Here is a 56,819-nt window from a genome sequence, read left to right as displayed (position 1 = left end):
TTGCCGTCACGGGCGAAGACATAGCCGATCTGGCCCTGTGGAATGGTCACCAGATTGGCGCGATGCATCGAATACTGGAACGGCATGAAGAAATGCAGGCCGCCGCGCACGACTTCCGGCTGGAAGCCGGCCTCGCGGTTGAGCGCGATGAAGCCATTCTTGACGGAGCCGCGAAAGCTCCATAGCTTTTCGAGGATGCCGAGCCTGTCGTTGGGGATATAGCGGATCACGCCGCTCCACCGGAACAGGATTGCCAGCACGATGACCGGAACGGCGATTTCGATCGCCATCCATTCCATCGGGCTGAGATATTGCAGGGTTTCCATCTTTTCTCTCCTGTGGGCGCACGGGTTCGTCCATCCGACGAGCGCCCGGTTGGTGTTGGTTGTAAGACGGGGAGATTGCGCGCGCCTTTACGCTCGACGCACTGGAGCGCGTGTCGAACGCTTGGGCTGCTCATTGTCTGGGAAAATGACCGCGCGTCCCCAGTCCCCACAGAGGGATGGCGTGGTCGTGAGCGGTCTCACATCGGGGTTGCCTTGATAGACATAACGATAGAGGACGTAAGAATTGCGCCTATAGGTTTAAAGATGCTCGATGCGGAAATCGGATAAGTACTTCCAACAATTTTGCTATTTCGAGCATTCAATTCTACTGAATTAGGTCTTTCTCGCCAGATTGTTGCGGGAGGTATCGCTTGGCTTTCAATTGTAGGAATGCGGCCGTTTCCGACGAAGCGACCCAACATCGTCGCCGAAAGAGGTTCATAGCCGGCAACGCGCTTGGCCAAGCGACCACCGATACACTTCTCGACGTTTCGATGTGCTATTGGAGGGCGCGCCGGCAAAATGGAGCGTGGTATTCGATTGCGTCCTTTGCGACACCAGCCGATCGTCTCGTAAGGAACGACAAACGCCGCGTCCGAGCCTCAAGTCTTCGACTTTGCGCACAGGCTGACATTGAAGCGGAAATAGAGCCAGATCGCACGCGCGACAATCTCGATTGGCGTAAGATGCAACCAGGGGCGCCTTGATGAAACAACCATTGTCGCCGTAGCCGGGAAAGCAGCTCGTCGCGATGTGGAAATATGTGACGGCTGGCGTTGTAATCGAGGTTTCCATCATGAGGGCTGTTTAACGGGACCCCACGCCGACATCTCATCCCTCGAGGCCTCATCAGCCTCGGCGGATCCAGAAGGCCAACTGAGCTCCTAGCTGGCTTTGACGCCGCATCAAAGACGCGTCTCGCCTTTGGGCCCATGCCGCCCTGCCGCTGCGGTGGGGGCGCCAGTCTCAGGCGGCCGGCAGCGCGCTGATCGGGATGTCGTCGCTCTCGTCGCCGCGCTCGAAGGCCATTTGGTCGGCGAGCTGGCGGAGTTGGTTGAAGTCGGCCGGGCCGTCGAAGGAGATGCCGCCGAGGCGGATGGCAACGGAAAGCGCCGCGCCGTCGGCGCTGAACGTGGCCGCGGAGACGCCCGTGCGGATGCGGGTGCCGATGTCGCGGGCGTTCTCGAGAGTGGCGCCAGGCAGGAAGATGCCGAGTTCGTTGGTCGCAAGCCGCGCCACGAGATCGCCACGGCGAACCGAGGACTGGACGATCAAGGCAAGCGACTGCATCACGGTATCGGCCCATTGCGGCCCGTAGCGCCGGCCGATCTCGTCGAGCGTATCGACGATGACGGCGATGACGATGCCGCCGGCATCGGTGGCCACATGCTTGCGCCGGTCGATAAAGTGCTCGACAGCCGCGGCAAAGGCGGTGCCGTTCAGCGTCTTCGTCACGCTGTCGTAGCGCGCCGCCTGGGTGACGTTTTCCTGCATCTTGCGGACGACGTCGTTCTTGAGCTGCAAGGCAAAAAGCAGCGGGAAGGCCACAAATGCCGAAATAAGTGCTGCACCGACAAATCCGACCAAAGTTGGTCGATCCGGCATCAATAGGTTTAATATGAGCAAAAGACCAACGGAACCAACCACGGCGCATAGCATGCCGAGCGTGGCCCTCCGCAGGGCTTTGAAAATGATGGCGGAGGGATGTCGCTGTCGTAGAACCATATCGGAATCACACCCGTTCTGTAATGCAGCATCAGCTAAACAGGGGCCTGAAAAAACCGAATTAAGAAATTCCGTAAAATTTGTTGTTTTGCACAGTTGTTTTCACGATCAGTCGACATACAGGACTGCCATCAGTGCAATTMTACCACAACGATCCAGCAGGCCGCAAAATTGGGCTCGTGGCTCATCTTCATTGGGTGTCGTCGCGGAGGCCGCACGTGCCTCTCCACTCATCCAAACTTTTGCATCAGGTACATCGCAATGAAGGCAATGAACGGAATAAGCGGTCCGAATCTAAAGTGTCCCGTTGGGGCGCAGCTTTCGTGATAGCCGCCGCCTGCCCGGCTCGTTTCGCTAGACCACGCCTGCCGAGTTCGTGCTCGGGCCGCTGCTCTGCCCATATTTGTGAAAGACGCCATTTGAAGCCCCGCCCGCGCGTTCGCGTCCGATAGCTGTGTAGACCTTGCGATCGTTGGCACTCCAACCGAATTCCTCGTCATATGCGAGGATCAACTCGCGATCCCGCTGGTGGACCGGTACATGGGGAGATGGTGAGGTGCGTTCGCAGTAGTGCGTGATGTTGCACTTTCGTTAATTTTAGGCTCCAAAAGCTCACGCGTGTGCAGGGGGAGGCGGCCAATCTGCAAAAGGAAATTGTTCCAGCCCTCCAAATCGACATATACGCCAGACATATTGTGGAATTTTCTCGCATCGGCCGTTAGCGCCGCAAAATCGATAGGAGCCGAAGGCGCCGACCGCCATGAAGGCAGCGCTGCCCGACGAGACCTGTCCGGCATAACCGGTCAGGATATTCAACCCGACGCCGGCAAGGCTGAGCGCCAGGAACGGCAGTAGAATCGCTTCAAAGAGATAGCTGGAACCGACGAACGGGACGACGAAATAGACCACGGCAAGGAGGGCTGCTGGTGCAAGCCAGCGCGGAAATGTGTGGTAGCGGCCAAGATCGCCTGTGATGGAAGCCATGGTTCAGATCCTTTCGACTGAAACGTGCGGCGATGCCGAGGCGTGCGAGCTTCTCAGTTGGAACATTGCCATAGCGCTTTCCACCGATCTGGATATGACCGCGATCCCGCCGATAGACGCCGCTGATGACGTTGACGCGCGAGCTTTTTCCGGCGCCATTCGGCCCGATGATGGCGCGGATCTCGCCGCGCCTTACACTGAGATCGATGTTAGCGAGAGCCGCCACACCGCCGAAGGAAAGGCTGACGTCGTCCAGCGCAAGCAGACCATCTGCGGACACAGTGTCTGCCACCGGACCGGCTTGAGCAGCAGTCCCGAGGTGACGGCCCTGGAGTTCCGGCAGAGGAGGGGATGTGTCGTACCCTCCGAGCGCATAGGTCATTGCGTGTATGTCCTTCCCTCTCACGGTCCCTCACAGCATTCGTTGGCTGATGAGGCACAGCTTCCCGTCGGAGCCATCAAGGTTCCGCTATGCTCTTGCCGATTGCGGACCGGCGTTGCGGCCCGTCCGCCTCGGATGTTTATTCTGCCGCGACCGGTTGAGCGACCTGCGTCGCTTCCAGCTCTCGGACCAGCGGAATGACGTGTAGAATGCGATCGTGTTTCTGGAACAAGTCTGGAATCGCGACCTATCGAACTACGATCCGGACGGGCCGTTGCCGGAGATCGGACCCGATGTTTCCGATTCGCGGCTCGCCCAGGGGCGGGCGAGCAATCAGGATATCAAGAGCCGGTTGGAGACAGCGCGCCTTTGGCGTGAAATTGCCGACCACGACCGTCTCAGCATTCGCCAATTGGCCATTCGTGTCACCGCGCGCCAGCATTTTTGTCGGAACACCGGATGACATTGCTGACGAGATCAATCGTCATGTGCAGACAGACGCGGCCGATGGATTCGTCTTTGCGCCTCATTTGACCCTCGGCGGCTTTGACGAATTCGTGGAAGAAGTCGTGCCTCTTTTGCGGGAGCGAGGCGTCTATCGAGCAGAGTATCGGGAAAAGACACTGCGCTCCACCCTCGGCTTGCCCGATCAACTCTCTGATACCGCTTCGCCAAACGTGGCGGCAGCGATGTTAACGAGGGGTCCTTGCTGATTCCTGACCTCCCACATCATAAGAGCGATCTGGGAGGAATAATGCCTCGAACACGGGCCGGATTGGCTGTTGTCTCCCGTTCGAATCTGTTCAAAGGCGGCAGATACCTGTGTGAATCGGCGCCGCCGAATGATCCCGCCGATCTTGGAAATATCAACGGCTTGTGATGCTGACTTGCCCCTAATCCCTGCATCGGCGGCTGGGCGTATCAAACAGGGAAGGCTCCATCTCGCCGCGTGGCCTCCAGTTTCTTCCCAATCCCGTTTTAGTCTCTGCAGAGAATGTCGCCCCGACCGCAAGTCTCGGCAGGTTGCGTTTTCCTGGCTTGAGATCGGGCATGAGATGCCGTCGCAACGCCTTGTCCCAAGATATCAAGCTGCCTTCCCATTCAGTGTCGTCTTCTTCTAAGTATGAAACTGACCTATCCAGTCTGCCGGTCCATCGCCGTGGATAGCTCAATGCAATCAATTGGGCGCTATTATATCGGTTCGTTGCCCACGGCGCGCAGGCAATCTCCGAAACGATGTCAGCATCGAGAGAGATGCTCATTCCCTGGTTCTTATAGGGATAGAAGTCTTCTATATTGTTTTGCGTATTGCTAAGGACGATATAGCGGACGGGTTTTTCGAGCATTTTCAGGAAATTGTTGCGAAGACGCTCATATTTTGTCGCAATTCTTTCCACGTCGTCTTGGTTCACTTCATCGCTTAATTTCTCGTGCCAAAACCAAACTTTGAAATCCTCCAAGCGCAGGGCTTCTCGAGCGTGAGTGGGTACATGCAGGGATTTGGGGGTGATCGGCGCGGTTACCAGGCGTTCCGCGACTTTGGCGATATCTGATGCGCTGACAAATACCCAATTGAAGAATCCCGACCGTTCGCGCAGCTGATCATCCAAGAGCGAGGAAAGGAACCCCGCATGCCGCTGTAGCTGTTGTGCGGTTTGGCAAGATACGCCGATGCTAATAAAAGCCTGATTTTCGCTGACGATAGACATGCCGCCTTGAACCTTTGGTCGAAGCCAATACGATGTAACCGCCATCCTTGGGATGGTTATTCTATACGAAGGCCGGCGTCCTTTTATTGCGCTGGATCAACCGCGTGAATAGTAGTGCTCGAAAGATATCGCAGTCCATGTGTCAAGATCGTCGTTGGCCGAGCTGGCAACGGCGGTTTTGCTTTCTCCCGAAAAGCGCAGAGCACGTCGTTTCGTTCAGCTTTGCTCCGCTTACGGCTCTCATAACTGATGACGATCTGCTCGTCGGAATGGCATGGTTGTTGGAAACAGGTGGCAATGATCGCTTGCGGTCGACCGGGGCGAGTTGCCGAGGCAGAAAGGCCGGCTTCCTTTTAGACACGAAGCGCGGCTGTCCGGCGCTGGAATGGGAGGCGTCCTCTAAAGGACACTCGGTTGAAGGAGCCGCGTGTTCCTTTTCAGTTCCTCTTAACGCCCGGACCGGTGCTTCCGAATGGCCGCCACACGGGAACGGCGGAGTGGGTCCTAAGCCTAAATCTGATATATAATTACATATAATTCATCGTACTGATGCGGTTTTGTATATCATCATTGCATCGCTCTATAGCGTTGTCTATATATTATCCTGTATGGTTCGCATCGCGAGATACAGGATAATGATATGGCATATAAAACGGAGCATATAACGCAGCAGCTACGCGCAGCGCGCGAAGCGCAGAAAATGAGCCAGCGCGAGCTGAGCGCACGATCGGGCCTGACGCAAAGCCATATTTCTCAGATAGAACGGGGCACCATGGAGCCCGGGCTTGGCAGCCTAGTGGATGTTGCGCGCGCGCTCGACCTCGAGATCGTCCTTGCCCCGAAAAAACTGATGCCGGCGATCCGCAACATCCTCGATAGCGCACCGGCATCAAGTGGTGTCCTGACATCCGACCAGCGCAAACTGGCGGGGCGCCTCGAGCGGTGGTTTGCGCAGCACAGGGGCGCGTTCGGTAGTGCTTCCGAGGCAGATACATTCAAAGATAGCCTCGCGCTCTTAAGGCATCTTCCTCTGTCGGCCGAGGAGATGGACACATTCAAAGAGGCGACTGCACGCCTCGACCGATGGCAGGCCGATCCTCCGTCCCGTCAGGAACTGAGCAGGATCGCACATGCCGTAAGAGACCTACGCAACGCTGCGTTGCACCGCGACCGTGACGACGCGGTCCCTCGCTCGGCCTATGCGCTGGATGAGGAAGACGATAATGCCTAAGGTCTCGGTCCTCGATGTCAGACTGTATGGGCAACCGGTAGCGACCCTTACAAACCTGCAGGACGGGCGCACCATATTCGCGTTCAACGATGCTTATATCGAAGACGAAAAGCGGCCGACGCTTAGCCTGTCTCTGAAAGACCCGTTCGGGGCGCTCATTACGAAGTTCAGGCCGTACAACATGGTGGTCCCGCCCTTCTTCTCGAACCTACTGCCGGAAGGGCCGCTGCGCAAATACCTCGCTGGTCGTGCGGGTGTGAAGCCGTCGCGGGAATTCTTCCTGCTCTGGATGCTCGGCCGCGACCTGCCTGGGGCTGTGACGGTGCATCCCTCCGAAGGGGATGACGCGCCTCCGGATGACGAGCGGGCTATCGTTGAAGCTCGGTCGAACGCGCTACGCTTTTCGTTGGCGGGTGTGCAGCTGAAGTTCTCGGCCTTTAAGAACGACAATAAAGGCGGCGGCTTGACCATCCCGGCCGAGGGCACGGGTGGCTCGTGGATCGTAAAGCTGCCCTCTCAGCAATATAGCGGCGTGCCCGAAAACGAGTTCGCGATGATGACCATCGCCCGCATGATGGGCATGGACGTGCCCGAGATCCAGCTGGTTGATCTCGATGCCGTGACCGGCCTGCCGCAGGGGCTGGGCGAGCTGCACGGGCAGGCGCTGGCGATCGAGCGTTTTTACCGCACGCCGAAGGGACCGGTGCATATCGAGGATTTTGCGCAAGTCTTCGGCGTCTTTCCCGACCATAAATACGATAAGGGCAATTACCGGATGATCGGCCGCGTGCTGGGGATCGAAACCAGCACGGCCGACGTGGCGGAATTCATCCGGCGTCTAGTCTTCAGCACGCTAATCGGCAACGGTGATATGCACCTGAAGAACTGGTCGCTTATCTATCCTGATCGCCGCACCCCTGCGCTCTCGCCAGCGTATGACCTGTTGTCGACTATCCCATACATCGAGGGGGAAGATACGGCGGCGCTCAATTTCTCCCGCACAAAAAAGATGGCGGCGCTGTCGAAGGACGAGCTGGCGCATCTGGCTGCGAAAGCGGAGCTTTCTGAGAAGCTGGTGATCGACACCGCGCGCGAGACGGTTGAACGTTTTAGGGCGGTATGGGACGCGGAAAAGAAGAACCTGCCGATGGTAGACAAGGTCGCCGACACGATCGATACGCACGCGCCGACGGTCGAGCTGTATCGCGAGTTCGCGAAGTAGTGCCTTGCGGCTCGGCATTCAACTTATCGAGCCTTGCTGCATATTCCAGGCGTTAGGGGCCGCCTAGTTGGCGATGGGCAAAGTGATCGCAACGCTGCTAAGCGTGCGCTCTATGAGCGCAGACCGCGCTGCGCTCGCTAAAGGCATAAATAGTAGCGGCACGCTGACGCCAGCGCGCATTATAAACCGCTATTTCGACAGAACTGCCGTGGCTGCCAGAATTACTTTTGCGACTTCCGCAGGCTGCGATAGTTGCGGCGTATGTCGGCGAATGACGCCGAAGCTGCGAAGCTTTCTGGATTTTGCCGTTCGGAAGTTCGGTATGCACTAGTCACGTGGAACGGAAGCAAGCTTCATTTTGTTTGGCTTCTGTGACAAGAGCAGGAGTTTGATCGATGGCTGGCAGGCAGGCGGACCTCGTCATTCTGGACGGAAAGAAATTTCCGCTGTTCGCCGCGCTCGACATTGCCACGGGGGCGGTGATCGGTCATGGCTACAAGCGTCACCGGGCCACGGAATTCCTCGACCTCCTGAAGCGGATCGACGCAGAAATGCCCAATGGGCCGGACGTGCGTCTGGTGATGGACAATTATGCGACGCACAAGACGCCGAGGATCAAGGCCTGGCTCGCGCGCCGCCCACACTGGCATGTTCACTTCACGCCAACCTCGGCATCCTGGATCAATCAGGTCGAGCGGTGGTTCGCAGAGCTGACGCGAAAGCAGTTGCAGCGCGGCGTACACCGTTCCACCGCGGAACTGGAAGCCGACATCGACGCCTTCATCGAAACCCACAACGAAAATCCAACACCATACGGCGCCAACTCATTCAAGTCTTTGGTGCCCCTACGCCCCGTTGAAGGCTAACCTTCTCAACGCGAGCTAACATCCATCTGCCATGAGAATGTGTCCCGTGACAAACGATGCGCTTGATCCTGCGAGATAGATGATCGCGTTGGCGATTTCGCTGGGTTCAGTCCAGCGTCCAAGGGGGAACGTGCGCGTTCTTGATGGCAGCCTCGCTGGCTTTCGGGTCCTCCAATCCTTCGAGGTAGCGCGTCAGAAACGGCGTGTTGATGGAGCCGGTGCGCGGCGTTGGCGGATGCCTCTGGGCGCGTAGTCGATTGCCATCCGACGAACGAGCTGCAACAGGGCGCCCTTGGGTCTGTACGCGCCTAGCCATCGAGATGAAGGAGCACGAACGCGCGATCGTCTCCACCATGTCCCCATCTCCTCCTTCGATCACCTCGATCTCAGACGGGTGATGGAGATCGAACCGCGCTTGCAGACCGAAGCGATCCTTCACCACCGTCCCGTCGATATTGTTGCGTCGATGCGCGCCGGCGGGATCGATTCCGTCTCACTGGAACTGGAACCGCTTCCATCGCGCCGATGCCGAAGCCTTGTAGAAAGCGGAAATTGCCGCGCGGTTGAGCTTTACTCCTGCCGGAAAAGCTCGCCTTGTTCTGGCAGGGCGGCAGGGACAGGTTTCCGATGATCCGGCAATGCCTCAGCTACGGGCTCATCGACGCCATCATCGGTGACGATGTGGATTTCCTGCGGACGCTTAGTGAAAGCGCCGCGTAGGCGAGAGGAAGCGCAGTTTCAAACCTGCCGAACGATGGCGCCGATCATGTTGACGAGAAGGCGCGCGGCGGTCAGGGCTGACAGGCCGTCGATGTCGGCGGGAGGAAAGAATTCGACCAGATCGAATCCCGCAAGCCTAGTGCGCTTGCCGAGGCCTGCAATAAGGTCGATCACCTGCGTGTAGGTGAGGCCACCGGGCGTACGCGCCGCGACACCCGGCATGATGCCAGGATCAAGAGCGTCACAGTCGAGGGTAATGACCACCTGCGCTCCTTCCGGGATGTGCTGGAGAGCAGTTCGGATACCCCGGGCGTGAACTTCGCGGGCGGTCACGAAGCGGCTGCCATACTGACGCGCCGCTTCTATGTCGACAAGCCGCGCACTGCCGACGCTGCGGAGGCCGACCTGCACGATGCCAGCGACATGCGGCATCTCACTCGCCCGGCGCATGGGGCTCGAATAGCCGTAGCGTTCGCCATGCAATTCGTCGCGCCAGTCGATATGGGCGTCGATCTGCAGGACCCAGATAGGCCCATGTTCCGCAAAGCCGGCAAGGAAGGGGATGGTCACGGAACAGTCGCCGCCGAGCAAGATGGGTGCGGCTGACGACACCAAGGCCTCGCACGTCTTCGCTTCTATTCGAGCTCGGTTACCAGCATTGTCATGCAAGGTGGTTGGAATATCGCCGGCGTCGATACAGCTAATAGGCTTGCCGTCGAACAGCGGTCCACCAAGATCGAAATCCCAGTGCTCCACAAGTGCGGCATCGGCCTGGCTCGCGGAGCGGATGGTATCAGCGGCCAAGACATAGCCGCTACTATCTTTGCCGGGATACGTGCTGCCATGACCGGCCCCGAAGATCACTGCTCTCGGCATGCGGCCATCAGGGAGGCGATCCGGAAAGCCGAGAAAGGGAGCTGAAGAGGTCATTTCTTGATGGTCCTGGCAATATCTAGCAAAAATTTCCGTGTTGAAGATGCTGGATTTCTATCGTCGAGTCGAACGATTCAAAAAACACTCCGTGCTGCGCGCACGGTCTTCACGAAGATGCCGGGAGAGTGGGCCGCTTGTGCTCCCCTGGTACCGTCGGTACGTTGTCATCCCAAGATGAGGACGAGGACGCTGAAGTCATGCACATTCGAAGGGCTGTACCAGCCGACGCAGAAGAACTGTGTAGCCTGCTGAATGAGATTATCCGCACCGGCGGAACAACTGCGCTTGAGACGCCACTTTCGGCTGCCGAGTTCACAGATTGGTTCATTGATGGCGAGTTTACTCTGGTCTGTCATGTCGCTGAGCACGACGGGTTGCTTGCTGGCTTCCAATCTTTGAGCCTGTACGGCGATCCGCCGAAGGGTTTTGCGGATATAGCGACATTCGCCCGTACCAATCCAAAGATACCTGGCGTGGGTAGCGCCCTTTTTCCTGCGACACGGGCAGCGGGTGAAGAGCTCGGGTTCGAATTTATCAATGCGACCATACGTGCCGATAATGTCAGCGGTCTTGCCTATTACACCAGGATGGGTTTTGAAGACTATGACAGGCTCGTCCAGGTTCCCCTTCTGGATGGAACGCCGGTCGACCGGATCAAGAAGCGTTTCAAATTAGGGACAAGTCGCCACACCTCCAGCGAATGAAGCGAGAAGGTGATCTCCAAGCGGAAGACGGACATAAATGGGCCGGTTTTGCGATGGAGGATTCCACATGGCGACGTTATAAGCTCGCCCTACATTAGGGAAAAAGAGCCTTTAGCGGGAACCGATGCCAAGCCCTCCCAATTCCTCAGCCGAAAATACCAGCGACCCGAGCATGGGTGCCAGTCGCCCGCCGGAATCGGAGCTCGCTGCCGACAAAGGTGAGGCACCTGCACCCTCGTCTGACTCAACGTCCAGTTCATCGGACGATTCTCGGCGACGGGCTGACGGAGCCTTTGGCCAAAGCAGACAGGCGACGCAAAATCTACTGCGGGCACTCGGTCATGATTTGCGAGCAAGTGCGATCTTCGCAAGGGCCAGGACCAAAGCGGCCGGTTCGTACTTGAGGACGAAGCTTAAGACGCCAAGCGGGCCGGAAGGCCCCTCAACGGTCCGCAGTTTTGGCAGATGGTTCGCAACTGCCCTGTCTAAAGCGGGGAGCGATATTCGTGGCCTGCGCATAAGGCAGTTCGAAAATCGAACGTATGCTTCGCCAAATACGGGCCGGTGGAAAATCGTCGCGGGATTGGCCCTTTTTGCCTGCCTCTTCCTTGCAAGCGTACTGGTGTGGGCACTGAAAGACGTGCCTTGGGCCGAGATCCGGGATGGAACGTTAAAGCCCATCGTGGTGTTGGAAACCGCTGACGGCGCGCCGTTGGTAAGGCAGGGGCCTTATCAAGGGCCCTACGTGCAATATAACCAGTTTCCAACACAGCTAATCGACGCTGTCCTTTCGATTGAGGACCGCCGGTTCATGGATCATTTCGGCGTCGACCCCAGAGGAATCGGAAGAGCACTGCTGCGGAATTTTGAAGCTGGCTCGGTGGTAGAAGGCGGCAGCACGATTACCCAGCAGCTCATCAAGCTGGAATATCTCGATAGCGATCGGACAATAAAGAGAAAACTACAGGAAGTTGTCATAGCCATTTGGCTGGAGTGGAAGCTCGGCAAGCAGGAAATCCTGACGCGCTATCTCAACAGCGTCTATCTCGGCGCTGGCGCTACCGGCATGCCTGCCGCGGCGCGGATCTATTTCAACAAAGATATAGACGCTCTCAACCTGCCGGAGTCAGCGATGCTCGCGGGATTGCTGCGAGCGCCGAGCCAATGGAATCCGATCGATAATTTCGAAGGCGCCCGGCAACGCACCGCTGTTGTTCTGGACGCCATGGTGGCGAATGGAAAGATCACCAAAGCGGAGGCGGAGGAAGCCAAGGCGAGCTTCGCCAAGCTGCATCCAACGACGCCGACACCGCGCTCCGGAAGCTGGTTTGCCGACTGGATTTCGCCGCGGGCCAGCGAAATTGCTGGCTCTTCGCCGGGTTCAACCACGGTGCGCACGACGCTGGTGCCGCAATTTCAACAGATTGCCGAAAGGGTCGTGAGAAGGGCGCTGGATGGCGAAGGAAAGACAGTCGGGGCTTCGCAGGCCGCATTGGTTGCGATGACGCCGGATGGCGCGGTCGTTGCCATGGTCGGCGGGCGCGACTACAAGGCAAGCCAGTTCAACCGGGCCGTCACCGCGATGCGGCAGCCGGGCTCGGCCTTCAAACTGTTCGTTTACTACGCAGCGCTGAAGGCTGGGTTCTCGCTGTCCGACCGGATTCTGGACGCGCCGATTGACATCGACGGCTGGTCGCCGGAAAACTCTGGCGGCGGTTATCACGGCTGGGTGACACTTGCCGAGGCCTTTGCCCGGTCACTCAATGCCGCGTCGGTGGCGCTTGCCGAAGAGGTCGGGCTCGACAAAGTGATCGCTGCTGCACGCGAACTCGGCATCAATACGCCGCTTGCCAACACGCCATCTCTGACGCTTGGCACGTMCGAAGTAAACTTGCTCGAGCTCACCAGCGCCTATGCGTCCGTCCAACTTGGCAGGGCGCCCGTCGAGCCGTGGGGCATCGTCGAGTTTCAAGCAGCAGGGCAGGCAAAGGCGTTTCGGGTTGGCTCACAAGTAAAGCCGAGTGTGGATCTTTCCCCCTACCAGTCCGATCTTCTCGGCCTGCTGCAGTTGGTGGTCGAGCGCGGCACCGGGCGCGGAGCCGACCCCGGCACCTTTGCGGCCGGCAAGACCGGCACCAGCCAGAACAATCGCGATGCTTGGTTCGTTGGCTTCACACAACCGCTCGTCGCCGGCGTGTGGGTGGGCAATGACGACGGCACGCCAATGAACGGGGTCACAGGCGGCGCCTTGCCAGCGCATATTTGGCGCGACTTCATGCGGGAGGCGATGGCGGTGCCTGGGCCGCGCGGAGCGCAATCGACAGAAGCGGTGATCGACAGTCCCGGGGCAACACAGTCCTGCAACATCACCGAATGCTCCCGCAGTTACCGCTCCTTCCGGCCCGCGGACTGCACCTACCAGCCCTATGGCGGCGGACGGCGACTTTGTGAAAAGTGATTTTCGCTTTGAATGCCGATTTTGTGACTTGACCGCTAACCGCGCAGGTCGCATTTCTCGTGCCGGAGGCGCAAGTATGCCGGCAGTCGATAACATCACACTCTTTGAGCGGTTGAGTGCCGCGCAGCGTCTCGTCTGGGTCGACTCTTTGGCCGCGGCCGTTGCCGATATCATCGATGATATGGGCGAGGAGTACGATGACGATATCGTACGCACGCTGCTCGACATCAAACGGATGCTGCAGGTCATGCGCGAAGATCTTGCCATGATCGACGACCCCCGCAATCGTGCCATCATCGGCTATGTGCAGGATATAATTCGCGCCATGCGGACTTGCGTCGGGCGAGAGATCGTCGGGCCGGCATTTCACTGAGCGACCGAGAGCGGTATCGCAAAAATCGAGATACTTGTCGTCTGCGTCAATCCGGTTGACCTCAGCGAGTGGAGAGCGCTGGCGGTGGTGGTGGGGTAGTCGAGCCGGCGGCGAGGGAGCGTTGGACCATCACGGTATCGGCCCAACGGCCGTAGCGATAGGCAATCCCTGGCAACAGGCCKACGCGGACGAAGCCGAAGCGTTCGTGCAGGGCGAGCGATGCAGCGTTATCGGCGTCGATATAGCCGATCATCTGTCGGAAGCCGGCCGCCGCGCAGGTGTCGATCAACCCGCGCATGAGCAGGCTTCCGATGCCCTGGCCGATATGATCGTGATGCACATAGATCGAGTGCTTGACGGTATAGCGGTAGGCCGGGCGTTTGCGGAACAACACCACATAGGCATAGCCCACGACCTTTTCACCTTCGACCGCAACGACATGCGGGAAGCGGCGGTCCTTTAAATTCTTGCGCCGTTCCCGTAGATCGTCCGGTTGCGGCGTGTCGCTATCATCAACCCCAGCCTCGATGCCGCGCCGAATATGGCGGCGGTAGATCGCCAACATGGCATCGACATCGGTCTCCCGGGATGGGCGGATGACGATTATATTCTCCTGCTTCATGACTGAACCTGAACTTCCCAGCCTATTCCGCGACCACGTAGGTATAGAGCCGGATGCGGCCGGATGAATCGATTTCGCGATAGAGGCCCTGAATCTCGACCTCAAAGCCGGGGAAGGTGTTGAAGCAGGTTTCGAACATCTTGAGATAGTCGATCATGGGCTTAGCCTTTTCCGTCAAGCGCTCACCGGGCACGATGGTCGCAATACCCGGAGGATAGACCACGAAGGGCGTTGTTGCGATGCGGCCGGCAATGGCGTCGATCGGCAGATACTCCACATCGTTGCGCACCAGGCAGCGTGCGGCATCATGCGGCGACATGGCAAGCGGGGGCAGATGGTCGGCGGAAAACTGCTTTGTCTGAAGCGTGCTGACATCGGCTTGGCGGAAGAAATTATGCATGTCCGCGCAGAGATCGCGCAGCCGCACTCCCGCATAGCGGGCCGGCCGGCGACGGTAGAATTCCGGGATGACTTCCTCGAGCAGGGCGTTGTCGTCATGGAGTTTTTTGAAGGCGACGAGACCGCTGATCAAGGTGCCGGCTTTGCTGGCCTCCACGCCGGGGGTGAGGAGGAACAGCAGCGAATTGAGGTCGTTCTTTTCCGCAACGATGCGGTTTTCCCGCAGATATTGCGCGACTATGGGCGCCGGTATGCCGTGCTCGGTATATTTGCCGCTTTTCCGGTCGAAGCCGGGGGTGAGCAGGGTGAGCTTGTTCGGGTCGGTCATCGCGAAGCCCGACTCCATCCCTGAAAAGCCGTGCCATGCAGCGTCGGGGGTCAGGTGCCAGAAGGCGGGATTGGTGGCGAGCTGGTCGGTGGCGACGCTCTCCCACGCTACGTTATGCACCGCGCCGGGGCTGGACACATCCGGGATCGCTACCCGGTCCGGCACGAACGGCTCGAAGAACCAGCGGCGCTCCGGGCGATGCTCTTTTTCTTCGAATTCGCGGCGCACGGCGCGGATCTTCTTGCGCAGCTCGATGCCGAGGCGGATCGTGTCGTCCCAAAGCACTTCGCCCGAACGTCCCTTCATCATCTGCGCGCCGACGTCGAGCGAGGCAAACAGTGGATAGAAGGGCGAGGTCGAGGCGTGCTGCATGAAGCTTTCGTTGAAACGCCGGTGCTCCACGCGCCGTTTCTGGCCGGTGATATGCCGGTCCTTCATGTGGATCTGCGAGGCCTGCGAGAAGCTTGCCAGCTGCTTGTGCGTGGATTGCGTGGCGATGATACCCGGCGCGTCGGGGCCGAGGTTGGCAAGGCCCATGGCAAAGCGCCCGGCATAAAGCGGATGAAATTTCATAAAGCCGGCCCAAGCCTCATCGAAGAGGATGTAGTCGCAGAGATGCCCGATACGCTTTAGGATCATCTCCGCATTGTGAATGGTGCCGTCATAGGTGCATTGCTCCACCACCGCGACGCGGAACGGGCGCGGCTTCTTGTGGGCCTCGGGGTCTTTCACCAGCGGATGGGTGCGGATGCTCTCTCTGAGTGCCTCTTCGTCCATGGCCGCAAAATCCATTGGGCCGATCAGCCCGTACAGATTGCGTCTGGTCGGCAAATAAACCGGAATGCCGCCGGAGATCATCAGGGCGCCGTGGTGCGCTGCCTTGTGGTTGTTGCGGTCGAATAGCACGAGATCGCCGTCGGTGACGAGGGCGGAGAGCGCGACCTTGTTGGAGGTGGAGGTGCCGTTCAGGACGAAATAGGTCTTCTCGGCGCCAAAGATCTTGGCGGCTTCCTTCTGTGCGGCCAGTGCAGGTCCTTCGTGGGTCAGCAGGTCGCCGAGGTCGAGCACGGAATTGTCGAGATCGTCGCGAAACACCGCTTCGCCGAGATGCTCCATGAAGACCCGGCCGATCGGGCTGCGGCTGTAGAAAATACCACCATTGTGCCCGGGGCAGGTCCAGAGGTGGTTGCCTTCCTCGGCATAATCGACCAGCGCGCCGAAAAACGGCGTCTTCAGCGTCTCGGCATATTGCTTGAGCCGGCTGATAAGGCTCTTGGCGATGAAGGCCGGCGTTTCTTCGGAAAGGAAGACATAGCCATCGATGAAATCGAGGACTTCTACCGGCACATCCTCGAAGCGCTTGCGGCGGATCAGCAGAATGATCGGGAATTCGAGGCCGCGTCGTCGCATCAGGTTGATGAGGGAGGCCGTCTTGCCCTCGAGCCCCTTCTTACCCCAGTCGACCAGCATGCAGCCGATGGCGGCGTCCGTCTGGACGGCGATCTCCGCATCTTCGAGATTGCGCGCGCGCACCACCTCAAAGCCGGAGCGTTCGATCTCCTCGACGATCTGATTGTAGCGGGCGCCCTCCAGATCCTCGTTGTCGAAGGCTGGCGTCGCGAACAGAAAGTTGAAACGTCTGAAATAATCCATTGGGGTACCCGCTCTTGATCTGGGACGAGGTGTCGACGCATTTCATGACATGGATGTGACAGAATATCGAATGTCCGAAACACCCACAGAATGGCATTCTGCCATTTGTGTCGTCGGATGGTGCAGGTCCAGGTGCAGATCAACTCCCGGGATTGTTCACGGGATCGACGGGTGGTGCGCTGGCGCGCGTGGAAACAACGTCGATGCGAACCGGTCAGCCGCCATACCACATCCGCCGGAGGAGGCCATCGCCACGCGCGAACTGATGATAGAGAGCCGCTCCGATATGAATGGCKAGCAGCGCKAGAAGCAGCAGTGCGCCCAAGCCATGCGGTCCCCGCGGGGGATAGTTGGCAAAGTTCGGCAAAGCTTCGGCCTGTGCGCTAAAGATCACCGGTCCGGCGCCGCTCAGCACGATCATCCCGATGCCGCTGGCTATCACACCGACGACGATGACGTAAAAGGCAATGTGGACTGCGCGGGCGACCCGCTCCTGCCATAGCGGCGATCCGTCCATGGAAGAGGCTTCCGGTCGAATCGCCACCACCAGGCGATGCGGACGAGGGTGAGAAGGAGTACCGCGATTGCAATCGGGATGTGGAGACGAAGGATGCCGGCTTTGCTGGTCGCATCGATGACATTCGCTGCCCGGAAACCGGTGCCTAGCAACACCAGTATCAAAATGGCGCTCACCCAGTGAATGGAAACCGCCACCGTGCCGTAGCGGTCAACTCTGCTCTTCAACATCTCCGTGTCCATCTAATTTCTCGAGTAGAGCTGACATGACCCGGTGCATCGTTTCGATGTCTTCGAGCCGAAGCCCGTCCGACATCTCGTTGACCCAGGGTACCTGCAGGCTCATTGCGGCTTCATATGTCTGCTTGCCCTTGCTGCTCAGCACGACCAGTTGCGCCCGCCGATGATGCGGGTTGGGTTGGAACGAGACGAGCCCCTCTTTCTCGAGATCATTGACGATGCGTTGGACGTTCTGCCGGTTGGCGCCCATGTCGCGCGCAAGCCATGCAACTGGCTGCGGTCGGTCGGCAGCAATGATGCTACCGAGAACCTGCCATCGGGCAATGGTGAGGCCGAGGCTGGCAACCATCCTGTCACCTGACGCAAGAAGACGATTATTCAGCCTGAACAGATCAAGGAAAATTGAGGTCAGTGCGATTCCCTCAGGGGTTCGTTCCGTCTTATTCATGTGTCACCATGTAAGCAAATTGACATTATGATGTCAATCCACTATGTAGGTATCGTACCAACTTGACATCATGCAACTATATTGGATGGAGCTAGCAATGTCACACATGCACCCACTGGACCCGGCTTTCCCGATCGCCAGATCGCTTTCGACGTGTCACCCGTCATCTCGGTCAATATTTTCACGCTGGACCTCAAGGATGAGGATATCTTTCTCAAAGCGTGGCGGGACGACGCCCAATTTATGAAACGTCAGCCCCGTTTCATTTCGACCCAGCTTCATCGGGCCGTCGGCGAGAGCCCGACCTATCTCAACTATGCCGTCTGGGACACGATGGCCGACTTCCGGGCGGCATTCGCATCCGGAGTTCCGGGCGAAGCTCTCGGATTACCCGTCCTCKGCGAAGGCCTCTCCGCATCTGTTCCAGAAAGTTGCCGTTTCGGGCATCTGCGGCGCTTGAGCAAGCAGCGGGAACACTTCGCTGCGACCTTGTTCAAATTCTGGCCATCTCAAGCTCCCCGACGTTCATGGATGCTGGGTCAGCCGAAGCAACCAGTTCATGAGCATTATCAATGATGTCTCTTGAAGGGCACGCGCCGTTGTCATACCGGTGGCATGCCCAGAGATTAGGCATGCAAAAAGGAGGGCGCGTGAACGGACGCATTTTGCTCATCGCGGGGCTATTGGCTCTCATCTCAACATCGGTTTCAGCCGCTCGGCTAACCGGTCAATCGACGTTGGCCGAGTGGGAAAATAGTCGAGCAGACGATCGGATGGCTTTGGCAAAGCACATGCTTGCTAGAACTGCCGGACGAGACGTCGGCAAGACGGCGGAGCTGATGATGTGTATTGAGAAGGTCGCCCGCGATCCAGCGCATGCGAATATTCCTATCCGAAAGATCGCATCGCCCTGTCTGGTTTTGATCGGCGCCGAGTAGGCCTCGATACCTATCGAGAGTCGGAAAGTTCATGGTCTGGCTGAACCGTGTCGCCGTCGATGGCTGCGCAAATACGCGAGTCAGGGGCCATCGCGCGGGCGGTCTCGAATTATTCCCAACCACCGCAACAGCGTGGGCGCGTAGATGCATGTCGTAATGAATGCGGCGAGCATGATGAAGGCGATTCCCATCTGGACGATATTGTAGCGCAGCGTGCCCTCGGCGACGAACCAACCGGCGATAGCACCCGCTACCGCCAAGGGCAGACGGACAAGGATGGGAAACATGTCGACCTCCTCTCAAAGCAGCAGCAGGTTTTTCACGATCGGCGCAAGTTGCGGATACGGCAGCAAGAATGCGCCTACGGCCAACAGAGGCAATAGGGCGGGTAGGAGAATCGCCAGGACGTTCATCCTGCATGACCCGGAGATCGCTTTCAACATGCAGAAAAGGTGCCAGCAGTCTCATCGCGGCCCCTCGCCATCGCGAAGCTTCATGGGCATCCTCCGTCAATGTTTGGGAATAGGATGCATATGTGGATGGGCGAGGGGAGGACGCAACGGTAAATTCGATGCGCGGCCGGGGCCGCGCCATCAGGTCTTGGCTTACTGAGCGCTTGGGGTCTGCTGGAGGGACGACATCAGCGCCTCGATCATTTGGTCGATGCTGAAGCTGGCCGGGCGCTGGCTCGGCGGGTAATCCCGGAATGTCTGGAGGAACGACGCTACTCTCCAGATGCCGTACTGAACGAGATAGGCGTTCTTCACCAGCCAATCGTAATATTGGTCGGAGACCACGTCCGCGCGTTCGAAGGGATCCATGCGAAGGTTGAACACCTTTGGCACTCTGAGGCAGGTGAATGGATTGGCCCACACTTGCATGGCGCCCGGCGCGCGCTGCTCGCAGAAGACAATCTTCCAATTGTCGTAACGGTAGGACACCAGTTGTCCGTCATCATTGAAATAATAGAAATCATGCCGCTCTGACTTCGGTTCCTGCCCGGTCAGATAGGGGAGCTGATTGTAGCCATCGAGGTGAATCTTGAACTGGTTGCCACCAATCGACGCTCCCTTGAGAAGGCGGTCCTTGATGTCGGCGTCGCCGGCCGCAGCAAGCAGCGTCGGAAACCAGTCGAGGCCGGATACCATATCGTTGGAAGCGTCGCCGGCCTTGATGTGCCCCGGCCAGCGTATCAATGCGGGCACCCGGAAGGCGCCTTCCCAGTTGGTGTCCTTCTCGCTCCGGAAGGGTGTCGTTGCCGCGTCCGGCCATGAGAACTGGTTCGGCCCGTTGTCCGTCGTATCGAGCACGATCATATTGTCGGCGATATTCAGATCATCGAGGATCTTCAGAAGCTTGCCGACGTCGTTGTCATGCTCGATCATTGCGTCGGCATATTCGTTGCCTGGCATGCGGCTCTGGCCCCTGTATTCGGGCCGGACGTGAGTGACGAAGTGCATGTGGGTCGTGTTCATCCAAGTGAAGAACGGCTTGCCCTGCTTCACCTGCCGCTGCATGAAATCTATCGCGGCTGCGGTCGTCTCGTCGTCGATCGTCTCCATGCGCTTTGCTGTCAGCGCGCCGGTGTCTTCCACACGGCCGTCGGCAAAGGAGTGGATGACGCCACGGGGGGAGTTCGACTTCACGAACGCCTGGTCGTCCTTGGGATAATATGGCCGTTCGGGCTCCTCTTCAGCATTGAGGTGATAGAGGTTGCCGAAGAATTCGTCGAAGCCATGGTTCGTCGGCAGGAATTCGTTGCGGTCGCCGAGATGGTTCTTGCCGAACTGTCCGGTTGCGTAGCCGAGCGGCTTCGGGGCCTGTGCGATGGTAATGTCGCGAGGCTGGATGCCGACGGTTGCGCCGGGAATTCCAACTTTGCAGAGCCCCGTGCGCAAGCAGACCTGGCCGGTGATGAAGGTCGAGCGTCCTGCCGTACAACTGTTTTCGGCATAGTAGTCCGTGAACATCATGCCTTCTTTGGCGAGGCGGTCGATGTTCGGTGTCCGGTAGCCCATGACGCCAAAGGAATAGGCGCTGATATTCGTCTGGCCAATGTCATCGCCAAAGATGACAAGAATATTCGGTTTCGAGGGGGCGCCGTCAGACGGTTGCGCCGGCGCTTCGGTGGAAGGCGTCGCCTGCTGCGCGTGAAGGGAAGAGGCGGCGAGCGAAACTGAGCCAAGCGCCATTGCAAAAGCCGCGGTTGCGCCGAGGAGGCGTCGGGAGATGGTCCTGCTCATCGCATTCCCCCCGCCGTGTGATGGTCGTTCAACATTCCGGTCTCCTTTAGATCGGGCAGCGTCCGCCGCTGCCGGAATTGGATCATCGACCGGGCCACACTTCTCTCGAAAAACTTCCCGCGGAAGTACGTTACGGTAAATGCAGAGGTTGCGGACGTAACGGGATGCGTAAACGCGCGTGAGCTATTACATGTGCTGCTGTGATTTCGGATTAGCCTCCAACCAATTCCGCCTGAAGGAGACTTCCAAGTGAGCAACCATCTTTTTGACGCTATCCGTGAGAATGCGAAGCCGGATGCCGTCTTCATCGAGACGGCGGACGGGAGGGTTTGGCACTATCGCGACGTGATCGCACAGTCGGCGCGGCTGGCAGCAACCCTGGTGGCGATGGGCGTCAGGCCGGATGACCGGGTTGCGGTGCAAGTCGAGAAGAGCCCGGAGGTCTTGCTGCTCTATCTCGCCTGCGTCAGGGCAGGCGCCGTCTATCTTCCCCTCAACACCGCCTATACGTTCGCCGAACTCGACTACTTCATCGGCGATGCCGAGCCCCGGCTGGTCGTGGTTTCTCCGAAAACCCGCGAGGGACTGGAGCCCGTCGCGGCGCGATACGGTGCTCGTCTCGAAACCCTCGATGAGGCGGGTGGCGGCTCGCTGATGGCGGCGCTGACGGAGGATACGGCCGAGTTCGTGGACGTCGCTCGTGGTCCGGACGACCTTGCGGCGATCCTCTATACATCGGGCACGACGGGCCGTTCGAAAGGCGCGATGCTGACCCATGACAATCTCCTGTCCAATGCCGTGACGCTGCGGGATCATTGGCGTTTCAGCAGTACCGATAGGCTGATCCACGCGCTGCCGATCTTCCATACGCACGGCCTGTTCGTCGCATCGAACGTCACCCTGCTCGCCGGCGCCTCGATGTATCTGCTGCCCAAGTTCGATGCGGACGAAGTGTTGCGGCTGATGCCTAAGGCAACGGTTCTGATGGGGGTTCCGACCTTCTACGTTCGGCTGGTGCAGCACCCCGGCCTGAATGCCGACGTAACCTCGGCAATGCGGCTCTTTATATCGGGATCGGCGCCGCTCCTTGCCGAGACGCACAGGCTGTTTTCCGAAAGGACGGGCCATGCGATCCTCGAGCGTTACGGCATGACCGAGACCAATATGAATACTTCGAACCCCTATGACGGGGACCGCGTGGCCGGCACGGTCGGTTTCCCTTTGCCCGGCGTTTCCCTGCGCGTCACGCAGCCCGAAACGGGAACTCCCCTTGCGGATGGCGAGACGGGCATGATCGAAGTGAAGGGGCCGAATGTCTTCAAGGGTTACTGGCGGATGCCGGAGAAAACCAAAGCCGAGTTCCGCGACGACGGCTTCTTCATCACCGGCGATCTCGGCAAGATCGACGAGCGCGGATATGTGCACATCGTCGGCCGGAGCAAGGACCTCGTCATTTCCGGCGGATACAACATCTATCCGAAAGAAATTGAGAGCGAGATCGATCAGTTGCCTGGCGTCGTCGAGAGCGCCGTCATCGGCGTGCCGCATCCCGATCTCGGAGAGGGCCTGACCGCAGTTATCGTCCGGGAGCTGGGCGCGACGATCGACGAGACGGCCGTGCTGGAAGGGCTGCGAGATCGACTTGCGCGATACAAGCAGCCAAAGCGCGTCATCATCGTCGACGAGCTGCCGCGCAACACCATGGGCAAGGTGCAGAAAAACGTGCTGCGCGACACTTATTCGGGACTTTTTCAGGCGTGAAACCGGAACTTGTGCCGGCGCGGTATAATCCCATCCCGCTCTACGCCTTGCCTTGCTCCATCGCCAGTTCGGCTTGCAGGCTTTCGGTATCGCGGAAGATGGTGGCAACCGCCAGGACGCGTCCGCCGCGCTTGAAGCGCAGGAGACAGTCCTTTGCGGCAATGTCGCCTTCGACCTCGATTGTGTCCCATCCCTCGGCGTGGCCGACATAGTTGATCGGAATGTCGTAATGCTGGCTCCAGAAGAACGGCACATCCGTAAACTTCGTCCTGTGTCCGAGCATGTTGAGCGCCGCGGCAGCGCCCTGCCTCTCAGCTACCACCCAGTGCTCCACCCTGATGTTCTCGCCGCTGTGAGGGTCGGGCCATCGTGCGATATCGCCGGCAGCGTATATCCCCGGCACGCTGGTCTCGAGATAGGCATCGACCAGGACGCCCCGGTCGGTGGCAAGACCGGCGGCTTCTGCGAGATCGATCCGCGGCCGCACACCGATGCCGGCAACGACCAAGTCAGCGGCAAGGGTGCTGCCGCTGGTCAGCACGACATCGTTCGCGCCGATACTTGCAGCGGTGTCCTTAAGGTGGAAGATGACGCCGTTTTTCTCATGCAGGGCGCGAATGAAGTCGCCCATTTGCGGGCCGAGCACTCTTTCCATCGGCCGTTCCTCGGGCGCCACCACATGCACTTCGATACCGCGGGTCCGGAGAGAGGCGGCAACCTCGAGGCCAATGAAGCTGGCGCCGAGCACGACGGCGGACCGCGCTGCACTGCTTTGCGCGATGATGCTGCGGCTGTCGGCAAGCGAGCGCAGCGTGCGGACGTGAGGCTGGTCGGCGCCGGGTATGGTCAGGCGCACCGGTTCGGCACCGGTCGCGAGCAGCAATTTATCGAAGGAGACCTTTTCCCCATCGGCGAGCACGACCTCGCGGGCACGGACATCGATGCCGGCGACCTTGGTTCCGAGACGCAGGTCGATGTTGTTCTTGGCATAAAAGGCTTCCTTGCGCAGTGGGATCCAGTCTTCGGGAGCCTTGCCTGCGAGATAATCCTTCGAAAGGTTGGGTCGATCGACGGGCGGTGCCTCGTCGTCGCTGATCATGACGATGGCGCCCTGATACTGTTCACGTCGCAATCTCTCGGCTGCCGCAAAACCGGCCGCGCCACCGCCGATGAGGACGATCTTTTCCGGAGGCGGCCCGGCATCGCCTTGGCGCGGGGCAGGCGACGGGTTCTTGCGCTTCTCGCCAACAAAAATCTTTCCGCCGCGCTGCTCGACCGACCAGCAAGCGAGCGGCGATAGCGCAGGCGCGCGCAGGGCCCCACCGGTGCGCAGGTCGAAGCAGGCGTGATGCCAGGGACAGCGGACGCTGTCGTCAGCCACGAGGCCATCGACCAGCGGCCCACCATAGTGCGAACAGGTGGCAGCAACGGCGAATATCTCTGCTCCGCGGCGCACCAGAAGCACAGGTTCGCCGTCGCGATGGCCGACCAGCTTGCCGCCATCGGGAAGATCGGTGAGTGCAATGCCGAGGGCCAGATCGGGTCCGCTCGGGTCTGAATGGTTACCGGCCATTTTCTCCTCCTCAAAGGCCTGCCGGTGTCATCCCTTGCGGCGCTCGGTTGCCCGGCAGGAAGCGTCGCTGCAATTCTCCGCTATTCCAACTCTGAGGCAAATGAATTTGTTCGGCAGAATTTTGCGACGGAGCCAGTGGCTGGCGCTTTCGCGGCACAAACGGGCTTCAGCGACCAAAATTAAGCGAGTTCCGAATATCTTTTGATGTTGTTTTCCAGAAGGTCGAGCAGCAAGTCCCGGGTTGGATCTCGAACAGCCTTCATCCAGGCTACGGCGAGTGGGAGTTTCTCCAAGCGCGTGCCTGCGCGGTCCGCCAGCGGCACAAATGTCACGCCTTGAACGGCGAGTTTTGATGTCCATCGGGGGACAATTGCCGATCCAATTCCCGCGGCGACGAGGTTCACGATGGTCTGCTTTTCATCAGCGACCTGCGCGATCCGTGGGCGCACTTCCAGTTCGGAGAACAGCGTCATCGTCAGATCGTGGCTATGCGGCCTGGAACGCCGTTCGGGGACGATGAGCGGTTCGTCGCGGAGATCTGCTATTGTGATTTCGGCTTTCGAAGCCAGATGATTTGTCGAAGCTACGGCGACGACGGCGGTTTCGTGGAAGAGCGGCCTGATCACAAGGCTGCGGCTTAGCCCATCGCGCGGGCGGATCAGGGCTATATCCAGCCGACCGGCAAGCAGTTTCGGGATGAGTCTGATCGACTTGTCTTCCACAAGTTGGGTCACTGCATGGGGAGCAATTTCGCGGAAATCGTGAAGCAGCATCGGAACCAGGCCGGCAGCCGCACTATCGATCGCACCAATTCTGAGAAGCGGAGTCGATTTGCGCCCGGCCGCTCGAAACTTCTCTGCCACGGAGTCCAAACGCGCAAGGATTGGCTTCACCTCCTCGAGCAGGAGGGCGCCTTCTTCGGTCAGAGAAACGCTTCGGGTCGTCCGGTTGAAAAGTGCCGCACCCAATGACTCTTCGAGCATGCGAATGTGGCGGCCAAAGGAGGCGGGGAGAATCCCAAGCTTTTGGGCTGCCCGACCGAAGTGAAGCTCTTCAGCGACTGCAACGAAGCATCTGATCTGTTCAAGTTCCATCTGCGGGCCATTATATCAAATAATTATATAATTATCTGGCTGTTCATCGTTTGCAAGGGAGCATTTAGCCTTATTGAACAGCGCGAGAGGACGCGCTTGTTTCAAACACAGGGAGGAGCTTGCAATGGAGCGCGAGCTGGAAACGCGCGTGGTGCGCAAGATTACGTGGCGCATCGTGCCATTCATCATGGTTCTTTATCTTATCGCGTTCATCGACCGCGTGAACATTGGGTTCGCCTCCCTGACGATGAATCAGGATCTGGGATTTTCGTCGACTGTTTTTGGTGTCGGCGCCGGCATCTTCTTTCTCGGCTATTTCATCTTCGAAGTGCCTTCGAACCTAATCTTGAACAAGGTCGGAGCGCGCATCTGGATTGCCCGCGTGATGATCACCTGGGGCCTCGTCTCCGGTGCAATGGCTCTCGTTCAGGGCGCGACAAGTTTCTATGCATTGCGCTTCCTTCTGGGAGTGGCCGAGGCCGGCTTTTTCCCGGGCATAATTCTGTATCTGAGCTATTGGTTTCCGGCCCGTCGCCGCGCTGCAGTGACGGCGATGTTCATGGCCGCCGCCCCGCTTTCCACGGCGATTGGTTCCCCGATCTCCGGTGCACTTCTTGAGATGCACGGTGTCTGGGGCCCGGCAGGCTGGCAGTGGATGTTTATCATCGAAGCCATTCCCGCCCTTATCTTTGGCGTGGTTGTATTCTTTTATCTGACGGACCGCCCGGAAAAGGCCAATTGGCTCTCCGCCGACGAGCGCGCTTGGCTCGTCAAAACGATGGAAGACGAGCAGGCCGGAAAGCCGAAAACCAGCCATAGCATTTGGGCAGGATTGGCCGACGTCCGGGTTCTCGCGCTCTCGCTCGTCTATTTTGGGACATCCGCCGGCCTTTACACGCTTGGCATCTGGGCACCGCAGATTATCAAGAGCTTTGGCTTGTCGTCATTTCAGGTCGGATTGATCAATGCAGTTCCTGCTATTTTCGCAGTCATCGGCATGGTCCTCTGGGCTCGTCATTCGGACAAGACTGGCGAGCGTACCTGGCATGTTGTCGGAGCCTGCCTGCTTGCTGCAGCGGGCCTTGCGTTTGCGACTGGCGCAACCAGCGTTTTTGCGGTGTTGATGGCGCTGACACTGGTAAACATCGGTATTAGCGCATCGAAGCCACCGCTCTGGAGCATGCCAACGCTTTTCCTAACCGGACCTGCCGCCGCGGCAGGCATTGCAACGATCAACTCGATCGGCAACCTCGGTGGCTTCGTCGGTCCATCGATGATCGGCTGGATCAAGGACGCGACCGGAAGCTTTGCAGGTGGCCTCTATTTCGTCGCAGCACTTCTGCTGGTCTCCGCCACCGTCACTTTGATCCTGGCGCGCAGCAGTGCGCGGAATCCGCAAGCCAAAGCATCAGCCCAACACTGACTATCAAAACGGAGAATGACTATGCGTGAATATAAGATCGCAGCGATTCCTGCAGATGGGATCGGCCCGGAAGTGATCGCGGCCGGCCTACAGGTTCTCGATGCTCTCGCAGCCCGCAGCGGCGACTTCAAGATCCATTCCGAAACCTTCGACTGGGGTTCCGACTATTACAAGAAGCATGGCGTCATGATGCCGGCCAATGGTCTGGAGACGCTGAAGAAGTTCGATGCCATCTATTTCGGCGCAGTCGGTGCTCCTGATGTTCCGGACCACATTACCCTCTGGGGCCTGCGTCTGCCGATCTGCCAGGGCTTCGACCAATACGCCAACGTTCGTCCGACCAAAATCCTGCCTGGAATTACCCCGCCGCTGCGCAATTGCGGACCGGGCGATCTTGACTGGGTCATCGTGCGCGAAAACTCCGAAGGCGAATATTCAGGCCATGGCGGCCGTGCCCATAGGGGCCTGCCGGAAGAGGTGGGAACGGAAGTAGCGATCTTCACCCGCGTTGGCGTCACCCGCATCATGCGGTATGCCTTCAAGCTGGCACAGTCGCGGCCTCGCAAGCTGCTCACCGTCGTCACGAAGTCCAATGCACAACGTCATGGCATGGTGATGTGGGACGAGATCGCGGCTGAGGTATCGAAGGAATTCCCGGACGTTACCTGGGACAAGATGCTGGTTGATGCGATGACCGTGCGCATGACCCTGAAGCCGCAGAGCCTCGATACGATCGTCGCCACCAACCTGCATGCCGACATTCTGTCGGACCTTGCCGGCGCGCTTGCCGGTTCTCTCGGCGTCGCGCCTACTGGCAATATCGATCCGGAGCGGCGTTTCCCATCCATGTTCGAACCGATCCACGGCTCGGCCTTCGACATCACCGGCAAGGGCATCGCCAATCCGGTCGCCACCTTCTGGACGGCAGCGCAGATGCTCGAACATCTTGGTGAGCGGGATGCCGCCACGCGGCTGATGAACGCCGTCGAACGGGTGACTGCAGCCGGCGTTCTCACCCCGGACGTCGGGGGTAGTGCAACCACGCAACAGGTCACCGATGCGGTCTGCGACGCTATCGCAGGCTCAAACATCCTGAAAGTAGTGGCTGCGCGATGAGCTGGGACGACGCGTCTGCTAGCAGCCTGCTGCGTCGAATGTTCGACGCAGCGATTGCAAGTGCAGATCCGATGAAGGTTGTCGCGCAGCATCTTCCGGAAAAACCCAGGGGACGCTGTGTCGTCGTCGGGGCGGGTAAGGCATCTGCAGCGATGGCTGCGGCGTTAGACGCCGCTTGGCAAGACGTCGAACTGAGCGGGGTGGTCGTAACGCGTTACGGCCATGCTGTGTCTGCGGGACGCATCGAGATTATCGAGGCGGCGCACCCTGTTCCTGATGAGATGAGCATACTGGGTGCGCAGCGGCTATTGGATGGTGTCAAAGGGCTAGGCCCGGACGATCTCGTCATCGCGCTGATCTCGGGAGGTGGATCCTCGCTTGCCGTCGCCCCGGCTGGAGACATKACCCTTGCGGATAAAAGAGCAGTCAATCAAGCGCTGCTCGCCAGCGGTGCCAACATTTCCGAAATGAATACCGTTCGCAAACAGCTTTCCCGCATCAAGGGTGGCCGTTTGGCGCAGGCCGCTTATCCGGCACGCGTCGTCACCCTCTTGATTTCCGATGTGCCTGGTGACGATCCCTCCGAGATCGCATCCGGCCCAACGGTTACAACAAGATCTACGCTTGATGATGCCAGGGAGATAGTTGCTCGTTACAAGCTGGCGCTTCCGGCAACGGCAAGAGATGTGCTCGGGCGCGGGGCAATAACGATGCCGGCGGAGCCGATGAATAGCGAGGTTAGACTTATTGCCTCGCCATCCATGGCTTTGGAGGCGGCCGCCAATGTTGCAGCAACAAGCGGGCTTCGAATAGTCGACTTGGGCGACGCGCTCCAAGGGGAAGCGAAGGAGGCTGGGACGCTGTTGGCCGGTATTGCAGCGTCCGTCCGATCACGGGGGCGGCCGGTTGCCCGACCTGCGATTATCCTATCCGGTGGGGAGACGTCCGTGACGCTTGGATCCGGATCAACCGGGCGTGGAGGCAGGAATACTGAGTTCCTGTTAAGCCTCGCGATTGCGTTGAACGGGATGGATCGCGTCTGGGCGATCGCTGGCGATACCGATGGGATCGACGGTGTCGAGGACGCGGCCGGTGCAATCATAAATCCGTCGACCCTGTCGCGCATATCAAATGCAGGCATTTCACCGCGTTTGGCACTTTCGAACCACGACAGCTATCGGGCTTTCAGCGCGATCGATGACCTCGTCGTCACTGGCCCAACCCTCACAAACGTCAATGACATTCGCGCCATACTGGTTGGATAACTCCAGTTTCGCAGGTAGGTATGTCGAAGTCAGCAGGATAGGCGCCCGGAGCGGCGGGTTTCAACATGATGCTCCGGACGCAGGCGATGATGCCGCAGATTGCGGCATACGCTTCAGGCTTCACTTTTTCTGAGTGAACACGCCGAGATTGACGAGTTGTACGCGTCTGTTGTTGGCGGCGTCGGTTTTGGAACCCTCGATCGGAAAAGCCTCGCCAACACCGACGGCGTAGAGCCGCTGTGGGTCGACGGCGAACGTCGTCGCCAGCGCTTCCTTGATCGCGACCGCGCGCTGTTGACTGAGGTCGAGATTATGTTTCTCGTCACCGGTCGAGCTCGCATGACCGATCACCAGAAATTTGTAGGCCCAGAGGTTGGGATGGTGCAGCGCGTCGGCGAGCATCCCAAGGGTCCGATAGGATTTCGGTTCGATGGCAACGGAATCGTTTTCGAAGTTGATCTCGACGACCATCTGCGGAAGTTTGGCGATCTTGCTCCAGTTGGGAAGCGCCGACATCTGTTTGCCCGTGCCGCTGATAGCCTCCAGGCGCAACAGTTCGACATCGATCACCGGGGCCGCGGCTTTGAGCTTGCCAAGGCCCGAAATGATCCGCTGTTGAGATACGTCCTGGGCGAATGAAATGCCGGCTGGCAACAGGCCAATGGCGGCGAGAACTGCTAGTGTCTTGAAGGAACGCCGTAGCATCGTCTTACCTCCAACCTGCATCGGTAATTGCGTTGTTGCACTTGTTGCTGACCAGCTTTGTACCTTTGATCAGACAGGCAAGTATGTATCCGTCACCCTTGACGCCTTTGCAGCGCATGGCGATGTCGCCTCTGCAGGCGTCGCTATAGGCACTTTGTGCCTGCTCGCGCTGAGTGATGGATTGAACGACGCTGGTGACCGAGGATTTGCAGGTCGGCGATACCTTGGCCGCATTCTGTTCGAGGCAGTCGGCGATACGCCCGCCACCAAGGTTCAAGCCTTTGCAAAATTTGCGGATATCGGCTCCGCAATCGTCCGCCAGTTTTGTGACCGCATCCGCATAGCTCATGGTCTCGGCCTGCAGCAGTCCTGCATGAGAAACGCAGGCAAGCATAACAGCCGCGAAAAGATTACTGCTCCTCGACATTCTTGGCCCCCCGTTGAGATCGGTACGCCGGGGTCGGCGTATCGGCGGCGCGCACCGTGCCTTAAACCTCAAGTGCGAGGAAGTATGTTACGGTAAAGCCGATCCGGACACGTCTGCATTGCGCGCTCGAGACTGATTTGCACGCGATACAGTCGAAGGCGCTTCATTTGCCAAATTGTTCAGTCAGCCCCAATTGCCCATCTTTGCGGGCGAGGGAAGTGTGTAAAATACCGTAAAATACGGCTTTCCATGATTTCTCTTTGTTTTTTGATCGGCAGAAGTCTCCCACGTTACATGCAGCTCAATCGACTGGGTCTTCAGGTTTCGATCAGCGTTGTCTCCGCTTGGTGTCGCCTGCGCCAAAAGGGCTGATCAGGCCATCGCGATTCCAGGGCGTACCAGGCGGCCAAGTGCTCGCGATAGGCATCGACGACCCGGGCCATGGTTTGCACATAGTCCGCAAAGGCGTCCGTGTCGCCGGCCAAGCCTCTTCTCACAGCGCGAACGGCCATAAGCCCAGAGTAAAGCGCGTTGAGCAGGCCCTGTGAAGACAATGGGTCGCATGCCAAGGCGGCGTCACCCACGGCCAGCCAGCCGGGGCCGGCGGCGGCCTCCATCCAACTGCTATGCGCCGCGCAATATCCGGCGTGGCCGATAGGCTGGAATCCCACCGTTGACAAAAGGGAGGCCAGATCGGTTTGCCTGCGAGCGCGGGCCAGCAGGTTTTCAACTCCAGCCAACTCCTTCGCGACGGGCAAATCTGCATCCGTATGGAATGCCAGAACTCTTCGACCACTCGGTAGGGGCGCGGTGTACCACCAGCCGCCCGGCTCGGCGATGGTGACGGTCACGCCGGCATCTCCCGATGATATGCCGCGGCACCAACAACAGGCCAGACGATCGCCCAGCCGGTGGTGGTGTCCCAGCATTTTGGCCAAGGGCGCAGTGCGCCCACCGGCATCGACCAGGAACCGAGAGCCGACGGTGAGACGACGGCCATGCCGGAGCAGCGTCAGTTGCCATCCGTCGGCGGTCGAAACCAAGTCTACCGCTTGGGCTGGCGCCACCAAAGCCGCGCCCCGGTCAGTGGCGCTCCGACGCAGCCAGGCGTCGAAGCGCGCGCGATCCAGATGCCATCCCGGTCCGTCAGGATCGCGGATGCTGTCAGCCCATATCGCTTGCGGCCCGCCCCAAACACTGCGCGTCCCGTAGCATGGGACATGGCCTTGGTTCTGGAAGTCCTCCCACAATCCCATATCCTGGAGCAGCCGCCGGGTGGCGGCCGGAAGAGACTCCCCGATGCGGGCTACGGGTTGCACCCTGTCATCCATCTCGGCCCGATCGACCAGAAGCGTTTGATGAAACGGGGCGAGCAGGAGGGCGGTGGCCGCCCCGGCTGGCCCGGCCCCAACCACCACCACATCGGCCGTCAAATCCGTCGCCACAGCGGTCTCGGCCGCTCAACGATGCAGCGATCGGGGCAGGCGGCGCACCTTATCGATGGTGGACAGGTCGGTGATACCGGCGTCGGCATCGGCCGTCCTCTTCAGCAGCATGGCACCACCGATAGGCTGATGGCGATCCAGCACCTCCATGACCGTGGGGAAGTCACCATTGGAAGGACCCGGCCGACTTTCCACCACGCCCAAATGATCGAAGTGCGCAATCATGTTGTTGATCTGGGTGACATAGGAGGCGTTGAGATCCAGGGGCGCATCCCAGTCGGCGCGGCGGGCGAAAGCGGCTTGCCGCTCCGCCAAAGGACGCTCTACGTCCATGACGATATCGTAATCCTGACGGGTCAGCACCTGATTGGGAACTCGAGCAGGCCAGAAGGTCGGCACGTAGGGATCGTAGGTCTTGTCATAGCCGGATCGGCAGCTTGCGGTGTCGCATTGCCAAGGCACAGCCATCCATCGGCTGATGCCCCCCGGCACTTGCGGTCCCAGGCAGCCGTTAGGCGCCGCGGCCGCGGCATAGGTCAGCGTCATCCCATAATCGGGTTCTACCCAACCGGCAGGCGCATGAGCGAAGCGGAACGGTGCACGGTACATGGTGAGTTCCCGCACAGGCCAGGTCATCTCGCAACCGGGATGGAAGGCGTCGGCCAGGCAGAAATCCAGCGCTGCTTTGGTCAAGCAGTCGCCTTGTGCGGCCACCGGTACATCCTCGATCAGGCGCGGGACGGATCTGGCGGGATCATAATCGGCATCGAAGTCACCGGCCGCCCATTGCCGCAATTGCGACAATTGCAGGTTTGTCAGGCTGCTGTTCTGACGAGGTGATAGCGCCGGCGGCACGTTCATGGCGTCGCCATAGAGCCAAGGCCAGGGCACGGGCGACCAGCTATCGACCGTGTCGTTCCGGTCCAGACTGCCAGTTCGGAATTGATTGGCGATAACCTTGCGCCATTCCGCGTTCGCCGGATCGGGCGATGCCAGTCGAGCGACGGTGGCTGGGGTGAGATCAAAGAGGCCCTTCCAGCCGAAACCGGCGGCGAACCCCTCGTTTACCCATTGCAGGCCAGCCAGCCGCTCGAAGATCGGCAGGATATCGTTGGTAAAGGATGGGCGTTTGGGCTTGGTCAGCCAGTGATTCTGTACCGCAAGATCACGCATCAGATCCCACATCGTACGAACGGACTTGCGGCATGGGCCGTAGTTGGGAGGTGCCACCACCACCCAAGCAGGCTCCACCGGCAGCACCTTCCCGGCCAAGTTCACCTTAGCCGTAACAGGCCCATCGGCGACGTCGTCATACCATGTGTCGTTGTTGGCGAAGGTCACCGCGATGGTGTCGGTATAGGAGGCGGACACGCCATGCCCGCCCAGAACCAGCAACCGCCCGGCCTCGTCTGTTAGGACCGACCCGAGATAGACGGGAATGCCCATGAAGGTGCCATCGTCGAACCGCTGTTCGGGCCGGCTGCCTCCGGAAATGGTGCATGGTGCAGGCGTGATTGCCAGCGCCTTGCGATCCGCGATTAGCGGATTGCGCAAGGTGGTCGGTGTCGAGCCCGGTGCCGATGCTTCAGGAATATCGAGTGCCAGTTGAAAACCGTACCAGGCAGCCTTCGTATTGGCCAGTTGCACGGTCCACGCGATGTCGGCTTCCGCGTCGGTCAATTCCCGAACGATCGTTCCCGCGGCGTTGAGACCATAGACACGGAAACGCGCCGCCTCGCGCTTTAGTGCGCCTGTGTGATCACGATATGAGCCCGGGGGAAGTGGCAAGGGATCGGGAACCTCTGGTCCTATGTACCATTCAGTCAAGCTGTTTCCGACACGCGCAATGCCGATGGATGGATAAATCGCGGCTTTGACGATGACCTCGTCCAGCGCCCCATTGTCTGCAGCAACCTTTTCCACTTGCCGTTCCTCCGGTTTGCACCCCGTATCGCCGCCTGTGAATTGGACGGCGATTTCTGTGGCGAGTATCATAGATTAAAATACATCTCAGAGTTTGCAATTTAAATCGATCGTCCACCGATGCCCAAGTCATAAACCGTCAACAAATACCTCTGAACTTGTCGTGCGACGGGCCAATATCGTGCCATTCATGTGCAAGTGTCGCTGGGTCAGTCAGACCGATCCCGGCTTTCCGCCCGGCTCGACCTATCCAACCAACAAGCAGCTCATTCAGGGCTTTTAGGCGAATGACAGTGTGGAGTCCGCACCGATATCAATCGGCGTCTTCGAGCCGCGCCCAGCGCGCTACCTCTCCGAGAACGCTCGCCCCGACGGCTCTTTCCGAGGGGAGGGCCATCGGGTCGTCGGCATCGCCTTCCGCATTTGTCGCTGGCGCCACGCCGCAGAACAGTTGCATGAGCATCTGCATGACGACCGCGACGCGGCCATCGGTGATGGAGTAGTAGATCTGTCGCGATTCACGGCGAGTCTTAACGACACCCGCCTGGCGAAGTTCGGCAAGTTGTTGGGAGAGCGCTGGCTGCTTGAATTCGAGTTCTTCCTGAATCTCGCCGACCGAGCATTCCTTCTGCGCGATGCGGCAGAGAAGCATCAGCCGGCTCGGTGTGCTGAACAGGCGCATGAAGTCTGCGGCTTCCTCCGCCTTGACCTTCAAAGCTTCGGGGGAAAGGGCTATCTCGTTCATGAGCGCTGCTCCCGGTGGTACCAGGTTTCGCCCGGCGCCGTTTTCTCGGCGTCGCCCAAGGATGATGATGCCGGTTCGAGCAGCGCATCGCCAGGCTTCCAGCCTTCCGGCGTGAGCGCGCTTTTCTGATCCGACGTCTGCAGGGCTTCGACCAGCCGCAAGAGTTCCTCGACCGAGCGTCCAATATTCATAGGATACCAAACGATGGCCCGGATGATGCCATCAGGATCGATTGCGTATGTGGCGCGGACGGTGCCGCTGTTCTCGGACGACGTGTCCAGCATGCCGTAGGCCTTGGCGATCACCATCGCCGAATCCTCGATCAGCGGGAACGCCACCTTGACGTTGAATGTGCGATCGATGTCGCGCAGCCAGGCAACGTGCGAATAGACGCTGTCGACCGACAGGCCAAGAAGCGCGCAGTTCAGCTTGGAAAACCGCTCTTGGGCGCGGGCGAAAGCGATGAGTTCGCTGGTGCAGACGGAGGTGAAGTCCGCCGGGTGCGAAAAGAACAGAAGCCATTGCCCGCGATAGTTCGAGAGGGCGACCTCGCCGGACGTGGATCGGGCAATGAAACCCGGGGCCTTATCGTTGATCCGCAGGGTCGGCCCTCCATCCGTATTTACTGTTTCCATCGCCAACCCTTTCCGTCGAACAGCCGATGTTCGTCTATAGCGAATGTTCAGTTTCGCGACCATTGAAAATACATAGTTGTATATTTAATGTAAATATGTATGTTGTAGCCAATAGACAGGAGAAGGCTATGTCCGACCTCGAAGTTGACAAGAATCTTTCGAATGCTTCCGGGATAATCCGCCAGGCGGCTGAAAATCCGGCCAAACGCCCTGATATGCGGTCGTTTTTTGATCCGGCGACCTTCACCGTCAGCCATGTCGTGCGCGATCCCAGCTCGAAGGCCTGCGCGATCATTGACAGCGTTCTGGATTTTGACCCTGCATCCGGACGCACGATGAATACCTCATCTCGCGCTCTGATCGATTACGCAAAATCCGAAAGTCTCGAGGTTCAGTGGTTGCTTGAAACGCATGCGCATGCCGATCACCTTTCGGCAGCACCACTTCTGCAAGCCGAACTCGGCGGTCAGCTCGCGATCGGTCGCGAGATCATTCGTGTTCAGGAGGTTTTCGGCAAGATCTTCAACGCCGGAACCGAGTTCCAGAGGGACGGCAGCCAGTTCGATCAGCTCTTCCAGGATGGCGATCGTTTCAAGATCGGCAATCTGGAAGCGACGGTTCTTCATGTGCCTGGTCACACTCCGGCTTGTCTGGCCTATGTCATTGGCGATGCTGTTTTTCCCGGCGACACGTTGTTCATGCCGGACTACGGCACGGCGCGTTGCGACTTCCCAGGTGGCGATGCCCGCACACTCTATCGCTCCATCAGGCGCTTAACCCAGCTTCCGGACGAGGCGCGCATGTTCATGTGCCATGACTATAAGGCGCCAGGTCGCGACGACTATGCCTGGGAGACGACGGTGGGTGCTCAACGAAACGGCAATATACATGCGCGTGAAGGCGTGACTGAAGACGAGTTCGTCAAGATGCGCAACGAGCGCGATGCCACCCTGGCGATGCCTAAACTGATCCTGCCCTCGGTGCAGGTGAACATGCGCGGAGGTAAGCTTCCTCCCGCCGAGGATAACGGAGTCCAGTATCTGAAGATTCCGGTGAACATGCTGTGATCGCCATGTCTGAGCTGAACTATATCTGGCCGCTGAGCGGCGGCTTTCTGATCGGCCTTGCGGCGGCCCTGTACCTGTTACTGAACGGCCGCGTCGCCGGAATATCCGGCTTGGCCGCCTCCGCCTTCGGATGGACGGGCGGCGGCATCAGCCCTCTGGGCATCGGGTTCCTGGGCGGGATACTCGGTGGCGCCGGGATCGCGTTTGCCTATATCCGGCACGCCGATCTGATGGTGACATCTTCGCCAGTGCTTTTGATTGCCGGCGGGTTGCTGGTCGGCTTCGGCACACGGCTTGGATCGGGCTGCACCAGCGGCCACGGCGTCTGCGGCTTGGCACGGCTGTCGCCGCGTTCGATCCTCGCGACACTCACCTTCATGGCCATCGCAGCGGCGACCGTCTACGTCACTCGTCATCTGATGGGAGGCCAGCTATGACCGGCCGAATTCTTGCGTCGATCTTTTGCGGGATTCTGTTCGGCATCGGACTGGTGATCTCCGACATGGTCAACCCGGCGCGCGTGCTGGCTTTCCTCGATATCGCCGGTGCCTGGGACCCGTCGCTTGCCTTCGTCCTCGGAGGTGCCTTGATCCCATCGTCGATCGCCTATGCGATCAAACGCCACCGCTCCCGTCCGCTGTTCGATACCGAATTCCACGTTCCGGCAAGTCGTACGATCGACGGCAAGCTCGTCTCCGGTGCTGCTCTGTTCGGTCTTGGCTGGGGTCTGGTCGGGCTTTGTCCCGGTCCTGCCATCGCATCGCTTCTCACCGGTCGTTGGGAGATCGTGCTTTTCACCGCGGCAATGCTCGTCGGCATGTTTACCTATCGGATCGCCTCAAATCAGCGTTTCGCCTCGCCCGCGCMTAATCGCGGCGGGTCGGGAGCGTAAGCCATGATGCTCGATACGATGCAATATGGCCTTGGCGCATTTTCCGGGGGACTAGTCGGTTTTACGCTCGGCCTGTTCGGGGGCGGCGGCTCGATTCTGGCCGTTCCGCTGATGGTCTATGTTGTCGGTGTCCCAAACGCTCATCTCGCTATAGGGACAAGTGCCTTTGCCGTCGCCGCCAATGCCTTCACCAATCTTGTGGGTCATGCCAGGCTCGGCAATGTCAAATGGCGCTGCGCAGGCGTCTACAGCGTTGCGGGCATTATCGGCGCTTTCCTTGGATCGAGCATCGGCAAGATGGTCGACGGGCAGAAGCTGCTAGTTCTCTTTGCCCTTCTGATGCTCGTCGTCGGCACCCTTATGTTCCGAACGCGCGGAGCGGAAGGCAATCCTGGCGTTCAGTGTTCACGCAAGAATGCGCCCAAGGTCGTCAGCTTCGGCGGCCTCACGGGCATCTTCTCCGGCTTCTTCGGGATCGGCGGCGGTTTCTTGATCGTTCCCGGCTTGATCGCCTCGACGGGCATGCCGATCCTCTACGCCATCGGCTCATCCCTTGTCGCGGTGACGGCGTTCGGGCTGACGACGGCCTTGAACTACGCCTTCTCCGGATACGTCGATCTGGTCCTGGCCGCCGTCTTCATTGCGGGCGGCGTGATCGGCGGACTGCTTGGCGCCTATTTCGCCCGACATCTTTCCACGCGCAAGGGCGTCTTGAACACCCTGTTCGCCACCTTAATCTTCGTGGTAGCGGTCTACATGCTCTATCGTAGCCTCAGCCCGGGCGGCGTTGCGTGATGTCGAACAGCGACTTGGACGCCAACGTCAGGGTTCAGATCACGAGCGGTTCAATTCAGCCAGCAGTGCATCCGCTCCCTTGCTGATGCCTACCATCGAGGCATCCAGCGACGTCCAGCCTGTACGAAGATTCATGGCGGAGGGATACTGTTTCGCCACATAGGCCGCCAGCAGCTTGTTTGTCTGGGCGTCATAGATTTCAACGGCATAGTTTACCGAACCGGAGAACATGCCTTCCTTGCCTCGGGCCGCTTGTACGGCGTTGTAAGGTCCGCCCATAAGATCGACCTTGGTCACGGCACCAACAACGGGAGTGGTCGTTTTCGCGCCTGCCAAAGTAAGACGAATTCGGATCGTCTGCGGCGCCTTAGCTGCAACAAGCGAAAATCGTGTCGATAGACGCTTTTCAAATTCCTGCTGCATAAATTTCGCGAGAAACTGTCTATCTCCTTCGGACATCGTGCCGAACTGGTTGTCGGATCCGCGGTAGATAACGACTGGTTCGATGATCGCGCTTCTATAGGTGTTCCACGCGACCGGACTGCGATAGCTATATGGAATGCGGCCGCTGCTGTCGTCCATATTCGGTTTGAGGCTAAGCCGTGAATCGAGACCGAGATAGGGAACAGGCTGGGCGGATTGGCAACTCGCCACCGAAGCGGCAACAAAAATCAAAGATACGAAACGACTGGGAAAATTCACGATGTCCTCATGGGTGTATGGCGACGGCAAATGGCTGCCGGCCACCATAGGCAAGCGCGTGTTTCGCTGTTTGATTTGATGTTAAGAGATGTTTCTCTCGAGCTCTTTGGCGGTCACAGCCCCCGCTAACCGCATCAGCGATTCTCTCAGGCAGTTAAACGGGCAGCGACTGGCCTGACGGATAGATGAAGGGAAATATCCTTGGTTTAATACGCCTAAGACAAACTTCCGTAATAGTTGCGGATACAAGCAATATGCAAGAATAATAATCCAATTTAATACTAATTAAACCTTCCGTACGAATATTTACATTGCGGCTTTCAATCGGAGCTGGAAGCAATTTGAGGAAGGATGATCATGACTATTCTAGGCCGTGGTGCGAATGCTGTCTCGGTTCTTGCTGCGCTTTCAAAATCGCAAGCCATGATCGAATTCGACTTGACGGGCAAAATCCTTACCGCGAACGAGAATTTCTGCCGCGCGCTTGGCTACGATCTCCGCGAGATTGTCGGCAAACACCACAGCATGTTCGTTGATCCAGCTTATGCTTCCTCTGAGGAATACAAGGCCTTCTGGACGAAACTGTCGGCCGGCAATTTCGATCAGCGTCAGTACAGGCGCATCGCCAAGGGCGGGCGGGAAGTCTGGATCGAGGCATCCTACAATCCCGTTTTTCGTCGCGGAAAACCGGTCAAGGTCGTCAAGATCGCGACCGATATCACGGCTCAAAAGCTGAAGTCGGCAGAAGATGCGGGCAAGATCAACGCTCTTTCGAGAGCACAGGCAATCATTGAATTCACGCCGACCGGTGAGGTGTTGACCGCAAACGATAACTTCCTGTCCGCGCTCGGATATTCCCTTGTTGAAATCCAGGGAAAACATCATTCCATGTTTTGCGATCCCGCCTATGCGGCGTCAGCCGCCTATAAGGAGTTCTGGAGGAAGCTTGCAAACGGTGAGCTGTTTGCGGACGAGTTCACGCGCATCGGCAAAGGTGGCCGAAAGGTTTTCATCCAGGCGTCCTACAACCCGATCTTCGATCTGAATGGCAAGGTCTTCAAGGTCGTTAAATTCGCGACCGATGTGACGGGCCGCGTCGAAAACGTCGAGCAGCTCGCTCAATGCCTGACCAATCTCGCGGATGGGGATTTGTCGCAGCGAATGGAGAAGCCCTTCATCCCGTCGCTGGAGCGTCTGCGGACAGACTTCAATGGCGCATCCGGCAAGCTGAAGGATGCGATGGGAATTATCGCTCAAAATGCCAAGGCGATTTCAGCCGGTTCAAACGAGATCCGGACTGCCGCAGACAATCTGGCAAAACGAACCGAACAGCAGGCAGCATCTGTCGAAGAGACGGCTGCGGCGCTGGAAGAGATCACAACGACCGTCAAGGATTCGAGCCGTCGTGCGGAAGAGGCCGGCAGGCTGGTCACCCGGACGCGGGATCATGCCGAGCATTCCGGCCAGGTGGTTCGCGATGCCGTTACGGCCATGGGCCAGATTGAAAGCTCTTCCCGCGAAATCTCCAACATCATCGGCGTGATCGATGAGATCGCCTTCCAGACAAATCTTTTGGCACTGAACGCCGGTGTCGAAGCTGCAAGAGCCGGCGAAGCGGGCAAGGGCTTTGCCGTTGTGGCACAGGAAGTCCGCGAGCTTGCGCAGAGATCGGCGACTGCGGCCAAGGAAATCAAAAGCCTGATCACCGCGTCAGGCACCCACGTCGGAAATGGCGTCACTCTTGTTACCAAGGCCGGTGCGGCTCTGGAGGAAATCGCCTCTCAGGTAGGAGAGATCAACGCCAATGTATCCGCGATCGTCGACGCGGCGCGCGAACAATCGACGGCGCTTGGCGAAATCAACCAGGCTGTGAACACGGTTGACCAGAGCACGCAACAGAATGCGGCAATGGTCGAAGAACAGACGGCCGCCAGCCACGGCTTGGCCCGCGAGGCCGCTGCCCTGTTCGAATTGCTCGAGCAATTCCGCTTCGATGATGTTTCAAGACATGGAAATACGTCGGTTCAAAAGGGAAGGGCTGCGGCCTAAGAGTCGAAACTATTGGCTACGGCAGGCATCAACGCCAGGTGATTTGGGATCTGCGAGAGAGCAGATCCCGTTTTTTCAGCCAAATGCACCGGCATTCGCTATGCGTTAGTGGCATCCGGCCTTGTCTTTTTCACAGCCAATCCGGTTCATCGTCACGAATACGGGCGGATAGCTGTAGTCATGTTTTTTCTTGTCTGTCGCGGCATCGACCAAGGCGACTGCCACCATCGTGACAAGACCGTTGTTGCTTGCTGCCGCCATGCGATCATGGGATGTTTCGTCGAAAGGCTGAACGCTTGCAAAGCCGGTCCTGTAACCTGGGGCCTGGCAGTGGACAGCAACCGGGCGTGATGCATAGCCGTAGTCAGGCACTCGAATTTCTGCCGGAGTCTTCACAGAGGCGCGATACCCCTCGCTATCCAACGCGCAGTCGATGCCTTCCAATTCCGTTCTGGTGGAAAGTTGTGCGTCCTTCTTGCGAACATCTTCGTATGCCCGCACCGTGACGATCTTCTGGCCTTTTAGCGCCGGGATATCCTGACCGGCGGCACGCTGCGGCGCCAGGACATCGCCATATTGCGTGCCCTTCGCGGTCGGTGTGGCCACAACGCTCATAGCGATAGGCTTTGCAGTTTGGCATCCTGCCAATGCTGCGACGATGACAATGGAAATGGCGAAAGAGCGAAATTGTGCTTTCATCATATAGCCTGAAAATTGGAGGAGGCGGTTGTCCAAGTGACTCGCCTAAGGGAGCTGGTTGGAAGACGGATGGATTTATGTCGCGGCTGGCGGCTTCGCTCGTGCGGTCGCACAGCGGCCATCAACCCCGCCTATCGAGATAAATCAAAAGCGCTGCCAACCGATAAATAGAATAGGTTGCATTTTGCGCAATCATATCGTTCTGCGCTAAAAACGATCAGCAGGTTGGGGCAAGCCCGCCTTGCTCCCCGTATTTGCGGCAAGCCACAGCCCACCCCAGGCGATGGTGGGTCCTGTGATGTCTGTGCTTGCCAAAGACTTCGCCGGTCAAACCACTATGCAGGCGCCGGTTGAAGGATCGCGGCTGAAATCAGCGCTTGCGGACGAACTCGGTGCGCAAGACCAGACCCTTGATCGCATCGTGACGGCAATCGATCTCTTCCGGGTTGTCGGTCAGCCGGATTGACCGGATGACAGTTCCCTGCTTCAACGTCTGGCCGGCGCCTTTGACCTTGAGGTCCTTGATCAGGACGACGGAATCCCCGTCTGCGAGAACATTGCCTGCAGCATCGCGAACCTCTGCCGCTTTAGCCTTCTCCGCAGCAATTTCGGAAGCTGGCCGCCACTCGCCGGTTGCCTCGTCATAGATATAGTCGTCGTTCTGGTCGTTCATATTGGTCATTTCTCTTGTCTGGATGCGGTGTGCGCTAGCGCGGGACGGGCCTATGCGAGCCTCTATCGGGTAGAGGTCCTCGTGTAAACCTCGACGATCATTGTTTGAAGTCGTGGCCCGCGGGAAGGTCGTCGGCGCGCATCAGACGTGATCGCCTCGAAAGGGCGCATAAAGAGTAACACCTGATGCCTCGGCTGACAAAGCGATGGCAAGGATCGATTGTCAGGTGGCACAATCAAGCCACGGCGTTTTGTGAAGGCCGCAAGCTTCGTACGAGCAATAAGAACAACCCACGTCTCACCCGGCAAGCGACGCCACTTCTCGCGGAGCATCAACGATGAGGTCCGCGCCAGCAAGTTCGAGCTCTTCGCGGCTACCATAGCCCCAAAGAACACCGACGGCATGCATCCGGTTCGCATGGGCTCCGACGATGTCAAATTTTCTATCGCCGACCATGATGCAGTCTTCGGCGGCCAGGCCGGTATCCCGTAGGATATGCGCTAGCAGTTCAGGCTTATGATCCAGACCGGCTCCGGGTACCGAACCATATATGCCCTGAAACAGGCTAGGCAGTCCGTGATTGTCAAGAATGCGCCGAGCGAAAGTTTCCCGTTTGGAGGTCGCCAAGAAGAGACGGATGCCTCGAGAATGTAGCCCAACGAGCGTTTCCCTGATCTCGGGGTAGAGCTCGCTTAGCAGGAGGCCACGAGTTCCGTAGTCAGATCGATAGGCATCGACTGCTTGCGCGACGCGATCATCGCCGAACGAGCTGAGAAGGTAACGCATCACGTCTTCGATAGGCGGCCCAATAATCGAACGGATATCCATCTCGGGGTCCGTTTCATGACCAAGAGCCCGCAATGCCGCACGGCAGCTCGAAAGGATGCCTGGTTGGGAATCGACCAAGGTGCCGTCGAGATCAAGAAGGATGTTGGAGGCAGAGTAGGGCACAGGAGCTCACTTTCGTTTGGATGGTCGAAACAACGCTATCTGTCAGCACCGGCATGAGGGGGCTCTGCCGCAACTAACTGGGACGAGACTAGAGATCAGCGAAAGGCTGCAGCACGAGGTTCGACCATGATTGCCTCGATCCCGGATGCTTCCTCATCGAAAAAAGACCGCCGTGCTTTACCTAGACGGTAGTCATCCCACCTGTGCTCGGAGCAAAACCACTGAGCTTCACCGTGCCCGACGTCGTATCCGAGAGCGCCCCATTTCACACAACCTGGGAATTCGCAGAAGTGGTCCTCCGCTGCCTGTTCGTCTGCGGAGCGTGCGATCTTTGCGGTATCATCAGCCATTGGGTGAATCCTTCAAAAGTTGAGCGCGGCCGGAATCGACTTAGGAAGGGTAGATATTCGTTGGTTAACGGGAGGTTTTTCCGCGATAATTTAGCGATCCCTCAAGGCGCCGGCGGAACCGACCGATGTCCTACGGGTTACCCCCGTCGTCCATTGGAGCCGACCATGCCGTTTCCATCACCGCAATCCCAGAATCCACAGCAGCGCATCGAGGAATTGAAGGCGGCAGCCAGAGAGGCCCTGGAAGACGTCATCGCCTGTGCGAACAAAGCGGGGTGGGGCACTCGAGAGGTACACGTCGCACTGGTCGAGGCGGCCCACTCTCTCGAGAACGCCAACAGTGCTAACCCGGATACTGCTGGTGATCCTCCCAGCGGCGATGCTGTTCGCGAACAGATCGGACACGGTGAACAATTCGACTAAGGAGCGGCGCCGGCCTCGATGGCCACTGAAAGCAATTTGGGGCTGTTTCCGACCAGGTGGAAAAACAGATGCTGCAGATGGAACGACCAAGGCAAGAGGACATCTGATCGGCCGCTGCGCTTCAAGCAAATCCCTATAGACCTTCGCGAGTGATTTTCATCACATTCGGGCCGGCTTGCTTGCTCCGCAAGTGACAACAATCTTGTGAAAAATCCAAGACTAGGGCACAATTTGTGAATGCACCTGAAGTGCGGAGCCAACTCAAATACGGCCGTCTCGCGCCGCGTGAGAGCTCGCGTGGGAGGGTGGCGTCGATGGATCAGGGGTTCTTTCTTCTGTTCGCTACGGTGTCCGTGATTGCGGCCCTGACGGTGGTCGTCGCGCGGAATCCGGTTCATAGCGCATTGGCGCTGATGGCTTGTTTCCTGCAGATCTCCGCAATTTTCGTCTTACTCGGGGCACCGTTGCTCGCGGTCATCCAGATCTTCGTGTATGTCGGCGCGATCATGGTGCTGTTCCTATTCGTGATCATGATGATCGATGTGCGCGAAGCGGCGTTGCAGCGGTTCTTGCCGGGTGGCAATCTGCCGGCTCTGGTGCTCCTCGTTCTGCTTGGGGTCGAGATGCTCGTGCTGGTGCTCCGGAGCCACCGCTTTTCGATCACGGAGCCCGTCGCTGCGCGTGGCGGTGATCAGATCAGGCAGCTCAGCACGACACTTTTCGCCGACTATCTCCTGCCGTTTGAAGTCGCCTCCGTCATTCTGCTGGCGGCTCTGATCGGCGCCATTGTTCTGGCGCGAAAGGAGTCGGAGTAATGGTTCCGCTCTGGTGGTATATTTTGCTCGCAGTGGTCCTGTTCGTGATCGGGGCGGCAGGGGTGTTGCTCAGGCGCAATATTCTGGTGGTGCTGATGTCGCTGGAGCTGCTGCTCAACTCGGTCAACATCAACTTCATCGCCTTTGGGCGTCAGTATGACGATTTCCGCGGGCAGATCTTCGCGATCTTCGTCATCGCAATTACCGCGGCCGAGGTTGCCGTGGCCCTCGGCATCTTGGTCGCCCTTGTGCGGAACAAATCCACCCTCAAGGTCGACGACGTGACCATGATGAAAGGATAGCGGCTTGGACCCGGTGATATCGATCCGGCCACTGCTTGCCGTCGCCGTCCCAGGCCTGGCGGCGCTGATGATTCTGCTCTTAAACAACCGCGAAAAACTCCGCGATCTCGTCTCGCCATTGGCCGCAATCGTCCTGTTCGCGATTGTCGCCTCGATGGCCCCCACGGTGCTTTCGGGCGGGACCGTCGATTTGCGCCTGTTCGAAATCTTGCCGGGCGTCGAGTTCGCGTTCCGGGCTGATGCGCTCGGCATGGTCTTCGCCACCATCTCGTCGCTTCTGTGGATCGTGGCTGCGATCTATTCCATCGGCTACATGCGACACCTGAACGAGCATGCGCAGACCCGCTTCTTCGCCTGCTTCGCCACCAGTCTCGCGGCGGCCGTTGGGGGCGCCTTCGCCGCCAATCTGTTCACCTTGGTCGTCTTCTACGAAGTGCTCAGCCTCGTTACCTATCCGCTCGTCTACCACCATGAAGACGAAGAGGGATGGAAGGGCGCCCACAAGTATCTTGTCTATTTGATGGGGACCTCGAAAAGTGTGCTGCTTGCCGCACTGGCGCTGACCTACTCCATTGCGGGGTCGCTCGATTTTGTAGAAGGAGGGCTGTTGGCGGGCGCCAATGCCTCCGCGGCGCTGCTGACGGTCGTCTATTTTTGCTATCTTTTTGGCTTCGCCAAGGCTGCGGTGATGCCGATGCATGCCTGGCTGCCTGCCGCGATGGTGGCGCCGACGCCGGTCAGCGCGCTCCTGCATGCGGTAGCCGTGGTCAAGATGGGCGTGTTTTGCTTGCTGCGGGTGGTGTTCCATGTCTTCGGCATCAAGCTGGTTGGCGAGCTGGGCCTCGGCATCGCCACAGCCTATCTGGTTTCGTTCACGATCCTGATGGCGTCGATCTATGCCTTGACGCGGGACGACTTGAAGGCGCGGCTTGCCTATTCGACAGTCAGCCAGCTTTCCTACATCGTGCTGGGCGCGGTTCTGCTGTCGCCGGTCGCGATGGTCGGCGGTATTGTCCACATGGCTGCGCACGCATTCTCAAAGATCACGCTGTTTTTCTGCGCCGGGTCGATCTATTGCGCGTCCGGCAAGCGAAACATCAGCGACATGGCCGGTATCGGCCGCAGGCTGCCCTGGACGATGGGCGCATTTTTCATCGCTTCGTTGAGCATGATCGGGATACCGCCGACCGCGGGCTTCATCAGCAAATGGTATCTGACCATGGGCTCCGTACAGGCGGGACAGATAGCGTTCCTGGCCGTGCTCCTGGTGAGCTCGATCCTGAATGCAGCCTATTTCCTGCCGGTCAGCTACGCCGCCTTTTTCGGGACGGAGGCCGAGGAAAGCCCGGCGACGGTTCGTGAAATTCCGATGGTCACGATCCCGCTTGTCGCGACCGCCATCCTGTCCGTGCTGATGGGCATTTTTCCCGGCTATTTCCTCACCCTGGCGGACGGAGTGGTCAAATGATCAAGCGTGTCATCGACTTCTTTGGTGATGAAGGCTATGCGAGGCGGCGGCGCCAACTATTCTATCTAGCGCTCATTCTGATCGTCGCGGCTGACTTTCTGGTCTCTCATGAACACGCCGAATATCTGTGGGATCGCCTGCCTGGCTGGTCCGCCGTTTACGGCTTCGGCTCCTGCATATTGATCATCTTCGTTTCGAAGTTTCTCGGCCATCGGGCCGGGCTGATGCGGCGCGAGGATTATTATGACTGACTTCATCCACCCGGCTCTGCTCTTCATCCTCGGCGCTCTGCCGATCCCGTTCCTCGGCGGGGCGATCCGCAAAGTCTATCTGCTGGTAATCCCGGCGCTGGCGATCCTCGCCGTGCTCATGATGCAGCCCGGCAGCTATGGCGAGGTGAGATTCATTGGGCAGGAACTCCTGATCGCGAAGGTCGACAAGCTCAGCATCGTCTTTGCCACCGTTTTCACCATCATGGCGCTGATCGGCATGGTCTATGCGCTACACCTGACGGATGCTGGCCAGCATGTGGCCGCCTACATCTATGTCGGCGGCGCGCTCGGTGTGGTGTTCGCCGGTGACTACCTGACCCTCTACATGTTCTGGGAAGCCATGGCATTCGCTTCCGCCTACCTGGTTTTCGCGCAACGCGGCGGGCCGGCGATCCGGGCGGGGTTCCGGTATCTCATGGTCCATATCACTGGCGGCGTTGTTCTGCTCGGCGGCATCATTCTCCACAGCCTCGCCACTGGCTCGTTGCTCTTTGGTCCAATGGAAAGGGGGGCGATCGAGGGTGGAATGGGCGTGGGCGCGTATATGATCCTCGCCGGGTTCATCCTCAACGCGGCGGTGCCACCACTCAACGCATGGCTAACCGATGCTTATCCGGAGGCGACGATTACCGGAGCGGTGTTCATGAGTGCTTTCACCACCAAGACCGCCGTCTATGTTCTGGCAAGGGCGTTTCCAGGCACCGAGCTTCTGGTTTGGCTTGGCACGGCGATGGCGCTCTACGGCGTCGTCTACGCGGTGCTCGAGAACGACTGCCGGCGGCTTCTCGCCTATCACATCGTCAGTCAGGTGGGCTATATGGTGGCGGGCATCGGCATAGGGACTGAGATGGCAATAAACGGAGCCACCAGCCATGCCTTCGCGCATATCCTTTATAAGGCCCTGCTCTTCATGGGCGCCGGGGCGGTGATCTACGTCACCGGGCGGCGCAAGCTCACGGAGCTTGGCGGGCTCTACAAGACCATGCCGCTGACGGTGGCGCTCTACATGGTCGGCGCTTTCGCGATCTCGGCATTTCCGTTCTTCTCAGGCTTTGTTACCAAATCGATGGTGATAGCCGCCGCCGGAGCGGATCATCGGGCGCTGGTGGTCCTGGCGCTGACGACGGCGTCGTCCGGAACGTTCCTGCACACCGGGCTCAAGCTCCCCTATTACATGTTTTTTGGCACGGATCGGAAACTGGAGGCGAGGGAGCCGCCACGCAACATGCTGGTTGCGATGGCCATGGCGGCGGTGCTCTGCATTGCGATTGGAGTGTTCCCGCAGCCGCTCTATGCGCTTCTGCCTTATCCGGTCGACTTCGAACCCTATACAGGGCTCCATGTTACCGAGAGTCTCGGCCTCTTGATGTTCACCGCCCTGGGGTTTGTAGTGTTCCTCAAGGCGCTCGATCCCGAGAACACGATTAGCATCGATACCGACTGGTTCTATCGCAAGGGTGCGCGGTGCTTCATGTGGCTCGCCGAAAAACCGCTGGCGCGCTACGAGAAGGCCGTGAGCGATGTCTCCGAGACCGCAGCGCTGCCCTTCCTGCATGGCGCGGCGCGGACCGGGCTGCGGATTGATCTCACCGGTGTGGATGCTGTCGTGAACGGCGTTGCTCGCTCGATTTTGCGCGGTGGCGGGGCGCTGCGGCGGCTCCAGACCGGCGTCGTCACCCATTATGCGCTGGCGATGATCGCCGGTGTAATCGCAGCTACCGTCGTTTTCGCCGTGGTCTGGCGGTAGGGGGTGCGATGGGATTCCCGCTTCTTAGTCTCATCGTATTCACGCCTGCCGCCGGCGCAGCGGTTTTGATGTTTCTGCGCAACGACGACGCGGCACGCTGGACAGCACTCTTCGTCACCGTCCTCGATCTTGCTCTCTGCATTGTTATGCTTGCTGGTTTTGACACCACCACCCACGCGATGCAGTTCACCGAGACGCGACTTTGGGTGCCCGCACTCGGGATCACCTATGCCCTTGGCATCGATGGAATCAGCGCGCTCTTCGTGTTTCTGACTGCGCTGTTGAGTGGGATCTGCGTGCTCGCTTCGTGGAGAGCGATCGACCGCAAGGTGAAGGAGTTCATGGTCACTCTGCTGGTCATGCAGACTCTGATGCTAGGGGTGTTCTGCGCGCTCGACCTCTTCCTGTTCTACGTCTTCTGGGAGGCCATGCTGATCCCGATGTATCTGATCATCGGTGTCTGGGGCGGCGACGGTCGGGTCTATGCAGCGTTCAAATTCTTCCTCTACACGCTGGCGGGCAGTCTTCTGTTCCTGATCGGCGTCATCGTGCTCTATCTCCACGGCGGCAAGACCTTCGACATCCTTGCACTCACAGCACAGGATTTGCCGTTCCGGGTGCAGTCCTGGCTGTTCTTCGCCTTCCTGATCGCCTTCGCGGTCAAAGTGCCGATGGTCCCGGTTCACACCTGGCTGCCGGATGCTCATGTGCAGGCGCCGACGGCGGGCAGCATCATCCTCGCCGGCGTACTCTTGAAGATGGGAGCCTATGGATTTCTGCGGTTCTCGCTGCCGATGCTACCGCAGGCGTCGCTGTATTATTCGCCGCTGATGCTAGGGCTTTCGGCGCTTGCGATCGTCTATGGCGGATTGCTTGCGCTGGCGCAGGATGATCTGAAAAAGCTGGTGGCCTATTCCAGCATCAGCCATATGGGCTTCGTCACGCTGGGAATTTTTGCGCTGAACCTCCGCGGGCTAGAGGGCGGTATTCTGCAAATGTTCAATCATGGCGTAACAACGGGCGCGTTGTTCCTGTTCGTTGGCCTGATCTACGAGCGGACACATACTCGCAGCATCGCGGACTATGGCGGTTTGATGAAGGTGGCGCCGGTTTACACCGCGTTTCTTGCGCTGTTCACCCTGTCGTCAATGGCGCTGCCGGGAACGAATTCATTCGTGGGAGAGCTGCTGGTGCTGTCGGGTGGGTTTGCCGTCAATCTGGCGGCCGGCGCGGCAGCCATTTTGGGCGCGTTGCTGGGTGCGGCCTATCTGCTTGGCATGTATGGGAAAGTTGCACTCGGTCCGCCCAGCATCGGCATTCGGTTCAAGATACGCGATGTGAATGCCCGCGAAATGGCTGCGATCTTGCCACTGGCTGTCTTCGTGCTTTGGGTCGGGCTCTACCCGAAACCGTTTCTCAGCATCATCGATGTCTCGGTAAAGCATCTGTTGGCCCATGTACACGGTGAGGGGAGCGGCCAATGACCGACGCAGCACTTCTCCAGTCGATCCTGGCGAGCATACCCGAGATCGTGGTGGTCACCGGAGCTTGCATCCTGCTGATCCTGGGACAGTTCGTGCGAAAGGAGCAGGAATATTTCCTTGTCTGGGCTTCGGTCGTGATCGTGCTGATTGCCGCCCTGGCAACCCTCATGCTGGCAAGCGAAGTGCGACCGGCTTACGCGGGCATGTTCATCGTCGACCGCTTCGCGGTCTTCTTCAAGTTCGTGTTCTACCTGGCCACTGTTCTGACACTCCTCCTTTCACGAAAATATGCCGATATCGAGGGGATCGGGAGTAGCGAATATTACGTCCTCCTGCTCTTTGCGCTTTCGGGAATGATGATCATGGCATCGGCGACCGATCTCCTGTCGATCTATGTGGGCCTCGAACTTATGGTGCTTTGCACCTACGTGCTGACCGGCTTCTTGCGCCAGCAACGGCGGTCGAACGAAGCGGCGCTGAAATATGTGATCCTCGGCTCGGTCTCGACCGGGATTTTCCTTTTCGGCGTTTCTCTGGTCTATGGACTCACCGGTACGACGCAGCTCGACGGGATGGCTGCGGCGGTGACCGGTGATCCGCTTGATCCCGGATTACTGCTGGCGGTGGTTTTCATCGTCGCGGGGCTGGTCTTCAAAGTCGGTGCGGTCCCGTTCCACATGTGGGTGCCAGACATTTATGAAGGCGCGCCGACGACGATTACGGCCTTCATGTCAGTAGGCCCCAAGGCGGCGGGGTTTGCGGTGATCCTGCGCGTGTTCCTCAATCCGCTGGTTGCAGCCTCGAACGTTTGGATCATCGTTGCGGTCATTGCGGTGGCGACGATGGCACTTGGCAGTTTCGTGGCGCTGGTGCAGGATAATTTCAAGCGCCTCCTGGCCTATTCCAGCATCGCCCATGCCGGGTTCGCGATTTTCGGCGTGGCCGCCGGCGGTCCGGACGGCATCGCCAGCGTCATGCTCTACCTACTGATCTACTCTTTCATGAACCTCGGCATTTTCGCTACCATCATCATGATGCGGAATGGCGATTTTTCGGGTGAGGTCATCGAAGACTATGCGGGTTTGGCCAAGTCGCATCCCKGGCTTGCGCTTCTGATGCTGCTCTATCTCTTCTCTTTGGCCGGCATTCCGCCGACAGCCGGGTTCTTCGCCAAGTTCTATGTTCTGGTTGCGCTCGTCGAGCGGGGTTTCGTCACGCTGGCGGTGATCGCGGTGCTGCTGAGCGCCGTTGCCGCATACTTCTACATCCGTATCGTCATGGTGATCTATATGCGTGAGCCAGGGAGGGCCTTCTCTCCGGCGCTGACGCCATTGGTGCGGGCCACGCTCGCCTTTACCGCCGCCGGCACAATCGGTATCGGCATATTTCCATCGTGGTTTCTGAGGCTTGCCCAACATTCGCTGTTTGGCGGCTGATCAATTGGATTTGCAATGACCCGCCCGACGGAATAAACTGACAACTCAGGAAAGGATTGCCCAAACCGCTTTCCGGAGCGACCGCTTTACTGGTCCCAAACGAGGTCGGTCGCCGCCCGAGGAAGCCCCCAGTTGGGTGACCGGTGCAGTGTGATATGACTGCAATGGAATTCTTGCCGGTTCTTTTCATGGTCGCTGGAGTGACTCTGGTGGCGGGAGTGACGCTTTTCGTCTCCTCGCTACTGCGCCCCTCCAATCCCTATCCTGCGAAGAACATGCCCTATGAATGCGGGATGGACGCGGCGGGAGAGGCTGCCGGCGGCCGCTTCAGGGTGCCGTTTTTTATTCTCGCCATCCTGCTGGTCGTCTTCGATGTCGAAGCGATGTTCCTTTTTCCCTGGGCTGTCGTCCTGAAAGAGATCGGGCTGGTCGGCTATGTCGAGATGTTCGTCTTCATGTTGTTGCTTCTTGTGGGCTTCGCCTACGCCTGGCTGAAAGGAGCGCTGGAATGGGAGGCGTAAACGATGCGATCCGCGACAGCGTGCTTTTCACGACGGCCGACAGCATTATTAGCTGGAGTCGAAGGTCGGCCCTGTGGCCTGAGACCTTCGGAATTGCCTGCTGCGCCATCGAGATGATTTCGGCGGGGTGCGCTCGCTATGATCTTGACCGCTTCGGCGTGGTGTTCCGTCCTTCGCCGCGACAGTCCGATGTGATGATCATCGCCGGTACCGTGACCCGGAAATTCGCGCCCGTCGTGCGGCGGCTTTATGATCAGATGCCGGAACCGCGTTGGGTGATCGCAATGGGGACCTGCGCTATTTCAGGCGGGGTCTACAACACCTACGCCGTGGTCCAGGGGTCGGAAACCTTCGTGCCGGTCGACGTGCATGTGCCCGGCTGTCCACCCCGTCCGGAGGCACTGATGCATGGCTTTCTGCTACTTCAAGAGAAGATCAAGAGATCTCGCGCACTGGCCGGGACGCCTCTCGATCGCGTTGCAACGTCATGAGTATGGGGCCGCTTCTCAATCACGCTCTGATCATGGAGCGTTTCGGCGAAGTAATCGAGGACCTCGGCGTCGGGCATGGTATTCACGTCTTCGCTGTTCCACCTGCTGCGATCGTCGAGTTCTGCCGGTTTCTGAAAGAACATCCGGCGCTGCAATTCAATTTCCTCTCGGACATCTGCGGGGTTGATCATTACCCCGAAACGCCGCGGTTCGAGGCGGTGTATCACCTCTATTCGCTACCCAACAGGTGGCGGGTTCGCATCAAATGCCGGCTCGGCGATCCGCCGCAGGTTCCCTCGGTCATAGGCGTCTGGCGTACGGCCAACTGGCATGAGCGTGAGGCGTGGGACATGTATGGCATCAGGTTCGAGGGCCATCCCGATCTGCGCCGGATCTACATGTGGGAGGGTTTCCAGGGCTTTCCCCAGCGCAAGGATTTCCCCCTGCGTGGCTACAAGGACAAATTGAATCCCTTCGGTGCTGAAGGCCCGCCCCCAACGCAGCCCGACCTCGCGACTAGGGACATTCCACAGGGAGGCCGTTCGACGCCGGAAAGTTGAGATGACCGAAGTCACCGAGCTCAGCAGGCCGGAAGGCGAAGCGCTCAATACCAGGGAAGTGCTTCTCAATCTCGGCCCGCAGCACCCCAGCACTCACGGGGTTCTCCGGCTCGTCCTCGAACTGGATGGCGAGTGTGTCGAGCGCGTGGACCCGCATATCGGCTACCTTCATCGCGGCACCGAAAAGCTGGCGGAGAGTTTCACCTATACCCAGATTTTTCCGTTGACGGACCGGCTCGACTATCTCTGCCCGCCTTCGAACAACCTGGCCTTTGCGCTGGCGGTGGAGAAACTCCTCGGCATAGAAGCACCGCCGCGGGCGCAATATATCCGCGTGATGATGGCCGAGCTGGCGCGGATTTCCGGCCATCTCCTGATCACCGGCGCGTTGCCGATGGACCTCGGCGCCATGACCGCGCTCCTTTACGCCATGCGCGAGCGCGAAATGATCATGGACCTGATGGAAATGATTACTGGTGCGCGTATGCACACCTCATTTTGCAGGGTTGGCGGGTTACGCGAAGACCTGCCCGACGGTTTCCTTCCGAAGATCAGGGAATTCTGCGATATCTTCCCGAACCGGATCCGCGACTATGAGCGGTTGCTCGAAGATAACAGGGTGTTCCTCAAGCGCACCGAAGGAGTCGGCGTAATCTCTGCCGAGGACGCTATCGATCTCGGCCTGAGCGGCCCGAACCTGCGTGCTTGTGGAGTAGACTGGGACATCCGGCGCGACGAACCCTACGAAATTTATGATCGGGTCGATTTCAACGTCATTACTCGCAAGGAGGGCGATTGCTACGCACGCTGGCGATGCCGGGTCGACGAGATGCGCGAAAGCATCCGGATTATCGAACAATGCATAGAACAGATGCCCGAGGGGCCGTTCCAGATCGACATGCCGACAATCGCCTTCCCGCTGGACAAGCATCGGGTGCACTGCTCGATGGAGGCGCTCATCCAGCATTTCGACCTGTCGGCCTACGGCTTCAAAGTGCCGAAGGGCGAGGTCTATTCGGCGATCGAAGCGCCGAAAGGCGAGCTCGGCTTCTACATTATCAGCGACGGGTCGCCAAAGCCGTTCCGCATGAAGGTGCGGGCGCCCTCTTTCGTAAACCTTCAGGCACTTTTCGGGGTCACCAACGCCCGCTACCTGGCGGACATGATCGCCGTTCTCGGCAGCCTCGACCCCGTGATGGCGGAGGTGGACAAGTAGCAGGGGATTTGGACGCGATGACCATGCGAGAAAAGATCGAAGAAGCGGCAGTGCGGTATCCCAACCGGCGCTCGGCGATCATGCCCGCGCTTCTGATCGCCCAGAGAGAACATGGCCATCTGCCCGGTCCGGTGTTGGAAGAGGTTGCGGACATTCTGGGGGTCGAGAGGATCTGGGTCTACGAACTGGCGACCTTCTACACCCATTTCCATACGGAGCCGGTGGGGATGTTCCACCTGCAGCTCTGCGACAATGTTTCCTGCATGCTATGTGGGTCCGACAACCTGCTGAAGTATTTGGAAACGGTGCTGGGGATCAAGAAGGGTGACACCACCCCGGACGGACTGTTCACGCTTTCGACCGTCGAATGCCTCGGCGCTTGCGAGATGGCTCCGACGATGCAGGTCGGCGACGACTATCACGGCAACCTCGACATCGCGCGCATCGATGCACTCTTGAACCGCCTTCGGGCGACAGCCGGGCGGGCAGCGGGCATTGAGCCCGCCTCTATGCGGCCGGGAGCGTAGCCATGTTCGAGCCGGTTCTTCTCAAGAATATCGGAGTGCCCGACGGTCATTTGCTCTCGACCTATGAGGCTGGCGGCGGCTACCAGGCGCTGGCAAAGGTGCTGCGCGAGTACACGCCCGACGAGGTCGTCGAACTCGTCAAGAAATCCAACCTGCGTGGTCGCGGCGGTGCCGGATTCCCCACGGGCATGAAATGGAGCTTCGTGCCGAAACGGGTCGATAAGCCGAAATATCTGTGCTGCAACGCCGACGAGGGTGAACCGGGCACCTTTAAGGACCGGATCATCATGGAGCGTGACCCGCATCAGCTCATCGAGGGGCTGGCGGTTAGCGCTTACGCGATTGGAGCCGAAACCGCCTATGTCTATATTCGCGGAGAATACGTAACGGCGATACGGCGCTTGGAGCAGGCGATCGCCGAGGCTCATGAAAAGCACTACCTCGGAAGGGGCATTCTGGGCTCGGACTTCAATTTCACCGTACACATTCACTGCGGCGCGGGCGCCTATATTTGCGGCGAGGAGACTGCGATGCTCGAGTCGCTCGAGGGCAAGCGGGCTCAGCCGCGATTAAAGCCGCCATTTCCGGCTGTGGCCGGGCTCTATGCCAGTCCGACCGTTATCAACAATGTCGAGACACTGGTCTGCGTGCCGCATATCGTTATGCGGGGCGCTGATTGGTTCCGTGATGTCGGCCCGGAAAAGAGCCCCGGCCCGAAGCTCTATTGCCTCAGCGGGCAGGTGCGCAGGCCCGGCCTCTTCGAGTTGCCAATGGGCATACCGCTGCGCGAACTGGTCGAGGACCACGCCGGTGGCGCGCTGCCGGGGCGCAAGATCAAGGCTGTGATCCCCGGTGGGGTTTCGGCGCCCCTGATCCCGGAGCGCGGTCTGGACGTGGGAATGGACTTCGACTCGCTAGCCGCTGTCGGCTCGATGCTCGGCTCGGCCGGGGTCATCGTGATCGACGACTCAACCTGCGTGGTCAGGGTCGCCACCAGGATCATCGAGTTCTTCCATCATGAGTCCTGCGGCAAATGCACCCCTTGCCGTGAAGGGTTGAACTGGGTCGTGAAGGTGCTACGCCGGATTGAGGCCGGGGAGGGCGCACCGGGCGACCTCGAACAGCTAAAGGCGCTCTGCAAGGGCATTTTCGGCAATACGTTTTGTGCTCTGGGCGACGGCGCGGCCATGGGGCTGCGGGCGGCGCTGGAGCATTTCGAATCTGAATTCGTCGCCCATATCGAGGAGCGGAGGTGCCCGTTTCACTAGGGAACGCGCTGGGTGAGAAGCGTGAGGAAGTCATGGTTAATGTTACGATCGACACACAAACGCTGGAAGTTGAGGCCGGTTCGACAGTACTGCAGGCCGCCCAACGTTTGGGCATCGACATCCCGACCTTCTGTTATCTGAAGCGCCTGCCGGCGCTCGCCTCCTGCCGCATGTGTCTGGTGGAGATCGAGGGGCTACGGCGGCTGCAGCCGTCCTGCGCCACCGCGGTCACCGACGGCATGGTGGTGCGAACGAACACGCCGCTCATCGAGGAAACGCGCTCTTCCATGCTCGATATGCTGCTCGCCAACCACCCTCTCGATTGCCCGATCTGCGACAAGGGCGGCGAATGCGAGCTTCAGAACATGGTGATGGCCTACGGGCCTCGCGAAAGCCGGTTCCGCGATGAAAAGCGTGTGTTCCACTCTGAAGACATCCGCCTCAGCCCGGTGATCATCATGAACGTCAACCGCTGCATCCAGTGCCAGCGCTGCGTCCGGGTGTGTGAGGAGGTCGTCGGCGCGGTCGCGCTTGGAACCGTCGAAAAAGGCATGGATACTGCCGTCACCGGTTTTGAGGGCAGCCTTGCGAGCTGCGATCAGTGCGGTAATTGCGTCGAGGTTTGTCCGGTCGGCGCGCTGATGAGCTTCCCCTATCGCTACAAGGCGCGGCCCTGGGATCTGGTCGAGACCGATACCGTCTGCCCGCATTGCGGCACCGGTTGCCAGCTAACGGTGGGGACGCGCAAGGGCGAATTCATGCGGGTACGTTCGAAGTGGGATCAGGGGCTTAACCGCGAAACGCTCTGCGTGCGGGGCCGTTTCGGTCTGGACTTCGTCGCGAGCCGGGACCGGATCAAGCGGCCGATGATCCGTCGTGACGGCGTCCTGGTTCCGGTTTCCTGGGACGAAGCGGGGGACTATCTCCGCGGGCGGCTGTCTGCCGTCGAGGGCAAGGCTGCCGGCGGGCTGGCCTCGCC

Annotated in this window: 58 protein-coding genes and 3 pseudogenes (2 of these 61 cut by a window edge); 33 read left to right on the top strand and 28 right to left on the bottom strand. The window is 59.0% G+C overall.

From position 1 onward, the window contains the following. The 4 genes and pseudogenes from QD357_RS24475 to QD357_RS24460 form a co-directional block, all read right to left on the bottom strand. Nucleotides 1-326, bottom strand: the start of a protein-coding gene (locus tag QD357_RS24475) for an SPFH domain-containing protein (RefSeq protein ID WP_183939903.1). It extends 1,726 nt beyond the left edge of the window; 326 of the gene's 2,052 nt are visible here — the first part of the coding sequence; the start codon lies at nt 324-326; its stop codon lies beyond the left edge, outside the window. A gap of 966 nt (nt 327-1,292) precedes the next feature. After that, on the bottom strand, nt 1,293-1,913 hold the full coding sequence (locus tag QD357_RS24470) for a GGDEF domain-containing protein (RefSeq protein WP_414125216.1): 621 nt from the start codon (nt 1,911-1,913) through the stop codon (nt 1,293-1,295). Between the two features lie 825 nt (nt 1,914-2,738). Continuing rightward, a pseudogene (locus QD357_RS24465) lies at nt 2,739-3,026 on the bottom strand (branched-chain amino acid ABC transporter permease); the annotation flags it as partial. Next, nucleotides 2,914-3,417: an ATP-binding cassette domain-containing protein gene (locus tag QD357_RS24460; RefSeq protein WP_414125215.1), complete on the bottom strand. Its 504-nt coding sequence runs from the start codon at nt 3,415-3,417 to the stop codon at nt 2,914-2,916. The gene QD357_RS24460 and the pseudogene QD357_RS24465, both read right to left, overlap by 113 nt. Before the next feature lie 380 nt (nt 3,418-3,797). Between QD357_RS24460 and QD357_RS24455 the strand changes: the two genes are divergently transcribed. Continuing rightward, nucleotides 3,798-4,130 carry a hypothetical protein gene (locus QD357_RS24455; protein WP_414125214.1) on the top strand — a complete coding sequence of 111 codons (333 nt, stop codon included), beginning with the start codon at nt 3,798-3,800 and terminating at the stop codon, nt 4,128-4,130. Between the two features lie 180 nt (nt 4,131-4,310). Here QD357_RS24455 and QD357_RS24450 read toward each other — a convergent pair whose 3' ends face one another. Beyond that, nucleotides 4,311-5,126, bottom strand: a complete 816-nt coding sequence (locus QD357_RS24450) for a hypothetical protein (RefSeq protein WP_414125213.1) — start codon at nt 5,124-5,126, stop codon at nt 4,311-4,313. Between the two features lie 640 nt (nt 5,127-5,766). On the opposite strand from QD357_RS24450, the gene QD357_RS24445 reads away from it, so the two are divergent. The 3 genes and pseudogenes from QD357_RS24445 to QD357_RS24435 all read left to right on the top strand — a co-directional run. Continuing rightward, entirely contained in the window at nt 5,767-6,357 is a 591-nt protein-coding gene (locus tag QD357_RS24445) for a helix-turn-helix domain-containing protein (protein ID WP_414125212.1), read from the top strand. After that, entirely contained in the window at nt 6,350-7,579 is a 1,230-nt protein-coding gene (locus tag QD357_RS24440; RefSeq protein WP_414125211.1) for a type II toxin-antitoxin system HipA family toxin, read from the top strand. The genes QD357_RS24445 and QD357_RS24440 overlap by 8 nt, the downstream gene beginning before the upstream one ends. Before the next feature lie 446 nt (nt 7,580-8,025). Further along, a pseudogene (locus QD357_RS24435) lies at nt 8,026-8,445 on the top strand (IS630 family transposase); the annotation flags it as partial. Nucleotides 8,446-8,460: 15 nt separating this feature from the next. On the opposite strand, the gene QD357_RS24430 reads toward QD357_RS24435, so the two are convergent. From QD357_RS24430 to QD357_RS24420, 3 genes are all read right to left on the bottom strand, one after another. After that, nucleotides 8,461-8,541 carry a hypothetical protein gene (locus tag QD357_RS24430; RefSeq protein WP_414125228.1) on the bottom strand — a complete coding sequence of 27 codons (81 nt, stop codon included), beginning with the start codon at nt 8,539-8,541 and terminating at the stop codon, nt 8,461-8,463. Between the two features lie 10 nt (nt 8,542-8,551). After that, complete coding sequence (locus QD357_RS24425; protein WP_246451518.1) at nt 8,552-8,800, bottom strand: hypothetical protein; 249 nt, start codon at nt 8,798-8,800, stop codon at nt 8,552-8,554. Between the two features lie 383 nt (nt 8,801-9,183). Then, a complete protein-coding gene (locus tag QD357_RS24420) occupies nt 9,184-10,095 on the bottom strand; it encodes an agmatinase (RefSeq protein WP_414125210.1) in 912 nt (303 codons plus the stop codon). Between the two features lie 200 nt (nt 10,096-10,295). On the opposite strand from QD357_RS24420, the gene QD357_RS24415 reads away from it, so the two are divergent. The 3 genes from QD357_RS24415 to QD357_RS24405 all read left to right on the top strand — a co-directional run bounded on the left by QD357_RS24415 (nt 10,296) and on the right by QD357_RS24405 (nt 13,633). Next, the gene (locus tag QD357_RS24415) at nt 10,296-10,802 is read left to right on the top strand and encodes an N-acetyltransferase family protein (RefSeq protein WP_414125209.1); all 507 of its coding nucleotides are present in this window, start codon (nt 10,296-10,298) and stop codon (nt 10,800-10,802) included. A gap of 124 nt (nt 10,803-10,926) precedes the next feature. After that, nucleotides 10,927-13,260 carry a PBP1A family penicillin-binding protein gene (locus tag QD357_RS24410; RefSeq protein WP_414125208.1) on the top strand — a complete coding sequence of 778 codons (2,334 nt, stop codon included), beginning with the start codon at nt 10,927-10,929 and terminating at the stop codon, nt 13,258-13,260. Between the two features lie 76 nt (nt 13,261-13,336). Beyond that, nucleotides 13,337-13,633: a hypothetical protein gene (locus QD357_RS24405; RefSeq protein ID WP_183939922.1), complete on the top strand. Its 297-nt coding sequence runs from the start codon at nt 13,337-13,339 to the stop codon at nt 13,631-13,633. A gap of 61 nt (nt 13,634-13,694) precedes the next feature. Here the strand turns inward: QD357_RS24405 and QD357_RS24400 are convergent, their stop codons facing one another. The 5 genes from QD357_RS24400 to QD357_RS24380 all read right to left on the bottom strand — a co-directional run bounded on the left by QD357_RS24400 (nt 13,695) and on the right by QD357_RS24380 (nt 17,839). Next, nucleotides 13,695-14,255 (bottom strand): GNAT family N-acetyltransferase, encoded by a 561-nt coding sequence (locus QD357_RS24400; protein ID WP_183939924.1) that lies wholly within the window; start codon nt 14,253-14,255, stop codon nt 13,695-13,697. A 22-nt stretch (nt 14,256-14,277) separates the two neighbouring features. After that, nucleotides 14,278-16,635 (bottom strand): Orn/Lys/Arg decarboxylase N-terminal domain-containing protein, encoded by a 2,358-nt coding sequence (locus QD357_RS24395; protein WP_183939927.1) that lies wholly within the window; start codon nt 16,633-16,635, stop codon nt 14,278-14,280. Between the two features lie 214 nt (nt 16,636-16,849). Further along, complete coding sequence (locus QD357_RS24390) at nt 16,850-17,152, bottom strand: cytochrome b (protein WP_414125227.1); 303 nt, start codon at nt 17,150-17,152, stop codon at nt 16,850-16,852. Then, entirely contained in the window at nt 17,074-17,382 is a 309-nt protein-coding gene (locus QD357_RS24385; RefSeq protein WP_414125207.1) for a cytochrome b, read from the bottom strand. The genes QD357_RS24390 and QD357_RS24385 overlap by 79 nt, the downstream gene beginning before the upstream one ends. Continuing rightward, nucleotides 17,363-17,839 (bottom strand): MarR family winged helix-turn-helix transcriptional regulator, encoded by a 477-nt coding sequence (locus QD357_RS24380; protein ID WP_183939931.1) that lies wholly within the window; start codon nt 17,837-17,839, stop codon nt 17,363-17,365. Before QD357_RS24380 ends, QD357_RS24385 begins: the two co-directional genes overlap by 20 nt. Before the next feature lie 97 nt (nt 17,840-17,936). Between QD357_RS24380 and QD357_RS24375 the strand changes: the two are divergent. Together QD357_RS24375 and QD357_RS24370 are read left to right on the top strand one after the other, a co-directional pair. Continuing rightward, nucleotides 17,937-18,299: pseudogene (locus QD357_RS24375) on the top strand (antibiotic biosynthesis monooxygenase family protein). A 190-nt stretch (nt 18,300-18,489) separates the two neighbouring features. Then, the gene (locus QD357_RS24370) at nt 18,490-18,777 is read left to right on the top strand and encodes a hypothetical protein (protein WP_414125206.1); all 288 of its coding nucleotides are present in this window, start codon (nt 18,490-18,492) and stop codon (nt 18,775-18,777) included. An 80-nt stretch (nt 18,778-18,857) separates the two neighbouring features. Here the strand turns inward: QD357_RS24370 and QD357_RS24365 are convergent, their stop codons facing one another. Together QD357_RS24365 and QD357_RS24360 are read right to left on the bottom strand one after the other, a co-directional pair. Further along, complete coding sequence (locus QD357_RS24365) at nt 18,858-19,064, bottom strand: hypothetical protein (RefSeq protein WP_183939936.1); 207 nt, start codon at nt 19,062-19,064, stop codon at nt 18,858-18,860. 318 nt (nt 19,065-19,382) lie between these two features. After that, nucleotides 19,383-21,020: an arylsulfatase gene (locus tag QD357_RS24360; protein ID WP_414125205.1), complete on the bottom strand. Its 1,638-nt coding sequence runs from the start codon at nt 21,018-21,020 to the stop codon at nt 19,383-19,385. A 249-nt stretch (nt 21,021-21,269) separates the two neighbouring features. On the opposite strand from QD357_RS24360, the gene QD357_RS24355 reads away from it, so the two are divergent. Beyond that, complete coding sequence (locus QD357_RS24355) at nt 21,270-22,781, top strand: malonate--CoA ligase (protein WP_414125204.1); 1,512 nt, start codon at nt 21,270-21,272, stop codon at nt 22,779-22,781. A gap of 40 nt (nt 22,782-22,821) precedes the next feature. Here the strand turns inward: QD357_RS24355 and QD357_RS24350 are convergent, their stop codons facing one another. Then, a complete protein-coding gene (locus tag QD357_RS24350; RefSeq protein ID WP_414125203.1) occupies nt 22,822-24,354 on the bottom strand; it encodes an FAD-dependent oxidoreductase in 1,533 nt (510 codons plus the stop codon). Between the two features lie 179 nt (nt 24,355-24,533). Then, nucleotides 24,534-25,448 (bottom strand): LysR family transcriptional regulator, encoded by a 915-nt coding sequence (locus tag QD357_RS24345; RefSeq protein ID WP_414125202.1) that lies wholly within the window; start codon nt 25,446-25,448, stop codon nt 24,534-24,536. Between the two features lie 124 nt (nt 25,449-25,572). Here QD357_RS24345 and QD357_RS24340 point away from each other — a divergent pair, with 124 nt between their 5' ends. Genes QD357_RS24340 through QD357_RS24330 form a run of 3 tightly spaced genes read left to right on the top strand, consistent with a single transcriptional unit; the run spans nt 25,573 to nt 29,252 of the window. Beyond that, nucleotides 25,573-26,871 carry an MFS transporter gene (locus tag QD357_RS24340; RefSeq protein WP_414125201.1) on the top strand — a complete coding sequence of 433 codons (1,299 nt, stop codon included), beginning with the start codon at nt 25,573-25,575 and terminating at the stop codon, nt 26,869-26,871. A 21-nt stretch (nt 26,872-26,892) separates the two neighbouring features. Further along, nucleotides 26,893-27,987, top strand: coding sequence for a tartrate dehydrogenase (locus QD357_RS24335; RefSeq protein WP_414125200.1), 1,095 nt, complete (start codon nt 26,893-26,895; stop codon nt 27,985-27,987). Then, nucleotides 27,984-29,252 (top strand): glycerate kinase type-2 family protein, encoded by a 1,269-nt coding sequence (locus tag QD357_RS24330; RefSeq protein ID WP_414125199.1) that lies wholly within the window; start codon nt 27,984-27,986, stop codon nt 29,250-29,252. Before QD357_RS24335 ends, QD357_RS24330 begins: the two co-directional genes overlap by 4 nt. Nucleotides 29,253-29,372: 120 nt before the next feature. Here QD357_RS24330 and QD357_RS24325 read toward each other — a convergent pair whose 3' ends face one another. The 6 genes from QD357_RS24325 to QD357_RS24300 form a co-directional block, all read right to left on the bottom strand. Next, complete coding sequence (locus QD357_RS24325; RefSeq protein WP_414125198.1) at nt 29,373-29,957, bottom strand: OmpA family protein; 585 nt, start codon at nt 29,955-29,957, stop codon at nt 29,373-29,375. A gap of 4 nt (nt 29,958-29,961) precedes the next feature. Then, nucleotides 29,962-30,384: a hypothetical protein gene (locus QD357_RS24320; RefSeq protein WP_183939954.1), complete on the bottom strand. Its 423-nt coding sequence runs from the start codon at nt 30,382-30,384 to the stop codon at nt 29,962-29,964. 317 nt (nt 30,385-30,701) lie between these two features. After that, nucleotides 30,702-31,817, bottom strand: coding sequence for a tryptophan 7-halogenase (locus QD357_RS24315; RefSeq protein ID WP_414125197.1), 1,116 nt, complete (start codon nt 31,815-31,817; stop codon nt 30,702-30,704). Nucleotides 31,818-31,844: 27 nt separating this feature from the next. Further along, a complete protein-coding gene (locus QD357_RS24310) occupies nt 31,845-33,752 on the bottom strand; it encodes a LodA/GoxA family CTQ-dependent oxidase (RefSeq protein ID WP_414125196.1) in 1,908 nt (635 codons plus the stop codon). A gap of 313 nt (nt 33,753-34,065) precedes the next feature. Further along, nucleotides 34,066-34,497 (bottom strand): ArsR/SmtB family transcription factor, encoded by a 432-nt coding sequence (locus QD357_RS24305; protein WP_183939960.1) that lies wholly within the window; start codon nt 34,495-34,497, stop codon nt 34,066-34,068. Further along, nucleotides 34,494-35,132 (bottom strand): peroxiredoxin, encoded by a 639-nt coding sequence (locus QD357_RS24300; RefSeq protein ID WP_414125195.1) that lies wholly within the window; start codon nt 35,130-35,132, stop codon nt 34,494-34,496. Before QD357_RS24300 ends, QD357_RS24305 begins: the two co-directional genes overlap by 4 nt. Nucleotides 35,133-35,260: 128 nt before the next feature. On the opposite strand from QD357_RS24300, the gene QD357_RS24295 reads away from it, so the two are divergent. The 4 genes from QD357_RS24295 to QD357_RS24280 are packed head-to-tail and all read left to right on the top strand — an operon-like array spanning nt 35,261 to nt 37,886. Then, on the top strand, nt 35,261-36,199 hold the full coding sequence (locus QD357_RS24295) for an MBL fold metallo-hydrolase (RefSeq protein WP_183940064.1): 939 nt from the start codon (nt 35,261-35,263) through the stop codon (nt 36,197-36,199). A 5-nt stretch (nt 36,200-36,204) separates the two neighbouring features. After that, entirely contained in the window at nt 36,205-36,636 is a 432-nt protein-coding gene (locus tag QD357_RS24290; protein ID WP_183939964.1) for a YeeE/YedE family protein, read from the top strand. Continuing rightward, nucleotides 36,633-37,091 (top strand): DUF6691 family protein, encoded by a 459-nt coding sequence (locus QD357_RS24285; RefSeq protein WP_414125194.1) that lies wholly within the window; start codon nt 36,633-36,635, stop codon nt 37,089-37,091. Before QD357_RS24290 ends, QD357_RS24285 begins: the two co-directional genes overlap by 4 nt. 3 nt (nt 37,092-37,094) lie before the next feature. After that, entirely contained in the window at nt 37,095-37,886 is a 792-nt protein-coding gene (locus tag QD357_RS24280) for a sulfite exporter TauE/SafE family protein (RefSeq protein WP_414125193.1), read from the top strand. A gap of 39 nt (nt 37,887-37,925) precedes the next feature. Here QD357_RS24280 and QD357_RS24275 read toward each other — a convergent pair whose 3' ends face one another. After that, entirely contained in the window at nt 37,926-38,636 is a 711-nt protein-coding gene (locus tag QD357_RS24275) for a DUF3313 domain-containing protein (protein ID WP_414125192.1), read from the bottom strand. A 309-nt stretch (nt 38,637-38,945) separates the two neighbouring features. Between QD357_RS24275 and QD357_RS24270 the strand changes: the two genes are divergently transcribed. Then, nucleotides 38,946-40,637: a methyl-accepting chemotaxis protein gene (locus QD357_RS24270; protein ID WP_414125191.1), complete on the top strand. Its 1,692-nt coding sequence runs from the start codon at nt 38,946-38,948 to the stop codon at nt 40,635-40,637. Nucleotides 40,638-40,742: 105 nt separating this feature from the next. On the opposite strand, the gene QD357_RS24265 is transcribed toward QD357_RS24270, so the two are convergent. The 4 genes from QD357_RS24265 to QD357_RS24250 form a co-directional block, all read right to left on the bottom strand. Next, nucleotides 40,743-41,372: a hypothetical protein gene (locus tag QD357_RS24265; protein WP_183939972.1), complete on the bottom strand. Its 630-nt coding sequence runs from the start codon at nt 41,370-41,372 to the stop codon at nt 40,743-40,745. 334 nt (nt 41,373-41,706) lie between these two features. Next, on the bottom strand, nt 41,707-42,009 hold the full coding sequence (locus tag QD357_RS24260; protein WP_183940066.1) for an alkylphosphonate utilization protein: 303 nt from the start codon (nt 42,007-42,009) through the stop codon (nt 41,707-41,709). A gap of 297 nt (nt 42,010-42,306) precedes the next feature. Continuing rightward, nucleotides 42,307-42,960 carry an HAD hydrolase-like protein gene (locus QD357_RS24255; RefSeq protein WP_183939974.1) on the bottom strand — a complete coding sequence of 218 codons (654 nt, stop codon included), beginning with the start codon at nt 42,958-42,960 and terminating at the stop codon, nt 42,307-42,309. 95 nt (nt 42,961-43,055) lie between these two features. Further along, a complete protein-coding gene (locus tag QD357_RS24250) occupies nt 43,056-43,310 on the bottom strand; it encodes a hypothetical protein (protein ID WP_183940071.1) in 255 nt (84 codons plus the stop codon). Between the two features lie 165 nt (nt 43,311-43,475). Here QD357_RS24250 and QD357_RS24245 point away from each other — a divergent pair, with 165 nt between their 5' ends. From QD357_RS24245 to nuoG, 15 genes are all read left to right on the top strand, one after another. Further along, nucleotides 43,476-43,733 (top strand): hypothetical protein, encoded by a 258-nt coding sequence (locus QD357_RS24245; RefSeq protein ID WP_414125190.1) that lies wholly within the window; start codon nt 43,476-43,478, stop codon nt 43,731-43,733. A 314-nt stretch (nt 43,734-44,047) separates the two neighbouring features. Beyond that, complete coding sequence (locus tag QD357_RS24240) at nt 44,048-44,548, top strand: NADH-quinone oxidoreductase subunit J (RefSeq protein ID WP_414125189.1); 501 nt, start codon at nt 44,048-44,050, stop codon at nt 44,546-44,548. Next, entirely contained in the window at nt 44,548-44,850 is a 303-nt protein-coding gene (gene nuoK / locus QD357_RS24235; RefSeq protein ID WP_183939980.1) for an NADH-quinone oxidoreductase subunit NuoK, read from the top strand. The genes QD357_RS24240 and nuoK overlap by 1 nt, the downstream gene beginning before the upstream one ends. A gap of 4 nt (nt 44,851-44,854) precedes the next feature. Beyond that, nucleotides 44,855-46,318, top strand: coding sequence for a monovalent cation/H+ antiporter subunit D family protein (locus tag QD357_RS24230; protein ID WP_414125188.1), 1,464 nt, complete (start codon nt 44,855-44,857; stop codon nt 46,316-46,318). After that, nucleotides 46,315-46,569, top strand: coding sequence for a hypothetical protein (locus QD357_RS24225; protein WP_414125187.1), 255 nt, complete (start codon nt 46,315-46,317; stop codon nt 46,567-46,569). The genes QD357_RS24230 and QD357_RS24225 overlap by 4 nt, the downstream gene beginning before the upstream one ends. Beyond that, nucleotides 46,562-48,337, top strand: coding sequence for a Na(+)/H(+) antiporter subunit D (locus tag QD357_RS24220; protein WP_414125186.1), 1,776 nt, complete (start codon nt 46,562-46,564; stop codon nt 48,335-48,337). The genes QD357_RS24225 and QD357_RS24220 overlap by 8 nt, the downstream gene beginning before the upstream one ends. Before the next feature lie 8 nt (nt 48,338-48,345). After that, nucleotides 48,346-49,821, top strand: coding sequence for an NADH-quinone oxidoreductase subunit M (locus QD357_RS24215; protein ID WP_414125185.1), 1,476 nt, complete (start codon nt 48,346-48,348; stop codon nt 49,819-49,821). Beyond that, entirely contained in the window at nt 49,818-51,257 is a 1,440-nt protein-coding gene (locus QD357_RS24210; RefSeq protein WP_414125184.1) for an NADH-quinone oxidoreductase subunit N, read from the top strand. The genes QD357_RS24215 and QD357_RS24210 overlap by 4 nt, the downstream gene beginning before the upstream one ends. Nucleotides 51,258-51,412: 155 nt before the next feature. Next, a complete protein-coding gene (locus QD357_RS24205) occupies nt 51,413-51,778 on the top strand; it encodes an NADH-quinone oxidoreductase subunit A (RefSeq protein WP_183939992.1) in 366 nt (121 codons plus the stop codon). Continuing rightward, nucleotides 51,766-52,269: an NADH-quinone oxidoreductase subunit NuoB gene (gene nuoB / locus QD357_RS24200; RefSeq protein WP_183939994.1), complete on the top strand. Its 504-nt coding sequence runs from the start codon at nt 51,766-51,768 to the stop codon at nt 52,267-52,269. The genes QD357_RS24205 and nuoB overlap by 13 nt, the downstream gene beginning before the upstream one ends. Further along, nucleotides 52,266-52,829, top strand: a complete 564-nt coding sequence (locus QD357_RS24195) for an NADH-quinone oxidoreductase subunit C (protein WP_414125183.1) — start codon at nt 52,266-52,268, stop codon at nt 52,827-52,829. The genes nuoB and QD357_RS24195 overlap by 4 nt, the downstream gene beginning before the upstream one ends. A 1-nt stretch (nt 52,830) precedes the next feature. Continuing rightward, nucleotides 52,831-54,045, top strand: a complete 1,215-nt coding sequence (nuoD, locus tag QD357_RS24190; protein WP_414125182.1) for an NADH dehydrogenase (quinone) subunit D — start codon at nt 52,831-52,833, stop codon at nt 54,043-54,045. Nucleotides 54,046-54,062: 17 nt separating this feature from the next. Continuing rightward, nucleotides 54,063-54,572: an NADH-quinone oxidoreductase subunit NuoE gene (gene nuoE, locus QD357_RS24185; protein WP_414125181.1), complete on the top strand. Its 510-nt coding sequence runs from the start codon at nt 54,063-54,065 to the stop codon at nt 54,570-54,572. A 2-nt stretch (nt 54,573-54,574) separates the two neighbouring features. After that, on the top strand, nt 54,575-55,840 hold the full coding sequence (gene nuoF, locus QD357_RS24180) for an NADH-quinone oxidoreductase subunit NuoF (protein ID WP_414125180.1): 1,266 nt from the start codon (nt 54,575-54,577) through the stop codon (nt 55,838-55,840). Nucleotides 55,841-55,872: 32 nt separating this feature from the next. After that, nucleotides 55,873-56,819, top strand: the 5' end (the start) of a protein-coding gene (gene nuoG, locus QD357_RS24175; RefSeq protein WP_414125179.1) for an NADH-quinone oxidoreductase subunit NuoG. Its footprint extends 1,645 nt past the window's final position; 947 of the gene's 2,592 nt are visible here — the first part of the coding sequence; it begins with the start codon at nt 55,873-55,875; its stop codon lies off the right edge, out of view.

It is taken from the genome of Rhizobium sp. BR 317 (assembly GCF_047445835.1).
Lineage (GTDB): Bacteria > Pseudomonadota > Alphaproteobacteria > Rhizobiales > Rhizobiaceae > Rhizobium > Rhizobium paranaense.
Note: the sequence above shows the minus strand (reverse complement) of the source record. Positions and strands in the feature narration are given on the sequence as shown.

Coding starts and splice junctions, on each gene's coding strand:
- QD357_RS24445 (WP_414125212.1), top strand. CDS start 5,767: ATGGCATATAAAACGGAGCATATAACGCAGCAGCTACGCGCAGCGCGC.
- QD357_RS24195 (WP_414125183.1), top strand. CDS start 52,266: ATGAGTATGGGGCCGCTTCTCAATCACGCTCTGATCATGGAGCGTTTC.
- QD357_RS24460 (WP_414125215.1), bottom strand. CDS start 3,417: ATGACCTATGCGCTCGGAGGGTACGACACATCCCCTCCTCTGCCGGAA.
- QD357_RS24385 (WP_414125207.1), bottom strand. CDS start 17,382: ATGTTGAAGAGCAGAGTTGACCGCTACGGCACGGTGGCGGTTTCCATT.
- QD357_RS24290 (WP_183939964.1), top strand. CDS start 36,205: ATGTCTGAGCTGAACTATATCTGGCCGCTGAGCGGCGGCTTTCTGATC.
- QD357_RS24275 (WP_414125192.1), bottom strand. CDS start 38,636: ATGGTGGCCGGCAGCCATTTGCCGTCGCCATACACCCATGAGGACATC.
- QD357_RS24245 (WP_414125190.1), top strand. CDS start 43,476: ATGCCGTTTCCATCACCGCAATCCCAGAATCCACAGCAGCGCATCGAG.
- nuoB (WP_183939994.1), top strand. CDS start 51,766: ATGGGAGGCGTAAACGATGCGATCCGCGACAGCGTGCTTTTCACGACG.
- nuoE (WP_414125181.1), top strand. CDS start 54,063: ATGACCATGCGAGAAAAGATCGAAGAAGCGGCAGTGCGGTATCCCAAC.
- QD357_RS24420 (WP_414125210.1), bottom strand. CDS start 10,095: ATGACCTCTTCAGCTCCCTTTCTCGGCTTTCCGGATCGCCTCCCTGAT.
- QD357_RS24215 (WP_414125185.1), top strand. CDS start 48,346: ATGGGATTCCCGCTTCTTAGTCTCATCGTATTCACGCCTGCCGCCGGC.
- QD357_RS24395 (WP_183939927.1), bottom strand. CDS start 16,635: ATGGATTATTTCAGACGTTTCAACTTTCTGTTCGCGACGCCAGCCTTC.
- QD357_RS24205 (WP_183939992.1), top strand. CDS start 51,413: ATGACTGCAATGGAATTCTTGCCGGTTCTTTTCATGGTCGCTGGAGTG.
- QD357_RS24360 (WP_414125205.1), bottom strand. CDS start 21,020: ATGAGCAGGACCATCTCCCGACGCCTCCTCGGCGCAACCGCGGCTTTT.
- QD357_RS24320 (WP_183939954.1), bottom strand. CDS start 30,384: ATGTCGAGGAGCAGTAATCTTTTCGCGGCTGTTATGCTTGCCTGCGTT.
- QD357_RS24340 (WP_414125201.1), top strand. CDS start 25,573: ATGGAGCGCGAGCTGGAAACGCGCGTGGTGCGCAAGATTACGTGGCGC.
- QD357_RS24250 (WP_183940071.1), bottom strand. CDS start 43,310: ATGGCTGATGATACCGCAAAGATCGCACGCTCCGCAGACGAACAGGCA.
- nuoD (WP_414125182.1), top strand. CDS start 52,831: ATGACCGAAGTCACCGAGCTCAGCAGGCCGGAAGGCGAAGCGCTCAAT.
- nuoF (WP_414125180.1), top strand. CDS start 54,575: ATGTTCGAGCCGGTTCTTCTCAAGAATATCGGAGTGCCCGACGGTCAT.
- QD357_RS24335 (WP_414125200.1), top strand. CDS start 26,893: ATGCGTGAATATAAGATCGCAGCGATTCCTGCAGATGGGATCGGCCCG.
- QD357_RS24405 (WP_183939922.1), top strand. CDS start 13,337: ATGCCGGCAGTCGATAACATCACACTCTTTGAGCGGTTGAGTGCCGCG.
- QD357_RS24425 (WP_246451518.1), bottom strand. CDS start 8,800: ATGGTGGAGACGATCGCGCGTTCGTGCTCCTTCATCTCGATGGCTAGG.
- QD357_RS24300 (WP_414125195.1), bottom strand. CDS start 35,132: ATGGAAACAGTAAATACGGATGGAGGGCCGACCCTGCGGATCAACGAT.
- QD357_RS24305 (WP_183939960.1), bottom strand. CDS start 34,497: ATGAACGAGATAGCCCTTTCCCCCGAAGCTTTGAAGGTCAAGGCGGAG.
- QD357_RS24260 (WP_183940066.1), bottom strand. CDS start 42,009: ATGAACGACCAGAACGACGACTATATCTATGACGAGGCAACCGGCGAG.
- QD357_RS24365 (WP_183939936.1), bottom strand. CDS start 19,064: ATGTTTCCCATCCTTGTCCGTCTGCCCTTGGCGGTAGCGGGTGCTATC.
- QD357_RS24295 (WP_183940064.1), top strand. CDS start 35,261: ATGTCCGACCTCGAAGTTGACAAGAATCTTTCGAATGCTTCCGGGATA.
- QD357_RS24440 (WP_414125211.1), top strand. CDS start 6,350: ATGCCTAAGGTCTCGGTCCTCGATGTCAGACTGTATGGGCAACCGGTA.
- QD357_RS24345 (WP_414125202.1), bottom strand. CDS start 25,448: ATGGAACTTGAACAGATCAGATGCTTCGTTGCAGTCGCTGAAGAGCTT.
- QD357_RS24380 (WP_183939931.1), bottom strand. CDS start 17,839: ATGAATAAGACGGAACGAACCCCTGAGGGAATCGCACTGACCTCAATT.
- QD357_RS24325 (WP_414125198.1), bottom strand. CDS start 29,957: ATGCTACGGCGTTCCTTCAAGACACTAGCAGTTCTCGCCGCCATTGGC.
- QD357_RS24270 (WP_414125191.1), top strand. CDS start 38,946: ATGACTATTCTAGGCCGTGGTGCGAATGCTGTCTCGGTTCTTGCTGCG.
- nuoK (WP_183939980.1), top strand. CDS start 44,548: ATGGTTCCGCTCTGGTGGTATATTTTGCTCGCAGTGGTCCTGTTCGTG.
- QD357_RS24220 (WP_414125186.1), top strand. CDS start 46,562: ATGACTGACTTCATCCACCCGGCTCTGCTCTTCATCCTCGGCGCTCTG.
- QD357_RS24450 (WP_414125213.1), bottom strand. CDS start 5,126: ATGTCTATCGTCAGCGAAAATCAGGCTTTTATTAGCATCGGCGTATCT.
- QD357_RS24225 (WP_414125187.1), top strand. CDS start 46,315: ATGATCAAGCGTGTCATCGACTTCTTTGGTGATGAAGGCTATGCGAGG.
- QD357_RS24415 (WP_414125209.1), top strand. CDS start 10,296: ATGCACATTCGAAGGGCTGTACCAGCCGACGCAGAAGAACTGTGTAGC.
- QD357_RS24350 (WP_414125203.1), bottom strand. CDS start 24,354: ATGGCCGGTAACCATTCAGACCCGAGCGGACCCGATCTGGCCCTCGGC.
- QD357_RS24280 (WP_414125193.1), top strand. CDS start 37,095: ATGATGCTCGATACGATGCAATATGGCCTTGGCGCATTTTCCGGGGGA.
- QD357_RS24240 (WP_414125189.1), top strand. CDS start 44,048: ATGGATCAGGGGTTCTTTCTTCTGTTCGCTACGGTGTCCGTGATTGCG.